Source organism: Streptomyces amritsarensis, from assembly GCF_001953875.1.
In the GTDB taxonomy this organism is placed as follows: Bacteria; Actinomycetota; Actinomycetes; order Streptomycetales; family Streptomycetaceae; genus Streptomyces; species Streptomyces amritsarensis.
The window spans coordinates 113,462-169,510 of the sequence record NZ_MQUR01000002.1 but is presented as its reverse complement, the minus strand read 5'-3'; the positions used below and the strand labels follow the sequence as shown (position 1 = coordinate 169,510).

The 56,049-nt window shown below is 72.4% G+C and carries 54 protein-coding genes and 1 pseudogene (2 of these 55 only partly in view); 30 read left to right on the top strand and 25 right to left on the bottom strand.

What is annotated here, in order from left to right:
* The 9 genes from AVW11_RS01930 to ssgD all read right to left on the bottom strand — a co-directional run.
* A protein-coding gene (locus AVW11_RS01930; RefSeq protein ID WP_030847182.1) for a hypothetical protein crosses the window boundary here: on the bottom strand, positions 1 to 51 show its 5' portion. Its footprint begins 531 nt before the window's first position; only the first 51 of its 582 coding nucleotides appear in the window; its start codon is at positions 49 to 51; its stop codon lies off the left edge, out of view.
* Positions 48 to 668: a hypothetical protein gene (locus AVW11_RS01925; RefSeq protein ID WP_143568788.1), complete on the bottom strand. Its 621-nt coding sequence runs from the start codon at positions 666 to 668 to the stop codon at positions 48 to 50. Before AVW11_RS01925 ends, AVW11_RS01930 begins: the two co-directional genes overlap by 4 nt.
* Positions 665 to 1,798, bottom strand: coding sequence for a hypothetical protein (locus AVW11_RS01920; RefSeq protein WP_030847187.1), 1,134 nt, complete (start codon positions 1,796 to 1,798; stop codon positions 665 to 667). The genes AVW11_RS01925 and AVW11_RS01920 overlap by 4 nt, the downstream gene beginning before the upstream one ends.
* Positions 1,791 to 2,093, bottom strand: a complete 303-nt coding sequence (locus AVW11_RS01915; protein ID WP_076043013.1) for a hypothetical protein — start codon at positions 2,091 to 2,093, stop codon at positions 1,791 to 1,793. Before AVW11_RS01915 ends, AVW11_RS01920 begins: the two co-directional genes overlap by 8 nt.
* A gap of 72 nt (positions 2,094 to 2,165) precedes the next feature.
* Positions 2,166 to 3,137, bottom strand: coding sequence for an acyl-ACP desaturase (locus AVW11_RS01910; protein WP_060177768.1), 972 nt, complete (start codon positions 3,135 to 3,137; stop codon positions 2,166 to 2,168).
* Positions 3,138 to 3,303: 166 nt separating this feature from the next.
* Positions 3,304 to 3,525 carry a hypothetical protein gene (locus AVW11_RS01905; RefSeq protein ID WP_060177769.1) on the bottom strand — a complete coding sequence of 74 codons (222 nt, stop codon included), beginning with the start codon at positions 3,523 to 3,525 and terminating at the stop codon, positions 3,304 to 3,306.
* 103 nt (positions 3,526 to 3,628) lie between these two features.
* A complete protein-coding gene (locus tag AVW11_RS01900) occupies positions 3,629 to 4,480 on the bottom strand; it encodes a helix-turn-helix domain-containing protein (protein ID WP_076043012.1) in 852 nt (283 codons plus the stop codon).
* 130 nt (positions 4,481 to 4,610) lie between these two features.
* The gene (locus tag AVW11_RS01895; RefSeq protein ID WP_076043024.1) at positions 4,611 to 6,251 is read right to left on the bottom strand and encodes an ABC-F family ATP-binding cassette domain-containing protein; all 1,641 of its coding nucleotides are present in this window, start codon (positions 6,249 to 6,251) and stop codon (positions 4,611 to 4,613) included.
* Between the two features lie 322 nt (positions 6,252 to 6,573).
* Entirely contained in the window at positions 6,574 to 6,990 is a 417-nt protein-coding gene (gene ssgD, locus AVW11_RS01890; protein ID WP_030847206.1) for a spore wall synthesis regulator SsgD, read from the bottom strand.
* A 381-nt stretch (positions 6,991 to 7,371) separates the two neighbouring features.
* On the opposite strand from ssgD, the gene AVW11_RS01885 reads away from it, so the two are divergent.
* Positions 7,372 to 8,433: a WD40/YVTN/BNR-like repeat-containing protein gene (locus AVW11_RS01885; RefSeq protein ID WP_030847209.1), complete on the top strand. Its 1,062-nt coding sequence runs from the start codon at positions 7,372 to 7,374 to the stop codon at positions 8,431 to 8,433.
* Between the two features lie 88 nt (positions 8,434 to 8,521).
* On the opposite strand, the gene AVW11_RS01880 is transcribed toward AVW11_RS01885, so the two are convergent.
* Positions 8,522 to 8,821, bottom strand: a complete 300-nt coding sequence (locus AVW11_RS01880) for a YciI family protein (protein ID WP_030847212.1) — start codon at positions 8,819 to 8,821, stop codon at positions 8,522 to 8,524.
* A 26-nt stretch (positions 8,822 to 8,847) separates the two neighbouring features.
* Between AVW11_RS01880 and AVW11_RS01875 the strand changes: the two genes are divergently transcribed.
* Positions 8,848 to 9,525: an endonuclease V gene (locus AVW11_RS01875; RefSeq protein WP_076043011.1), complete on the top strand. Its 678-nt coding sequence runs from the start codon at positions 8,848 to 8,850 to the stop codon at positions 9,523 to 9,525.
* A gap of 15 nt (positions 9,526 to 9,540) precedes the next feature.
* Here the strand turns inward: AVW11_RS01875 and AVW11_RS01870 are convergent, their stop codons facing one another.
* A complete protein-coding gene (locus AVW11_RS01870) occupies positions 9,541 to 10,740 on the bottom strand; it encodes a saccharopine dehydrogenase family protein (RefSeq protein WP_076043010.1) in 1,200 nt (399 codons plus the stop codon).
* A gap of 226 nt (positions 10,741 to 10,966) precedes the next feature.
* Entirely contained in the window at positions 10,967 to 12,574 is a 1,608-nt protein-coding gene (locus AVW11_RS01865) for a PKD domain-containing protein (protein ID WP_076043009.1), read from the bottom strand.
* A gap of 335 nt (positions 12,575 to 12,909) precedes the next feature.
* On the opposite strand from AVW11_RS01865, the gene AVW11_RS01860 reads away from it, so the two are divergent.
* From AVW11_RS01860 to AVW11_RS01840, 5 genes are all read left to right on the top strand, one after another.
* A complete protein-coding gene (locus AVW11_RS01860; RefSeq protein ID WP_051700281.1) occupies positions 12,910 to 14,064 on the top strand; it encodes a CaiB/BaiF CoA transferase family protein in 1,155 nt (384 codons plus the stop codon).
* Positions 14,064 to 15,089, top strand: coding sequence for an LLM class F420-dependent oxidoreductase (locus AVW11_RS01855; protein WP_076043008.1), 1,026 nt, complete (start codon positions 14,064 to 14,066; stop codon positions 15,087 to 15,089). The genes AVW11_RS01860 and AVW11_RS01855 overlap by 1 nt, the downstream gene beginning before the upstream one ends.
* Before the next feature lie 82 nt (positions 15,090 to 15,171).
* Entirely contained in the window at positions 15,172 to 16,314 is a 1,143-nt protein-coding gene (locus tag AVW11_RS01850; RefSeq protein WP_030847230.1) for an acyl-CoA dehydrogenase family protein, read from the top strand.
* A gap of 72 nt (positions 16,315 to 16,386) precedes the next feature.
* Entirely contained in the window at positions 16,387 to 17,601 is a 1,215-nt protein-coding gene (locus AVW11_RS01845; protein WP_030847233.1) for an acetyl-CoA C-acetyltransferase, read from the top strand.
* 44 nt (positions 17,602 to 17,645) lie between these two features.
* The gene (locus tag AVW11_RS01840; RefSeq protein WP_076043007.1) at positions 17,646 to 19,817 is read left to right on the top strand and encodes a 3-hydroxyacyl-CoA dehydrogenase NAD-binding domain-containing protein; all 2,172 of its coding nucleotides are present in this window, start codon (positions 17,646 to 17,648) and stop codon (positions 19,815 to 19,817) included.
* A gap of 54 nt (positions 19,818 to 19,871) precedes the next feature.
* Here the strand turns inward: AVW11_RS01840 and AVW11_RS01835 are convergent, their stop codons facing one another.
* The 3 genes from AVW11_RS01835 to AVW11_RS01825 all read right to left on the bottom strand — a co-directional run bounded on the left by AVW11_RS01835 (position 19,872) and on the right by AVW11_RS01825 (position 22,055).
* A complete protein-coding gene (locus AVW11_RS01835; RefSeq protein ID WP_076043006.1) occupies positions 19,872 to 20,561 on the bottom strand; it encodes a maltokinase N-terminal cap-like domain-containing protein in 690 nt (229 codons plus the stop codon).
* Between the two features lie 52 nt (positions 20,562 to 20,613).
* A complete protein-coding gene (locus AVW11_RS01830; protein WP_030847242.1) occupies positions 20,614 to 21,066 on the bottom strand; it encodes an SRPBCC family protein in 453 nt (150 codons plus the stop codon).
* A gap of 260 nt (positions 21,067 to 21,326) precedes the next feature.
* Positions 21,327 to 22,055 carry a MerR family transcriptional regulator gene (locus AVW11_RS01825; RefSeq protein ID WP_030847245.1) on the bottom strand — a complete coding sequence of 243 codons (729 nt, stop codon included), beginning with the start codon at positions 22,053 to 22,055 and terminating at the stop codon, positions 21,327 to 21,329.
* An 85-nt stretch (positions 22,056 to 22,140) separates the two neighbouring features.
* Here AVW11_RS01825 and AVW11_RS01820 point away from each other — a divergent pair, with 85 nt between their 5' ends.
* Complete coding sequence (locus AVW11_RS01820) at positions 22,141 to 23,982, top strand: AMP-dependent synthetase/ligase (protein WP_030847248.1); 1,842 nt, start codon at positions 22,141 to 22,143, stop codon at positions 23,980 to 23,982.
* A 280-nt stretch (positions 23,983 to 24,262) separates the two neighbouring features.
* On the opposite strand, the gene AVW11_RS01815 is transcribed toward AVW11_RS01820, so the two are convergent.
* From AVW11_RS01815 to AVW11_RS01800, 4 genes are all read right to left on the bottom strand, one after another.
* A complete protein-coding gene (locus AVW11_RS01815; RefSeq protein ID WP_076043005.1) occupies positions 24,263 to 24,469 on the bottom strand; it encodes a hypothetical protein in 207 nt (68 codons plus the stop codon).
* Positions 24,470 to 24,502: 33 nt separating this feature from the next.
* Positions 24,503 to 25,015 (bottom strand): glycine-rich domain-containing protein, encoded by a 513-nt coding sequence (locus AVW11_RS01810; protein ID WP_240528107.1) that lies wholly within the window; start codon positions 25,013 to 25,015, stop codon positions 24,503 to 24,505.
* 242 nt (positions 25,016 to 25,257) lie between these two features.
* The gene (locus AVW11_RS01805; protein WP_076043004.1) at positions 25,258 to 25,482 is read right to left on the bottom strand and encodes a hypothetical protein; all 225 of its coding nucleotides are present in this window, start codon (positions 25,480 to 25,482) and stop codon (positions 25,258 to 25,260) included.
* An 84-nt stretch (positions 25,483 to 25,566) separates the two neighbouring features.
* Positions 25,567 to 26,742 carry a helix-turn-helix domain-containing protein gene (locus AVW11_RS01800; RefSeq protein ID WP_076043003.1) on the bottom strand — a complete coding sequence of 392 codons (1,176 nt, stop codon included), beginning with the start codon at positions 26,740 to 26,742 and terminating at the stop codon, positions 25,567 to 25,569.
* 113 nt (positions 26,743 to 26,855) lie between these two features.
* Here AVW11_RS01800 and AVW11_RS01795 point away from each other — a divergent pair, with 113 nt between their 5' ends.
* Positions 26,856 to 27,389: a flavoprotein gene (locus AVW11_RS01795; RefSeq protein ID WP_076043002.1), complete on the top strand. Its 534-nt coding sequence runs from the start codon at positions 26,856 to 26,858 to the stop codon at positions 27,387 to 27,389.
* A gap of 166 nt (positions 27,390 to 27,555) precedes the next feature.
* Here the strand turns inward: AVW11_RS01795 and sph are convergent, their stop codons facing one another.
* Positions 27,556 to 28,545 carry a sphingomyelin phosphodiesterase gene (gene sph, locus AVW11_RS01790; RefSeq protein ID WP_076043001.1) on the bottom strand — a complete coding sequence of 330 codons (990 nt, stop codon included), beginning with the start codon at positions 28,543 to 28,545 and terminating at the stop codon, positions 27,556 to 27,558.
* A gap of 298 nt (positions 28,546 to 28,843) precedes the next feature.
* Between sph and AVW11_RS01785 the strand changes: the two genes are divergently transcribed.
* Entirely contained in the window at positions 28,844 to 29,746 is a 903-nt protein-coding gene (locus tag AVW11_RS01785; RefSeq protein ID WP_076043000.1) for an oxygenase MpaB family protein, read from the top strand.
* Positions 29,747 to 29,812: 66 nt separating this feature from the next.
* On the opposite strand, the gene AVW11_RS01780 is transcribed toward AVW11_RS01785, so the two are convergent.
* The gene (locus AVW11_RS01780) at positions 29,813 to 31,384 is read right to left on the bottom strand and encodes a M1 family metallopeptidase (protein WP_076042999.1); all 1,572 of its coding nucleotides are present in this window, start codon (positions 31,382 to 31,384) and stop codon (positions 29,813 to 29,815) included.
* A 551-nt stretch (positions 31,385 to 31,935) separates the two neighbouring features.
* Here AVW11_RS01780 and AVW11_RS01775 point away from each other — a divergent pair.
* From AVW11_RS01775 to AVW11_RS01760, 4 genes are all read left to right on the top strand, one after another.
* Positions 31,936 to 34,365 (top strand): Tex family protein, encoded by a 2,430-nt coding sequence (locus tag AVW11_RS01775; protein WP_076042998.1) that lies wholly within the window; start codon positions 31,936 to 31,938, stop codon positions 34,363 to 34,365.
* A gap of 304 nt (positions 34,366 to 34,669) precedes the next feature.
* On the top strand, positions 34,670 to 35,170 hold the full coding sequence (locus AVW11_RS01770) for an ImmA/IrrE family metallo-endopeptidase (RefSeq protein ID WP_076042997.1): 501 nt from the start codon (positions 34,670 to 34,672) through the stop codon (positions 35,168 to 35,170).
* The gene (locus tag AVW11_RS01765; protein WP_076042996.1) at positions 35,160 to 36,347 is read left to right on the top strand and encodes an MAB_1171c family putative transporter; all 1,188 of its coding nucleotides are present in this window, start codon (positions 35,160 to 35,162) and stop codon (positions 36,345 to 36,347) included. The genes AVW11_RS01770 and AVW11_RS01765 overlap by 11 nt, the downstream gene beginning before the upstream one ends.
* Positions 36,344 to 37,123, top strand: a complete 780-nt coding sequence (locus AVW11_RS01760; RefSeq protein ID WP_076042995.1) for an SDR family NAD(P)-dependent oxidoreductase — start codon at positions 36,344 to 36,346, stop codon at positions 37,121 to 37,123. Before AVW11_RS01765 ends, AVW11_RS01760 begins: the two co-directional genes overlap by 4 nt.
* A gap of 141 nt (positions 37,124 to 37,264) precedes the next feature.
* On the opposite strand, the gene AVW11_RS01755 is transcribed toward AVW11_RS01760, so the two are convergent.
* Positions 37,265 to 38,902, bottom strand: a complete 1,638-nt coding sequence (locus AVW11_RS01755; protein WP_076042994.1) for an ABC-F family ATP-binding cassette domain-containing protein — start codon at positions 38,900 to 38,902, stop codon at positions 37,265 to 37,267.
* 101 nt (positions 38,903 to 39,003) lie between these two features.
* Here AVW11_RS01755 and AVW11_RS01750 point away from each other — a divergent pair, with 101 nt between their 5' ends.
* Both AVW11_RS01750 and AVW11_RS01745 read left to right on the top strand, forming a co-directional pair.
* Positions 39,004 to 39,975: a GlxA family transcriptional regulator gene (locus AVW11_RS01750; protein ID WP_030847291.1), complete on the top strand. Its 972-nt coding sequence runs from the start codon at positions 39,004 to 39,006 to the stop codon at positions 39,973 to 39,975.
* A gap of 85 nt (positions 39,976 to 40,060) precedes the next feature.
* Entirely contained in the window at positions 40,061 to 40,690 is a 630-nt protein-coding gene (locus AVW11_RS01745; RefSeq protein ID WP_060179166.1) for a DJ-1/PfpI family protein, read from the top strand.
* Between the two features lie 10 nt (positions 40,691 to 40,700).
* On the opposite strand, the gene AVW11_RS01740 is transcribed toward AVW11_RS01745, so the two are convergent.
* Positions 40,701 to 41,441 (bottom strand): enoyl-CoA hydratase/isomerase family protein, encoded by a 741-nt coding sequence (locus AVW11_RS01740; protein ID WP_030847297.1) that lies wholly within the window; start codon positions 41,439 to 41,441, stop codon positions 40,701 to 40,703.
* 140 nt (positions 41,442 to 41,581) lie between these two features.
* Here AVW11_RS01740 and AVW11_RS01735 point away from each other — a divergent pair, with 140 nt between their 5' ends.
* Together AVW11_RS01735 and AVW11_RS01730 are read left to right on the top strand one after the other, a co-directional pair.
* Positions 41,582 to 42,181 carry an HdeD family acid-resistance protein gene (locus AVW11_RS01735; protein WP_051700298.1) on the top strand — a complete coding sequence of 200 codons (600 nt, stop codon included), beginning with the start codon at positions 41,582 to 41,584 and terminating at the stop codon, positions 42,179 to 42,181.
* Between the two features lie 130 nt (positions 42,182 to 42,311).
* Entirely contained in the window at positions 42,312 to 42,806 is a 495-nt protein-coding gene (locus AVW11_RS01730; protein ID WP_060179274.1) for an ATP-binding protein, read from the top strand.
* Positions 42,807 to 42,846: 40 nt separating this feature from the next.
* On the opposite strand, the gene idi is transcribed toward AVW11_RS01730, so the two are convergent.
* Positions 42,847 to 43,446: an isopentenyl-diphosphate Delta-isomerase gene (gene idi, locus AVW11_RS01725; RefSeq protein WP_060179168.1), complete on the bottom strand. Its 600-nt coding sequence runs from the start codon at positions 43,444 to 43,446 to the stop codon at positions 42,847 to 42,849.
* 184 nt (positions 43,447 to 43,630) lie between these two features.
* Positions 43,631 to 44,206, bottom strand: a pseudogene (locus AVW11_RS01720) (GNAT family N-acetyltransferase); the annotation flags it as partial.
* Positions 44,207 to 44,846: 640 nt separating this feature from the next.
* Between AVW11_RS01720 and AVW11_RS01715 the strand changes: the two are divergent.
* From AVW11_RS01715 to AVW11_RS01660, 12 genes are all read left to right on the top strand, one after another.
* Positions 44,847 to 46,481: a DUF5941 domain-containing protein gene (locus AVW11_RS01715; protein ID WP_240528105.1), complete on the top strand. Its 1,635-nt coding sequence runs from the start codon at positions 44,847 to 44,849 to the stop codon at positions 46,479 to 46,481.
* Positions 46,478 to 47,230 (top strand): phosphocholine cytidylyltransferase family protein, encoded by a 753-nt coding sequence (locus AVW11_RS01710; protein WP_046776470.1) that lies wholly within the window; start codon positions 46,478 to 46,480, stop codon positions 47,228 to 47,230. Before AVW11_RS01715 ends, AVW11_RS01710 begins: the two co-directional genes overlap by 4 nt.
* Positions 47,218 to 48,279, top strand: coding sequence for an iron-containing alcohol dehydrogenase family protein (locus tag AVW11_RS01705; protein WP_030847317.1), 1,062 nt, complete (start codon positions 47,218 to 47,220; stop codon positions 48,277 to 48,279). The genes AVW11_RS01710 and AVW11_RS01705 overlap by 13 nt, the downstream gene beginning before the upstream one ends.
* Positions 48,257 to 49,036: a CDP-alcohol phosphatidyltransferase family protein gene (locus AVW11_RS01700; RefSeq protein WP_076042992.1), complete on the top strand. Its 780-nt coding sequence runs from the start codon at positions 48,257 to 48,259 to the stop codon at positions 49,034 to 49,036. The genes AVW11_RS01705 and AVW11_RS01700 overlap by 23 nt, the downstream gene beginning before the upstream one ends.
* Before the next feature lie 8 nt (positions 49,037 to 49,044).
* Entirely contained in the window at positions 49,045 to 49,926 is an 882-nt protein-coding gene (locus AVW11_RS01695; protein WP_076042991.1) for a glycosyltransferase family 2 protein, read from the top strand.
* 94 nt (positions 49,927 to 50,020) lie between these two features.
* Positions 50,021 to 50,950 carry an ABC transporter permease gene (locus tag AVW11_RS01690; RefSeq protein WP_030847325.1) on the top strand — a complete coding sequence of 310 codons (930 nt, stop codon included), beginning with the start codon at positions 50,021 to 50,023 and terminating at the stop codon, positions 50,948 to 50,950.
* Positions 50,943 to 51,725: an ABC transporter ATP-binding protein gene (locus AVW11_RS01685; protein WP_030847328.1), complete on the top strand. Its 783-nt coding sequence runs from the start codon at positions 50,943 to 50,945 to the stop codon at positions 51,723 to 51,725. Before AVW11_RS01690 ends, AVW11_RS01685 begins: the two co-directional genes overlap by 8 nt.
* 386 nt (positions 51,726 to 52,111) lie before the next feature.
* A complete protein-coding gene (gene hpnC, locus AVW11_RS01680) occupies positions 52,112 to 53,041 on the top strand; it encodes a squalene synthase HpnC (RefSeq protein ID WP_206281866.1) in 930 nt (309 codons plus the stop codon).
* On the top strand, positions 53,038 to 54,012 hold the full coding sequence (gene hpnD / locus AVW11_RS01675) for a presqualene diphosphate synthase HpnD (protein ID WP_030847334.1): 975 nt from the start codon (positions 53,038 to 53,040) through the stop codon (positions 54,010 to 54,012). The genes hpnC and hpnD overlap by 4 nt, the downstream gene beginning before the upstream one ends.
* Positions 54,009 to 54,461: a hypothetical protein gene (locus AVW11_RS01670; protein ID WP_076042990.1), complete on the top strand. Its 453-nt coding sequence runs from the start codon at positions 54,009 to 54,011 to the stop codon at positions 54,459 to 54,461. Before hpnD ends, AVW11_RS01670 begins: the two co-directional genes overlap by 4 nt.
* Positions 54,458 to 55,837 (top strand): hydroxysqualene dehydroxylase HpnE, encoded by a 1,380-nt coding sequence (gene hpnE, locus AVW11_RS01665; protein ID WP_076042989.1) that lies wholly within the window; start codon positions 54,458 to 54,460, stop codon positions 55,835 to 55,837. Before AVW11_RS01670 ends, hpnE begins: the two co-directional genes overlap by 4 nt.
* Positions 55,834 to 56,049 carry the start of a polyprenyl synthetase family protein gene (locus AVW11_RS01660; RefSeq protein WP_199818541.1) on the top strand. The gene runs 945 nt beyond the window's last position, so the window shows 216 of its 1,161 coding nt (coding positions 1–216); it begins with the start codon at positions 55,834 to 55,836; its stop codon lies beyond the right edge, outside the window. The genes hpnE and AVW11_RS01660 overlap by 4 nt, the downstream gene beginning before the upstream one ends.

The following is a 56,049-nucleotide window of genomic DNA, read 5'->3' as shown; positions in this document are numbered from 1 at the left end:
GACGGGGGTGAGCGGATGGTCCCAGGCCACCTTGGCGAGCGACAGGCTCACAGCAGTACCTCCAAGAGGCGGGAGGACCCGCCCGCCTTCGACGTACCTGACTCCGGGTCGGCGAAGAGGGCGGTGCCAGCGACCGCCTCGAGAATGTCCGTGTATGCCTCAGCGTGCTGGGTTGAAGCGCTGGTGATGTCGAAGACGAGTAGGTGGAGTCCGTCCGGGTACACAGTCGCAACTCTGGCCTGAAACAGACGATGCTCCACATCGGGCACGGAGATGGTGCCCGCAACCAGGCAGCAGGGAAGCCCGGACGGCAGATCGATGAACCGGCGGATCGAGCGGGTCCAGTGTGGCGAGCGCGCGATGGCCAGCGCCGTACGTGCCACGGTCAGTCGAGGGTTGGGCTGTCCGGTCGGCCGCACGGCCAAAGAGAACAGCGACGTTGCTACGCCGACGGGCTCCTCGGGATGAAATCCGATCGCGGTGTGCACGACATCGTGGTCCGCGAGCTTTTCGAGACCGTCCATCAGTTTGGACAGTTCCTGGTGGGCACCGCTGCTTCCCAGAGCCTCGGCGAATGCGTGCAATGCCGGCCTGTCGCCAGGGCCGATGTCATGAAAGCCGGGAGGCAGACGGAACCAGACCGGCGGTGCGGAGCGCTGATGTGTCATGGCCTCAGCACCGACCAGACGTGCCCGGACCTCTTGATCGCTGTGGGCGCGTCGTCGAGGATTCCTCGGGTGCCGTCCACCGCTGTGGAGCTGTGTTCAACGTTCTCGTTGTCAGGCCCGTAGTCGAACCCGGCGGTCACCGCTCCCGTACCGGCGACAACCACACCCACCCGGTCACGTGTCTCCTGAGTTGATGTCCGCATCGCCCATCCTGTGAGCGGGCTTTCCACCTGGCGCACATCATCGGCCGTGGACCATGCCGCTTGCCGGAAGGCCGTGGCGCCCGGTGCGAGGCCCGTCAGGGCGCTGGCCTCCGGGGAGGCCGCCATGGCCGCGCGGGCTGCCGCCGTGCCCGCTTTGGCACCGGAGGCGATTGCCGCCACGCCGGGGACGGAGCCGGCGGTGTCTCCCAGGAGGGTCACGCTGCTCTTCCAGAAGTCCGCGTCGAACTGGCCCTTGGTGAAGCCGTCCGTCAGGGACTTGCGGAACTTCGGGTCCGAGGTGTGCATGGCCAGCGCGGCCAAGGACAGGCCGCTGCCCACCAGCATGATCGCGAGGCCCGCCGGGGGGAAGAAGAGGGCTACGCCGGCGCCGATCGCGCCCAGGATTGCCGAGGCGTTCGAGAGGGCGTCCGCCGGGTCTTCGGTGATCTTGCGCCAGATCGAGGCCAGGAGGCCCGGTTCCTTCGGGGCCAGTTTGTCCGTCGCGGCGTTCAGCGCCGCGGCCACCCGGCGGGCCGCCGCCGCGTGTTCGGCGGCCAGTTCACGGGCCAGGCGGCGGGCGTCGGTGAGGGCCTCGTCGGTCTTCGCCGCCGCGGCCAGGGCCTCGTACCGTGCGGCCAGCTCGCGGTGCGCGACCAGCGTGTCGTGCCAGCCCGTGAGCCGGCGGGCGGCCTCCGCCAGGGAGGTGTGGGCCGAGGCCAGGTAGCGGGGGAGGTCCCGGGAGAGGGCGGCGCGGAAGGCGGTCGCCGCCTCGCCCTGCCAGGACGAGCTGTGCGAGACGAGGTCCGTCACCACGCGGGAGGCCTCGTCCAGCGACTTCGCCGACGCGCCCAGCTTCTTGGTCAGGGCCAGGACGGCGGCCGGATTCCCGGGGGCCGGGTCGAAGCCCAGCGCCGCGTGCTCAGCCACGGGTGGCCGCCGCGCGGAGGAAGGCCGCGCGGACGGCCTGCTCCAGTTCCGCGTAGTCCGCCGCGCTGCGGTCGACGCCCTCCCGTACGGCCTTGACCCGCTTGGTCAGCTCCCGGGTGCCGTAGGCCCACCGTTCCTGGAAGCCGTCGCACGCCGCATCGAGATCCGCCGTGCCCAGCTGGTCGGGCCGTAGGTGGTCCAGGGCCCGCCGGGCCTCCCGCATGGAGCTCAGTGAGGAGTCCAGGGCGCGGGTCAAACGGGTCAGCTGGTCGATGTCCACCTGGAGTGACGTCATGACGCGAAACCCTGGCAGAGCGCGGCTCTGCCAGGGCAATCGGCGTCACTCGCCCGAGCGGGCGGAAATCGGTCAGCCCTTGCGGGCCGCGAGGCGCGCGGCGCGGGCGGCCAGCTTCTCGTCGAACTTCGTGGCCTCGGCGTTGAGGCCGTTCATGAACAGGCCGAGCTCGTCCTGGGCCTTCTGGCCCTCCGGGCCGAGGTCGGCGATGTCCATGACCTTGAGGAAGCGCAGGACCGGCGCCAGCACGTCGTCGTGGTGGATGCGCAGGTTGTAGACCCCGCCGATGGCCATCTGCGCGGCCATGCGCTCGAAGCCGGGCATGCCGTGTCCGGGCATCCGGAAGTTGACGACGACGTCCCGCACCGCCTGCATGGTCAGGTCCGGGGCGATCTCGAAGGCCGCGCCCAGCAGGTTGCGGTAGAAGATCATGTGCAGGTTCTCGTCCTGCGCGATGCGCGCCAGCATGCGGTCGCAGACCGGGTCGCCGGACTGGTGGCCGGTGTTGCGGTGCGAGATGCGCGTGGCGAGTTCCTGGAAGGCCACGTACGCCACGGAGTGCAGCATGGAGTGGCGGTTGTCGGACTCGAAGCCCTCCGACATGTGCTGCATCCGGAACGCTTCCAGCTTGTCCGGGTCCACGGCGCGCGAGGCGAGCAGGTAGTCGCGCATCACGATGCCGTGGCGGCCCTCCTCGGCCGTCCAGCGGTGCACCCAGGTGCCCCACGCCCCGTTGCGGCCGAAGAGCGTCGCGATCTCGTGGTGGTAGCTGGGGAGGTTGTCCTCGGTCAGCAGGTTCACCACCAGCGCGATCTTGCCGATGTCGGTGACCTTGGACTGCTGCGGGTCCCAGGCCTCGCCGTCCTCGAAGAAGCCGGGGAAGTTGCGGCCGTCGCTCCACGGAACGTACTCGTGGGGCATCCAGTCCTTGGTGACCTGAAGGTGGCGGTTGAGCTCCTTTTCGACCACCTCTTCCAGCGCGTACAGCAGCTTGGCGTCGGTCCACGCCTCCGAGCTGCCGAGGTGGGGAGAGGTGATCGTCACGGGTACTCCTGGGTGCAAAGCGAATTACCTACGGTTCCGTAGCCTACGGAGTCGTAGGTTAAGCCCGACATCAAGGCCAGCCAAGCCCCCCGGGTGCCTATGTCCGGTTACATCCGGTTATCTGTGCAGTTTGGGAGGGCTCAGGAGGGGAAGTGGACGGGCAAAATCACGCCAGGAGGTGGTCGGCGGCCCCCGCCTTGACGGCCGATACCAGCGCGCGGAGTGCCTCGACGGAATCGGACACGTGCGCACCGGACCCCGTCGTCCCGATGTACGCCCGCCCGGCGGCGTCGCGGCCGAAGCGGAAGCAGTTGGCGCCCTCGCTGCAGAACGGCTCCGACCACGCGATGTGCGTGCGGACGGTCGAAGCGGTCTCGGACGTTTTCATGTCGCTCTCCGGTTCTCTTCGGTCTCCCGGTTTCTCCGGATTCCCCGGTTTCCCCGCCGGACCCGGACCCGGACCGGGGCCGGGGCCCCGGACCCCGCGCCGGTCACAGGTCCCGCGCGACGGCGCGGATGAAGTCGCGGGAGGCGGCCGCCGGCAGGGCCAGGGAGCGCAGCCGCTCCAGCAGCCCCCGGTACCGTGCCAGCTTCGCGTCCGAGTCGACGAGCATCGAGCCGTGCGAGCTGTCCAGCTGCACGGTGTCGAGCCGGCCCAGCGCCGCCGCGGCGTACGTGAAGGACTGCCCGGATCCCGGGAGGCCGCCGACGCCGAACGGGATGACCAGGACCGTCGTACGCTCCCGCTCCGACTGTGCGAGTACGTGCTGCAACTGCTCCCGGACCACTCCGGTCCCGCCGAACCGCATCCGCAGCGCCGCCTCGTGCACCACCGCCTCGAACAGCGGCGGCCGCTCCCGCGCGAACACCTGCTGCCGGCTCATCCGCAGCGCGAGCCGGGCCTGCAGCTCGGCCTCCGGCAGCGGCGGGTCGGCGGCGCCGAAGACCGCCCGCGCGTGCGCCTCGGTCTGGAGCAGTCCGGGTATGTGCGTGGTCACCGCGGTGTGCAGCCGGACCGAGTGGTGCTCCAGCTCGCAGATGTCGAGCAGGCCGGGCGGCAGGGTTCCCCGGTGCCGCTCCCACCACCCCTTGTGCCGCTCCTGCGCCATCGCCGCGAGGAGGTCCACGAGCTCGGGGTCCCGGCAGCCGTAGTGGCGGGCGAGGGTGCGGACGCGTTCGGCGCTGATGCCGATCCGGCCCGACTCGATGTTCGGGATCCGGGTGCGGTCGACCCCCAGCAGCGCCGCCGCCCACTGGACCGACGTGCCCGACTCCTCGCGGAGCCTGCGCAGCTCGGAGCCGAGGCGCCGCTGTCTGGCGGTGGGTGTGCTCCTGGGTGGCACGGCTCCCCTTCCCGCTGCCCGAGTTTCGCTACGGTGTGTAGCGTAAGTTACACACAGAGCAACCATCGCGCCCTGTATGACGCACCTCGGGCGGGGAGGGGAACCCGCGAACGCCGCACGCGTCAGCCGGTCAGCCGTGCCACAGCGCCTCCCGGACCTCCTCGGCCGTGGTCGGCCGCAGCTCGCCGTCCAGCAGCAGCCAGCGCGTGACCCCGATCGACTCCAGGAACGGCACGTCGTGGCTCGCCACGACGAGCGCACCCCGGTACGACTCCAGCGCATCGGTCAGCTGCCGCACGCTCGACAGGTCGAGGTTGTTCGTCGGCTCGTCCAGCATGAGGAGCTGCGGGGCGGGCTCGGCCAGCAGCAGCGCCGCCAGTGCCGCCCGGAACCGCTCGCCGCCCGACAGGGTGCCGGCCGGCCGGTCCGCCCGCCCGCCCCGGAAGAGGAAGTGGGCGAGGCGGGCCCGGATCAGGTTGTTGGTGGCCTGCGGGGCGAACCGCGCCACGTTCTCCACGACCGATCGGTCATCGTCCAGCACGTCCAGCCGCTGCGGCAGGAACCGTGTGGTCACATGCGTCTCGGCCGTCCCGGACTTCGGTGCGAGCTGCCCCGCGATCGTGCCCAGCAAGGTGGTCTTGCCCGAGCCGTTGCGGCCCACCAGCGCGATCCGCTCCGGACCCCGCAGCTCCCACTCGCCCGGAACACGGGCCCCGTGCGGCAGGCGCAGATCGCCGAGGGTCAGCACACGCCGCCCCGGCGGGACCAGGGTGGCGGGCAGTTCGATGCGGATCTCGGCGTCGTCGCGGACCGCCTCCACCGCCTGGTCCAGGCGTTCCTTCGCCTGGGCCAGCTTCTCGGTGTGCATGATCCGGTGCTTGCCGGCCGATTCCTGTGCCGCGCGCTTGCGCGCGCCCATCACGATCTTCGGCTCGCGCTTGGTCTCGTACATCTTCTGGCCGTAGCGCTTGCGCCGGGCCAATTTGACCTGCGCGTCGGCGAGTTCGCGCTTCTGCCGCTGTACGTCGGCCTCCGCGACGCGGACCATCCGTTCGGCCGCGTCCTGCTCGGCGGCGAGCATCTCCTCGTAGTCGGTGAAGTTCCCCCCGTACCAGCGGACTTCGCCGTCGCGCAGATCGGCGATCTGGTCGACCCGCTCCAGCAGTTCGCGGTCGTGGCTGACCAGGAGCATCACCCCGGACCAGGACTCGACGGCCGCGTACAGGCGGCCCCGGGCGCGCAGGTCCAGGTTGTTGGTCGGCTCGTCCAGCAGCAGGACGTCGGGACGGTCCAGCAGCAGGGCGGCCAGGCGCAGCAGGACGGACTCGCCGCCCGAGAGCTCGCCGACGGTGCGGTCCAGGCCGATCCGGGCGAGGCCGAGCTGGTCGAGCGTGGCCAGGGCCCGCTCCTCCACGTCCCAGTCGTCGCCGACGGCGGCGAAGTTCGCCTCGGTGGCCTCGCCCGCCTCGATGGCGTGGAGTGCGGCGCGAGCGGTGCGGATGCCGAGCGCCTCGTCCACGCGCAGGGCGGTGTCGAGGGTGACGGTCTGGGGGAGGTAGCCGACGGAGCCGGCGACGGACGACTGGCCCTCGGACGGGGTCAGTTCACCCGCGATCAGCTTCAACAGGGTGGACTTGCCGCTCCCGTTGAGTCCGATCAGGCCGGTGCGGCCGGGGCCGACGGCCAGCTGGAACCCGTCGAACACCGGGGTTCCGTCGGGCCAGTCGAAGGACAGGGCGGAGCAGGTGATGAATGCAGGGGCGTGACTCATGGAGGCCTCCAGGTTGCGTGGATGGTGCGTGCAACGCGGGGAGACAGCCGACGCTCGGATCGCGAACGCGATCGCGGCAGTGACGGCGACCGTGGCCGTGAGGGCCGTGAGGGCCGTGAGGGCCGTGATGGCCGCGATGGCGGGGATCACGGGGTCTCGACGGCCGCGGTGACCGCGGTGGCCGCGGGTGACCGGGGTGGTCGCGCTGGTCGGTGTCTCGGACCTCAGAAGAGCAACGTCCTGCTCCGTTCGACGGCGATGGGGCGTCAACGAAGCTACGGGCGGCCCCCGGCCGCCCGCAATCGATTTACGGCGGGGTGGATCAGCAGGTGTCGCGCATCAGCTCGGCCAGGCTGTGGTCCATGTCGAGGTAGAGGTGCTCCAGACCGGGCGGGACCACGGCCGCGGCCCGCTCCAGGAACCTGTGCAGCTCGGCCGTCAGCATCAGGACGATCGCGACGCCCTCCACCGCGTGGAACTCGATCGTGGTCCGGTCCCCGTCGTACGGCCGTACGCGCACATCGCCGCACCCGGACGGGCGGTCCAGCCCGGATTCCAGCAGCTCGCGCGAGAAGGTCCACGAGACCGCGACGCCTTCCAGCGTGGCCGGCGCGGGGAAGGCCATGCGCACGGCGAACGGATCCGCCCGGTCGTAACAGAGGGTGACGGGAACGGTCTCGACCTTCGGCGCGGTTGCGACCAGACGGGCCTGCGCGGCCTGCTCGATGACAGTGATCAAGGCTCACTCCCTTACGGCGGATCTGCTGCCGGACGGCGGGGGTGGGGCCCGGCAACCCGATAGACGCCGGAATCGGCAAATCCGTGCATGGGCGTTCGCGTGAGCTGTGTCACCGACTGGCCGGAACCCGCCTGTGTGATCGCACAGAGTGACCGTGTGGGCGGAAGTGCGCGAAGGCGGGGTGCTGCCCCGCGCCGGGGCCGCGGGCTCTTCAGAAGGGCCGGTTGTCGCTCACTCCAGAGGCGCAACGCGCGGTCGCCGGAGCGCCGGTGCGGACCCGGGCGGCCGGCGGGCGGGGAGCGGCGGTGAGGCCCTCTGGACGGCGGATCCGCAGGTGCGTTAGCTTCCGGCGCCATGAGACGTCTGGATGTTGGAATTGGCATGTGCGCGGCAATACTGGCGGCCGGGGTGCTCGCGGGCCCCGCGCACGCCGAAGAGCGGGGCCCCGGACCGGACTTACGCGCGGCCGGCTGGTCCCTCAAGGACACCGGGCAGACCGCCCGCTTCCGGGGACTCGCCGCGGTCAGCCGGACCACGGCCTGGGTCGCGGGCTCCAAGGGGACCGTGCTGCGCACGCTCGACGGAGGCCGCAGCTGGCAGGACGTCTCCCCGCCCGGCGCGGTCGCGGACCAACTGGAGCTGCGCGACATCGAGGCCTTCGACGCACGCCGCGCGGTGGCCCTGTCCATCGGCGAGGGCGAGGCCTCCCGGGTGCTGCGCACCGACGACGGCGGCGCCACCTGGACGGAGACCTTCCGCAACCCCGACCCGCGCGCCTTCTACGACTGCCTCACGTTCTTCGACGCCCGGCACGGGCTGGCCATGAGCGACCCGGTGGACGGCAGGTTCCGCATCCTGGCCACGGACGACGGCGGCCGCCACTGGCGGGTGCTGCCCGGCGAGGGCATGCCCGAGGCGCTGCCCGGTGAGGCGGGCTTCGCGGCGAGCGGCCAGTGCCTGGTCAGCGCCGGGCCGCGCGACGTCTGGCTGGCCACCGGCGGCGGCGCGAGCGCACGGGTCCTGCACTCCGCGGACCGCGGCCGGACCTGGCGGGTGGCCGAATCCACCCTTCCGGCGGGAGATCCCGCACGCGGGGTCTTCGCCCTCGCCTTCCGGGACCGTGCGAGGGGCATCGCCGTGGGCGGCGACTACCGCACCGGGCAGGCCTCCCCGCAGGCCGCTGCGGTGTCCGCGGACGGCGGACGCACCTGGCGCCAGGCCGCGACGCCGCCGCCGGCCTACCGGTCCGGCGCGGCCTGGTACCCGTACAGCGCGGGGACGGCGCTCGCGGTCGGGCCCACGGGAACGGACGTGACCACGGACGGGGGCCGCAGCTGGCGGCCGCTGGACGCGGGATCCTTCGACACGGTCGACTGCGCCGCCGACACGGGCTGCTGGGCGGCGGGGGAGAAGGGCCGGGTGGCACGCCTGGAACGCCGCTGACCCGCGGCCGTGCCGTCCCCGCCCGGCGAGGGCCGCCAGGGCGGGCCGTCTCGTTCGGATCTTCCCCGGCAGATCCGAACGGGACGGTTCAGGTGACCGGGTTCTCCCGGACCGCCGACAGGTCCGCCGAGGTCCTCGTGGCCATGAACTCGGTGATGCGGTAGGCGCAGACGCCCGCGACCGAGAAGGGGTCCTCGGCCGCGATCTTCTCGACCTCGGCCCGGGACACCCCCGCGGCCAGGATGACGCCCCCGTCGCGCGGGACCTTGCGCCCCGACGCCAGGAACACGCCGGCGGCGTAGTAGCCGTCCAGCCAGGCGATGTGGGCGTCCATCTCGTCCTCGACGGCCTCGACGGGCGCGGTGTAGGTGAGCTCCATGACAAACATGATCGTCAGGTTACTCTCGGTCCATCATGACGAGTGTGAAGACCCCCGCCGACGAGGCCGAGGCCCGGGCGATACAGGACGAACTGCGCCATCACGTCGTGCTCGACGAGCCCGGCCCCCCGCCCGGCCGCGGGCTCGTGGCCGGCGTGGACGTCGCCTACGACGACTCGCGTGACCTGGTCGCCGCCGCGGCCGTGGTGCTCGACGCCGCCACCCTGGAGGTCGTCGAGGAGGCCACCGCAGTCGGGCACGTGAGCTTCCCCTACGTGCCGGGGCTGCTCGCCTTCCGCGAGCTGCCGACCGTGCTGGACGCGCTCGACGCCCTGACCGCCGAGCCGGGCCTCGTGGTCTGCGACGGCTACGGCCTCGCCCACCCCCGAGGCTTCGGCCTGGCGTGCCACCTCGGCGTGGTCACCGGGCTCCCCTCCATCGGCGTCGCGAAGAACCCGTTCACCTTCACCTACGAGGAGCCGGGCACCCGGCGGGGCGACGCCTGCGCACTGCTCGCCGCCGACGGGGCCGAGGTCGGGCGGGCGCTGCGCACCCAGGACGCGATCAAGCCGGTGTACGTCTCCGTCGGGCACAAGGTGTCGCTCGACAACGCCTGCGCCCACGCCCTGGCCCTGAGCCCTCGCTTCCGGATCCCGGAGACCACCCGCCACGCCGACTCGCTGTGCCGCCGGGCGCTGCGGGAGGCCTCCTGAGCCCGAGCCGGTCCGTCAGCGGGCGTCGGCCACCCGGAAGGTGATCCCCGCCTTCTGCAGGCGGTGGATGAGGGCGTCGCCCATCGCCACCGCTGTCGTCACCTGCCCCGAGGACTCCGGCAGGGCGTCATGGGCCAGGCACAGCGCCGACTCCGCCAGCATCTTCGCGGTCTCGCCGTAGCCCGGGTCGCCGCCCGCCACCTCGGTGAGCACGCGCCGGCCGCCGCCCTCGCCCACGAACCGCACGGTGAACCAGCTGCGCGCCCGCCGCTCCGCGTCCGGCCCCCGGCCGGGCTCCCAGCGGTTCATGAGCCACCGCCGGGCCGGGGGCACCTGGGCCAGGGCCGCCGTCGCGCCCACCGCCGCCGTACCGCCCAGCGCGACGGGCAGGTGCTTGACGGAGGCGTAGTGCCGGTAGCGGAAGTCCGGGCCGTAGCGCTCCAGCGCGGCCGCCGACCGGGTCACGATCCGCGGGTCCAGCGAGGGCAGCGGAAGCGCCCAGGTGCCGGTCTCACGGCTGAACCGCGGCACGCCCAGCGGCCCGCGCGCCCGCCGCCCCAGCAGTCGGGGCTCGTGCAGGCGGCGGGCGTGCGCGGCCGCCAGGGTCTGGGGGCCGCGGCCCAGCGCGGTCAGCGCGGAGGCCAGGGTCCCGCCGGAGAAGAAGGCGTTGGACCGCATGAACCCGTCGACCGTCAGCGGCACCCCCTCCGGCAGCTGCCGGACCGTGAAGTACGCGCCGAGGTCGGCCGGGATCGAGTCGAAGCCGCAGGCGTGCACGAGCCGGGCGCCGCTCTCGCGGGCCCGCGCGTCGTGCTCCACGTACATGCGGTCCACGAACTCCGGCTCGCCGGTGAGGTCCACGTAGTCCGTGCCCGCCTCGGCGCAGGCGGCCACGAGCCCGGCCCCGTACCAGACGTACGGTCCCACGGTCGTGGCCAGCACCCGGGTGGACGCGGCCAGTTCGCGTACGGCGGCGGGGTCCTGGGCGTCGGCGCGCAGCAGCGGCAGCGCGGCCAACGCGGGGTCGATCGCGGCCAGCCGCTCGCGCAGTCGCTCCAGCTTCGCGGGGTCCCGGCCTGCGAGGGCCCACCGGCACCCGGCGGGGGCGTGCGCGGCGAGGTACTCGGCGGTCAGTGCGCCCACGAACCCGGTGGCGCCGAAGAGCACGACGTCGTAGGCCCGTTCGGGTCGGGCCTGCGGGACCCCTGCGTTCATGAGAGCTCCTCCGAGTGGGGTGTGGTGGGTGGCCGAGGCTAGCGCGGGGCTCAGGCGTCCGCGCCGGCAGGTGCCGGTCGGGCTGCCGTCGGACGGGTGCCGGTCGGGTGCAGGACGGCTGCCGGGCGGATGCGGCGGAGAGCCGGACGGTCCGTCACGACGACGGCGCCCCGGGTACGGCCGTGCGGCCGCGCCCGGGGCGCCGTGGGGTCCACCTGCCGGTGGATCAGTCCTGCTGGTACAGGCCGAAGAGGTCGACGATCAGGTCGACGTCGTCCCAGCCCCGGTTCCAGAGGTCGATGATGCCGTTGTCGCCGGTGCTCGCCTGGACCAGGTTCGGGACGGTGGCGCCCTTCGTCCAGTTCAGGTTCGAGGAGTTCGGCGGCGTCGGCCAGCTCTGCGTGTCGTTGATGTAGTCGTCGAGCGAGTTCGGGTCCGGGGTGACCGTGAGGTACCCGTCGCCCTCCGGGTTGGTGACCGTGGTGTTCAGCACGAAGCCCGTGATGCTCGGGTCGTCGAAGGACATCGGCATGTAGATGTAGCTCTGGCCCCACAGCTTCCCGTAGACCGGGTCCTGCGGGTCGCGGGTGTCCACCAGGCGCTCGGGCGAGAGCGGCCGGAAGGCGCCCTTGCTGTCGGCGCTGTAGTAGCCGACGACGTCGACGACGACATCGGTGCCCGCCCAGGCGCCGTTGAAGACGCTGATCCTGCCGTCCCCGCTGACGGGGACGATCACCGAGTTCGCGATGGTCTGGCCCGGGGTGAAGTTCAGGTTGGACGCGGTCGGGGTGGCGCCGCCGGCCGGGAAGACCGACAGGTGGCCGGCTTCCCTCGGGTTGGTGACCGTCACGTTCAGCGCCACGGCGCTGATGCCCTGGGGCACCCCGCGCAGGCCGCTGATCTGGGTGGAGAAGGTCTTGCGGCCGCCGAGCTGGCCCTTCACCGTGCCGAGGCCCTCGCGGGTGTCGACGAAGCGGGACGGGGTGACCGGCGTGTAACCGCTGGACGCGGTCTTGGAGAAGTAGCCGGTGACGTCGGCGATCAGGTCGACCGGAGCACCGCCGCGGTTGGCGATCTCGACGTAGCCGTTCTTGCCGACCTTGACGATGACCAGGTTCGGGACGCTCTGGCGGGCCTTGTAGTTGACGTTCGACGTGGTCGGACGCTCGGTGCCCTCGGGGAAGGCGGTGACGTGGCCCTCGGCGGAGGTGTTGGTGACCGTGATGTTGAGGACCACGGCGGTGACGCCGGCGGGGATCCCGCCGTTGCCGCCGACCTTCACGCGGGTCGAGCTGTACGGCTGGACCATGCCCACCGGCGCGCCGGTCCCGTTGCGGGTGTCCAGCAGACGGGTGGGGGCGTACGGGGTGAAGTCCGCGCCGACGGTGACGAAGACGACCTCGTTGACGGCCGAGACGGCGTTCGCGTCGTCCACCACGGTGACCTTGACCGTGTAGGAGCCGACCTCGGCGTAGGTGTGGGCCGTGGTCCGGCTGTCGGAGCCGTAGGCGTCGAAGACGTCCGACTTCCCGTCGCCCCAGTCGATGGTGACCTTGAGCGGGGTGTCCACGCTGGTGATGGTGGTGTCCACCTCGGCGCCGTGCGCCGTGACGCCGTAGGCGGTCAGTCCGATCGCGAGGTCCGGGTTGGCGGAGGCGACGGACTGCGCCGCGGCCGCTCCGGTCTTGGCGGACGGGGCGGCCTTGCGGACCGTGCGGTCCGCCGGGCTGGTGAAGGTGTTGCTCTTGGACTTCGCATCCTTGGCGAGGTCCAGTTCCAGGTCCGGTGCGGTGGTGCCCCGTGCGTCGGGCTTGGCCGGGTCGGCCTGGGCCACGCCCGGGATGAGGCCAACGCCCGCCGCGATGGCGGCAGCGGAAATTACAAGACGGCGACGGCGCACCGATCCCCCACTTATCTGATTGAACGCTTGATCGACTCGAAAGCTCGTTCAGAGTACATAGCCGCGGGAGGATCTATCAGGGGGGTGGGCCTGGGAACTCCCGTACTTCCCGCAGGGGCGGACCGGCGTGGGTCGGCCGATCCGGGCGGAGCCCGGCACGGGGGCTTGTGCTCGGTGGAACACGTTCCTAGCATCACCGGTGTTACATCAGTTGTGTCACACAGTCGCACACCAGGCACACCACCCACACCGCAGACGCTGGGGGCTCGATGGCAGTGACAGGGAACGGGACCGGGACGGCCGGCGGCAGCCGCGGCCCGCTCGCCGGCGTGCGCGTCGTCGAACTGGCCGGCATCGGCCCCGGACCGTTCGCCGCCATGCTCCTCGCCGACCTGGGGGCGGACGTCGTACGCGTGGACCGGCCCGGCGGCGGGGGGCTCGCGGTCGACCCCGCCTACGACATCACCAACCGCGGCAAGCGCTCCGTGCTGGTCGACCTCAAGTCCGCCGACGGGCCCGCCCGCGTCCTGGACCTCGTCGAGCGGGCCGACGTCCTCGTCGAGGGCTTCCGCCCCGGGGTCGCCGAGCGGCTCGGCGTGGGCCCGGCCGCGTGCCACGCCCGCAACCCCAAGCTCGTCTACGGACGGATGACCGGCTGGGGCCAGGAGGGCCCGCTCGCGCACACCGCCGGCCACGACATCGCCTACATCGCCGTCACCGGTGCCCTCGGCATGATCGGCAACCCGGGAGAGCCCCCGGCGGTCCCGGCCAACCTGGTCGGGGACTACGCGGGAGGCTCGCTCTACCTCGTGATCGGCGTGCTCGCCGCACTCCAGCACGCCCGGGCCACCGGCACCGGCCAGGTCGTCGACGCGGCCATCGTCGACGGCACCGCCCACCTCACCGCCATGATCCACGGGATGATGGCGGCGGGCGGCTGGCAGGACCGGCGCGGTGCCAACCTCCTCGACGGCGGCTGCCCCTTCTACGGCACCTACGAGACCTCCGACGGCGGGTACATGGCGGTCGGCGCGCTGGAGCAGCAGTTCTACGACACCTTCACCGAGCTCCTCGGCATCGCGGACCGGGCGCCGGCCCGCAAGGACGCCGCGCGCTGGGGCGAGCTGCGCGAGGCCGTCGCCGCACGCTTCCGGACCCGTACGCGCGAGGAGTGGACGGCGGTCTTCGAGGGCACCGACGCGTGCGTGGCCCCGGTGCTGTCGCTGCGCGAGGCCCCGCACCACCCCCATCTCGCCGACCGGGGCACCTTCACGGACTTCGGCGGGATCGTGCAGCCCGCCCCCGCGCCGAGGTTCTCCGCGACCCCGGTCGCCGTCACCGCGGGCCCCGCCCGGCCGGGCGCCCACACCGAGTCGGTGGCCGCCGACTGGGACGTACCGGCCCTGCTCCCGAAGGAGGACTGATGGAACTGTCGATGATGCTCGACTACGCCGGGGACCCGCGCCGCGCCGCCGACGAGGCGGCCGCGCTGGAGTCCGCCGGCCTCGACGCCGTGTGGGTGGCGGAGGCATGGGGCTTCGACTCCCCGACGATCATGGGCTACCTCGCCGCCCGCACCGAGCGGCTGAAGATCGGCTCGGCGATCATGAACGTCTACTCGCGCACCCCCGGCCTGATCGCGCAGACGGCCGCCGGCCTGGACGCCCTCTCCGGCGGCCGGGCGCTCCTCGGCCTCGGCGCCTCCGGCCCGCAGGTCGTCGAGGGCTGGCACGGGAAGCCGTACGACAAGCCGCTCGGCCGCACCAGGGAGACGGTCGGGCTGTGCCGGCGCATCTGGCGCCGCGAGACGATCGACCACCACGGCATCACGGACATGCCGCTGCCGCCGGAGGAGGGCAGCGGGCTCGGCAAGCCGCTGAAGATCCTCACCCGGCCCGTGCGCGAGGCGATCCCCGTCTACATCGCCTCACTCGGTCCGGCCAACGTGCGGATGACCGCCGAGATCGCGGACGGCTGGCTGCCCACGCTCTTCATTCCCGAGAAGGCCGCCGCCGTGTGGGGCGGCCCGCTCGCCGAGGGGAGGGCCGAGCGGTCGCCGCAGCTCGGCCCCCTGCAGACCGTCGCGGGCGGCCTGCTCGCGATCGGTGAGGACGCGGCCGCCGTACGGGAACGCGCGCGTCCGCAGATCGCGCTGTACGTCGGCGGCATGGGCGCGGTCGGCAGGAACTTCTACAACGACCTCGCCGTCGCCTACGGCTACGAGGAGGAGGCCCGGAAGATCCAGGAGCTCTACCTCGCCGGACGCACGCGCGACGCCGCTGCCGCCGTGCCGGACGAGTTCTGCGAGCTGATGACGCTGTGCGGGCCCGAGGGCTACGTGCGTGAGCGTGTTGAGGCCTTCCGCGAGGCCGGCGTCACCATGCTCAACGTCACACCCGTCGGCCCCGACCCGGCCCGCCTGATCGAAACCGTCAAGAACTGGCTCTGAGGAGCCCTTCCGATGCTGCGAGCCGCCCCGATGCTGCGAGCCGCCCCGATGAAGCGAGTCCTGCGATGAAGCGAGCCGTCCGATGAAGCGCCTGATCTTCGACGCCGACCACGAGGCGTTCCGTGAGACCGTCCGCACCTTCCTCGCCAAGGAGGTGCTGCCGCACTACGAGCAGTGGGAGAAGGACGGCATCGTCAGCCGCGAGGCGTGGCGGGCCGCCGGCCGCCAGGGGCTGCTGGGGCTGGCCGTCCCCGAGGAGTACGGGGGCGGCGGGAACACCGACTTCCGCTACGCCGCCGTGATCGCCGAGGAGTTCACCAGAGCGGGCACGCCCGGACTCGCCATCGGCCTGCACAACGACATCATCGGGCCGTATCTGGCCTCGCTCGCCACCGAGGAGCAGAAGCGCCGCTGGCTGCCCGGCTTCTGCTCCGGCGAGACCATCACCGCCATAGCGATGACCGAACCGGGTGCGGGCTCCGACCTCCAGGGGATCCGGACCACCGCCGAGGACCGCGGCGACCACTGGGTGCTGAACGGCTCCAAGACCTTCATCTCCAACGGCATCCTCGCCGACCTGGTGATCGTGGTCGCCAAGACCACCCCCGAGGGCGGGGCGCACGGCCTGTCGCTGCTGGTCGTCGAGCGCGGCGCCGAGGGCTTCGAGCGCGGCCGCAACCTCGACAAGATCGGCCAGAAGGCGCAGGACACCGCCGAGCTGTTCTTCCACGACGTGCGCGTCCCGAAGGAGAACCTGCTCGGCGAACTGAACGGCGCCTTCGTCCACCTGATGACCAACCTGGCGCAGGAGCGCATGGGCATCGCGATGGCCGGCATCGCCGCCGCCGAACACCTGCTGGAGATCACCACGCAGTACGTGAAGGAGCGCGAGGCCTTCGGGCGCCCGCTGTCCAAGCTCCAGCACATCCGGTTCGAGATCGCGGAGATGGCCACCGAGGTCGCCGTCACCCGGACCTTCCTCGACCGGTGCATCACCGACCACTCCAACGGCGAACTGGACCACGTACACGCCTCGATGGCCAAGTGGTGGGCCACCGAACTGCAAAAGCGCGTGGCGGACCGCTGCCTCCAACTCCACGGCGGCTACGGCTACATGACCGAGTACCGGGTCGCGCGGGCCTTCACCGACGGCCGGATCCAGACGATCTACGGCGGCACGACCGAGATCATGAAGGAGATCATCGGCCGGTCCCTCCTCAGCTGACCCCCTCATCCCACCCCGCGGCCCCGCCGAGGACCTTCCCGGGACCTTCCAGCACACCGAAAGGCTTGACCAGTGAGCACCGAAGCTTACGTATACGACGCGATCCGCACCCCGCGCGGCCGCGGCAAGGCCAATGGCTCCCTGCACGGCACCAAGCCGATCGACCTGGTCGTCGGACTCATCGACGCGCTGCGCGAGCGCAACCCCGGCCTGGACCCGGCGGCCATCGACGACATCGTCCTCGGCGTCGTCGGCCCGGTCGGTGACCAGGGCTCCGACATCGCCCGTATCGCGGCCATCGCCGCCGGACTCCCGGACACGGTCGCCGGGGTACAGGAGAACCGGTTCTGCGCCTCGGGTCTGGAAGCCGTCAACCTGGCCGCCGCGAAGGTCCGTTCCGGCTGGGAGGACCTGGTCCTGGCCGGCGGCGTGGAATCGATGTCCCGCGTCCCGATGGCCTCGGACGGCGGCGCCTGGTTCGCCGACCCGATGACCAACTGGGACACCGGCTTCGTACCGCAGGGCATCGGCGCCGACCTGATCGCCACCATCGAGGGCTTCTCCCGGCGCGACGTCGACGAGTACGCGGCCCTCTCGCAGGAGCGCGCCGCCGCCGCGATCAAGGACGGCCGCTTCGCGAAGTCCGTCGTCCCGGTCACCGACCGCAACGGCCTGACCGTCCTGGACCACGACGAGTTCGTCCGCCCGGGGACCACCGCCGACACCCTCGCCAAGCTCAAGCCGTCCTTCGCGGACATCGGCGAGCTCGGCGGCTTCGACGCCGTCGCGCTGCAGAAGTACCACTGGATCGAGAAGATCGACCACGTCCACCACGCGGGCAACTCCTCCGGCATCGTCGACGGCGCCTCCCTCGTCGCGATCGGCTCCCGCGAGGCGGGGGAGCGCAGCGGACTGGCCCCGCGCGCCCGGATCGTCTCGGCGGCCGTCTCCGGCTCCGAGCCCACCATCATGCTCACCGGCCCCGCCCCGGCCACCCGCAAGGCCCTCGCCAAGGCCGGGCTGACCATCGACGACATCGACCTGGTCGAGATCAACGAGGCCTTCGCCGGCGTCGTCCTGCGCTTCGTCAAGGACATGGGACTGTCCCTCGACAAGGTCAACGTCAACGGCGGCGCCATCGCGCTGGGCCACCCGCTCGGCGCCACCGGCGCGATGATCCTCGGCACGATCGTCGACGAGCTGGAGCGCCAGGACAAGCGCTACGGGCTGGTCACCCTCTGCGTCGGCGGCGGCATGGGCGTCGCCACCATCGTCGAACGCCTCTGAACCGTCCCTGTCCCCCCGACCCCTCCGACACGGAAGTAGCGAACATGAGCGAGTCCACCACGATCCGCTGGGAACAGGACGAGACCGGCGTCGTCACCCTGGTCCTCGACGACCCGGGCCAGTCCGCCAACACGATGAACCAGGCCTTCAAGGACTCCATCGCGGCCGTCGCCGACCGCGCCGAGGCCGAGAAGGACTCCATCCGCGGCATCATCTACACCTCCGCCAAGAAGACCTTCTTCGCGGGCGGCGACCTCAAGGACATGATCCGGCTGCGCCCCGAGCACGCGCAGCTCGCCTTCGACACCGGCACCGAGATCAAGCGGTCCCTGCGCCGCATCGAGACCCTCGGCAAGCCCGTCGTCGCGGCCGTCAACGGCGCCGCCCTGGGAGGCGGTTACGAGATCGCCCTCGCCTCCCACCACCGCGTCGCCCTCGACGCGCCCGGCTCCAAGATCGGCCTGCCCGAGGTCACCCTCGGCCTCCTCCCGGCCGGCGGCGGCGTCACCCGCACCGTACGCCTCATGGGCATCGCCGACGCACTGCTGAAGGTGCTGCTCCAGGGCACCCAGTACAGCCCGCAGCGCGCCCTGGACAACGGCCTCGTGCACGAACTGGCCGCCACGCCCGAGGAGATGCTGGCCAAGGCCCGCGCCTTCATCGACGCCAACCCCCAGTCGCAGCAGCCCTGGGACGTGCCCGGCTACAAGATCCCCGGCGGTACTCCGTCGAACCCGCGCTTCGCCGCGAACCTCCCGGCCTTCCCGGCCAACCTGAAGAAGCAGCTGAACGGCGCCCCGTACCCGGCGCCCCGCAACATCCTGGCCTGCGCCGTCGAGGGCTCCCAGGTCGACTTCGAGACCGCGCTGACCATCGAGGCCCGCTACTTCACCGAGCTGGTCACCGGACAGACCGCCAAGAACATGATCCAGGCGTTCTTCTTCGACCTCCAGGCCGTCAACGCCGGGCGCAGCCGCCCGCAGGGCGTCGAACCGCGGAAGGTCCGCAAGGTCGCCGTCCTCGGCGCCGGCATGATGGGCGCCGGCATCGCCTACTCCTGCGCCCGCGCGGGCATCGAGGTGGTCCTCAAGGACGTCACCGCCGAGGCCGCCGCCAAGGGCAAGGCGTACTCCGAGAAGCTCCTCGACAAGGCGCTGTCCCGCGGCCGGACCACCGAGGCGGGCCGCGCCGAGCTGCTCGCCCGGATCACCCCGACCGCCGACCCGGCCGACCTCGCGGGCTGCGACGCCGTCATCGAGGCCGTCTTCGAGGACACCGCCCTCAAGCACAAGGTGTTCCAGGAGATCCAGACCGTCGTCGCCCCCGACGCCCTGCTCTGCTCCAACACCTCGACGCTGCCCATCACCGGGCTCGCCGATGGCGTCGAGCGGCCCGCCGACTTCATCGGACTTCACTTCTTCTCGCCCGTCGACAAGATGCCGCTCGTCGAGATCATCAAGGGGGCGCAGACCGGCGACGAGGCCATCGCCCGCGCCTTCGACCTGGTCCGCCAGATCAACAAGACCCCGATCGTGGTCAACGACTCGCGCGGCTTCTTCACCTCGCGCGTCATCGGCCAGTTCATCAACGAGGGCGTGGCGATGGTCGGCGAGGGCGTCGAGCCCGCGTCGATCGAGCAGGCCGCGGCGCAGGCCGGCTACCCGGCCAAGGTCCTCTCCCTGATGGACGAGCTCACCCTCACGCTGCCGCGCAAGATCCGCAACGAGAGCCGCAAGGCCTTCGAGGCGGAGGGCCGGACGTGGACCGAGCACCCCGCCGACACCGTCATCGACCGGATGGTCGACGAGTTCGGCCGCCCCGGCCGCAGCGGCGGCGCCGGCTTCTACGACTACGACGAGTCGGGCAGGCGCGCCCGTATCTGGCCGGGTCTGCGCGAGCACTTCGCCAAGCCGGGCCACGAGATCCCCTTCGAGGACATGAAGGAGCGGATGCTCTTCTCCGAGGCCCTGGACACCGTCCGCTGCCTCGACGAGGGCGTCCTCACCTCGGTCGCCGACGCCAACATCGGCTCCATCATGGGCATCGGCTTCCCGGCCTGGACCGGCGGCGTGCTCCAGTACATCAACGGCTACGAGGGCGGGCTCACCGGCTTCGTGGCCCGCGCCCGCGAACTCGCCGGGAAGTACGGCGAGCGGTTCACCCCGCCGGCCTCCCTCGTGGAGAAGGCCGAGCGGGGCGAGACGTACGCCGACTGACCCTGCGACGACGCCCCGGCCCCCCGCCGCGGGGGCCCGGGGCGAACCCGTCCGTCAGCGCTCGGAGGCGGCCAGGTGGGCGAACGGCCCGTGCTGCCGGGAGCCGTCCGGGGCGGACCAGCCGGCCAGCACCCGTCCCGCGGCGCCGTCCCCCTCGGGAGCGGGTCCCGGACGCAGCACCCGGCACAGGGTCAGCGTCGACACCGGGCCCTCCTGCGCCACCGGGCCCTCCTGCGCCACCGGGCCCACGGTGACGAGCGTCGCGTCCTCGGTGTCCGTCACGGTCCCGGGGCCGGTGAGGCCCTGCGGCACCCCGGGCCCCTCGCTGCGGACCTCGACCGTCGGGTCGGGGGCGCCGCTCGTGTTCTGGTCCTGGGCGGTCGTACGGCCCGCCAGGAGGGCGAGCAACTGCTCGACCAGCACCCCGTCGTGGGTCCCGTCGTAGATCCAGCGGCGACCCAGCACACCGTGCTCGGACGTGCCGATCAGGCCGTCCTCGGCGGATGCCAGGGGAGCCCCGCGGTAGGTCATCGGGACCAGGTAGGCGACGGGGGCGTCCCCCGAGGTGTCGGTGACGACCATGAACTCGATGCCCACCTCGCCCTCGGGGTCGTCGAGCCGGAAACCGCCGGCCTTGGCGAGCAGCGGCGCGTCCGTGCCCCGGTACCAGGGCTTCGACGGCAACCAGGCGGCGATCAGTTCGAGCTTGCCGGGTGACATGGTGGTGCGGTGGATGACTGCCATGATCCGTAAACTACCCGGGCTGCGCGGGTGTTGGCGGGCGGCCCGGCCCGCGTCACGCGGGCGCGGCCACCGGGTGTTCCCGCACGGCGATCCTGGCCAGCTTGGTCAGCATCATGCCGTTGCGCACGGCGACGAGGTAGTCCACCGGCAGCCCGTGCATGCGGGTGCCGGGACCGCGCAGCGGATGCCAGTCGAGGGTGAAGAGCGTGTTCCCGCCCCAGGGGGCGAGGTCCATGGCGATGCGGGCCGCGCCGAAGGGTTCGGCACGCGCCTCCAGCTCCAGGCGCCGCTGCGGTTCGCAGACGCGGACGACACAGGTGTCGTCGAGGGTCAGCGGGCCGGCGCCGACACGGACCCGCAGCCGGGCGCCCACGTCGGGCCAGTGCGGGTCCGCGGCGAGGACCTCCCGGGTTCCCGTCACCCACTCCCCGTAGCGGTGCCCGTCGGCCAGGAGGCGCCAGACCTCGGCGGGCGGGCTCAGGATCAAACGGCGGTTGCGGGCCACGGCGCTCACGCTCCATTCCGGACGGTGGCCGGGCCGTCGCTGTGCCCTGCCCACCCCCACCCTCACGCCGTAGCCGCGCCCCCGCAGTCCGGCAGACCCGAACGGCTGTCACGGCCGCCGTCCAACCGCCACGGCACCGCCCCGGCACCGCCCTGGCACCGCCCCCGCGCCGACCGGGCATCGGCCCATCGCCGACCCCTTGCCGGCCCCTTGCCGGCCCGGAATCGGCCCATCGCCGGCCCGGTGCCCGCCCGGGACCGTCACCCGGGCTCCGAGACGAACGCCGCCCGCAGCTCCTCCCGCAGTGACCGCTGGAAGGCCGTCACCAGCGCCTGCACCACCATCGGCTGCATGTGCGCGGACAGCGCCTTCATCGACTCCACCCGTTCCGGATCGCTCTCGCCCTCGGTGAACGGCCCCCACACTTCGTCCCGGAACAGCGCCGTCAGCTCGTGCGCCGCCGACCGGGCGTGCTCCACCAGCACCTTGCGCGCCGCCAGGATCGTCCCGTGCGCGATCGGCACGTCGAGCAGCGCGACCCCGAGCCGCAGCAGCCCCACGTCCACGCGGAACCCGTCACCCGAGGCGGCGAGCACGTTCATGGCCGTGAGCCGCCGCACATCGGTGTCCGACAGGCTCCGCCCCGCCCGCTTCTCCAACTCCTCACGCGAGACCTCCCGGGCCGCGTCCGGGGCCCAACTGGCCACCATCGCCCGGTGGATCGCCAGGTCGTGCGCGCTCAGGTCGTCGGGCAGCGCGTCGAGGTAGCGCTCGATGGCGGACAGGGTCATGCCCTGGTGCTGGAGCTCCTCGATCAGGGCCAGCCGCGACAGGTGCTCCGGCCCGTAGTGCCCCACCCGACGCGGACCGATCACGGGAGGGGGCAAAAGTCCGCGGGTGCTGTAGAACCGTACCGTGCGCACGGTGACGCCCGCCCTGGCCGCCAGCTCGTCGACGGTGAGCATCGGCTCGGGTGCCTGGTCGGCCATCGTCTGCGCCTCGCTCTCTGCTCCACAGCTTGGGTTCAACAGTATTGCTGTCGCACCAACGATGTGAAACGGCCAGGAGCTGCCCATGACCACGAACCTGCGACTGCCCGGACGACCCGAAGAGATCACCTTCTCCGCCCTGCTGGCCCGCAACGCCGCCGAGTACGGGGACCTCCCCGCCCTCTCCTGGCGCGCCGGGCCCGACGCGGCCGGCTGGACGACGCTCACCTGGAGCGAGGTCCGCCACAAGGTCGCCGTCCTCGCCTCCGGCTACGCCGCCCTCGGCGTCGAGCGCGGCGAGCACGTCCTGCTGATGATGGGCAACCGCCCCGAGCACTGGCTCAGCGACCTCGCCCTCTTCCACCTCGGCGCCGTACCCGTCACCGTGTACGGGACCTCCGCGCCCGAGCAGATCGCGCACATCGCCCGCCACAGCCGAGCCCGGGTCGCCGTCGTGGAGGGCGCCCGCGAACTCGTCCGGTGGGAGCCGCTGCTGGCCGCCGCCGACGTCCCCCTGCAACGCCTGGTCGTCGCCGAGGCCGCCGAGGCGGGCCGGCACGGCACGTACGCGTCCCTCTACGCGGGCGGCGCCCGGACCCACCGCGCCGACGCCTTCGAGAAGGCCTGGCAGGAGACCCGTCCCGAGGACCCGCTCACCGTCGTCTACACCTCCGGGACCACCGGCGACCCCAAGGGCGTGCGCCTGACCCACCGCAACCTGATCCTCCAGGCGGTCCGCCTCGACCGCCGCGTGGACCTCCCCGAACACGCCGAGCACATCTGCTACCTGCCCTTCGCGCACATCGCCGAGCGGGTCCTCGGCATCTACCTGCCCCTGCTGCGGGCCTCGCACGTCATGCTGTGCGCCGATCCCACCGCCGTCTCGGCGGCCGTCCGCGAACTGCGCCCGGTGCAGTTCTTCGGGGTGCCGCGGGTGTGGGAGAAGCTCGCCGCCTCCGTCCGCGCGGTCCTCGCGCAGCTCCCCGAGGACCAGAGGAAGGCCATAGAGGCCGCCAACGACCTCGCCCGCGCCCGGGCCGGCCACCACGAGCGGGGCGAGGAGGTGCCCGCCGAGCTCGAAGCCGCGTACGCCTCGGCCAAGGAGCGGACACTGGACCCGCTGCTGCATCTGGCGGGCATGGACCGGCTCGCCTGGACGGCCAGCGCCACCGCACCCATGCCCATCGACGTCGTCCGCTTCTGGGCCGGCTGGGGCATCACGATCATGGACGCCTGGGGGCTCACCGAGACGGCGGGCGTGTGCACGCTCAACAGCGCCGACGGCTTCCGGCTGGGCTCGGTGGGCCGCCCCATCGAAGGGCTGGAGCTGCGGATCGCCGAGGACGGCGAGGTCTTCACGCGCGGTGCGACCGTCTTCGGCGGCTACCTGCGGCCGGACGGCTCGGTGGAGAGCGCCTCCGACGCGGAGGGCTGGTTCCCCACGGGGGACGTCGGCCGGATCGACGAGGACGGCTTCCTCTGGATCACCGACCGCAAGAAGGAACTGATCATCACGTCCAACGGGAAGAACGTCTCGCCCGCGCTGGTGGAGAACACGGTCAAGGAGCACCCCCTCATCGGCCAGGCGCTGGTCCACGGCGACGGCCGCTCCTACCTCGTCGCCCTGCTCGTCCTGGACGCCGAGCTGGCCCCGGTCTGGGCGGCCGCCCGGGGCATCGAGGCGGACTCCGTCGCCGCGCTCGCCGAACACCCCGCCGTCAGGGAGGAGGTCGCCCGAGCGGTCGAGGCGGCCAACGCGCGGCTCAACCGGACCGAGCAGATCAAGCGCTACCGGCTGCTGGCGCAGGAGTGGGGACCCGACACGGGCGAGCTCACGCCCTCCCTCAAGCTGCGCCGCCGGGTGGTCCGCGACAAGTACGGCGCGCTGATCGACGGCCTGTACGAGGAGTCCTACGACCCGGCGTGACCCGTACGCTTCCGGCCGGTCGGCGGATGGTGGTGGCTCGACTCCCGACGTGAAGCATGCACAGGGTCCGGCGAATCTGGCGACGTCCCGACCAGGTTCTTTGCGGAGACGAAGGTCGGGGCGTCGCTGCGCCCGGGCGTGGGCGGGGCGGGCACGCAGCGTGTCTCGACGCGCTCACCGGCGTCGCCGACGTACCGGCCATGACCGCTCGGAACCCGTGCGGCCCGGCCCCAGTGGTAGCCCCGGCCGGCGGGGGATCGCCGGCCGGGGCGGGCTCAGATCAGCGCGCGACGACGAACCCACGCTCGGAACGCCAACCGCGTGCTGCAGCAACCCTGGCGAGAACAGACCCAGTCACGTCCCGGCCGTCCGCGTCCAGCACGATCCACGTACTCCCCGGATTGTCCGGCGTCACCGGCGTGACCGTTCCCGCGATGCCGTGCTGACGCATCGCGGCGTGCACCTCGAAGGCCTGGTCGGTGTTCATGTCCTCGCCTCTCTGCCTTGTGGGCCGCCGAGCCTATTCCCCGCCGCCGTGCGTGGCGCAGTTCCCCGGGTTGATCGGGCCGCAGCCGCCCGGGACCGGAGTGTGCGAGCAGTTCGCGGCGACCGAGGCGAGCGACCGGTCCGGACCCACCCACAGCTCGGTGTCCGGCGTGTACCCGGCCTGCTCGATCAGGGCCATGGTCCGCGTCAGAACCTCCGGGTCATGACGGGACGCCTCCGGCCGCTCCGGGTAGTGGTGCACGGTCCGGCCGAGCCTGCTGCACAGTGATGCGTACAGGTGCGTGTGCAGGATCAGCGCGTGCCAGCCCGCGTCGACCTCACGGGTGGGGGCGATCCGTACCGACGGGAAGCGGGACGCCGCGATGACGAACTTGAGGGCCTCGATGAGGATCCGTGAGGCCATCTCTGGCTCGATGTTGGGGTTGTCGTCCAGGATGGTGGCTCGGACGTCGTTGAACTGGGCGTCGGTGAGGAGGGTGCGGGGCGGGGGCGGCTTCTGCGGGCCGGTGGCGCATGCAGCGGTCATGATGTGCTCCTCGGTGTGAGTGCCGATGGTGCGATGGGCCCGCCCTGGGCGCCCGACGGAAGGGTTGGGGCGGGAGTTGAGGGCCGGGGATCAGGTGATCCCGTGGGGGCCGCCGTGCGGGCAGTCCTTTGCGTGGACTACGGCGCCGCCCTCGGGTCCCCCGATGGGCAGCGGCTTGGCGCCGCACGAGCACGGCTGAGGCGGCGGCTTGGCCGCGCGCTGGTAGGTGACCTCGTCGGTTGTCACCGGGTCGCCTGGATGTTCGCGACGGCCGTGGACAGTTCGCGGCCGCCGCCGACCGGCCGGATGTAGGCGATCTCCGCCCAGTGCTCCGGCTGGCCCACGTTGGCCGTGTTCTCCATCAGCACCGCCATGAGCGTGCCCTCGGTGCCGGACGCGATGTCGCGCACCGGCTTGCGGAGGAGCGGGTGCGGGATGTCTGTGTGCGCGTCCTGCGGGGCGGCCATGGCAGGTGCTCCCTACGTCGTCAGTGGGTGGTGAGACCAGCCTGACTCTTCGTAAGGGGGCAAATGCTCACAGATTTGTGAGTGCTACAGCCCGATCCAGCGAGCCATCCCCCCAAGGCCGTCGGGCGTCCGCCGAGACATGCGCACCAGTCCCCGGACCGTGCTCCGCGTTCCCGGCAGATGCCGTGTCTGCTCCGGTGCCACCTTCCGGGCCTGGGCCAGATATCGCAGCGACATCTTCGCAGAGCCCGCCTCCATTTCCACCAGCGCCCGGTCCACGAGGTACCGGGCCCGCCGCGACGTCAGCGTCGAGGCGGGCAGCTTCAGCCTGCGGGCACGACTGAGAGCCTCGTCGAAGTCGGCCAGCACGATCGACGTGCCGATCTCGTGCAGTCGGACGTTCACCTGCCCGAAGGACAGCCAGTGGACCTCGCCGGCCTCGCCGCCGACGCGGTCGGCGAGCTCTCGGGCCGCGGCCAGGTGCGTTTCGACGGCAGTCCGGTCCCCGTTCTTCGCAGCCACGGTGGCCGCGCCCAGGTGGAGCTGGCCGATTACCACCACGGCCTCGCGGCTCGTCGCCCCGGCGAGGAGCGCCTGCCCCGACGAGATAAGAGGGAGGGATGTTGCGCACCGCCACAGGGTCGCCCGCTTGTACCGTTGCACGGCCTCCAGGCACGGGTCCGACGCCCGGCCGGCGGCCCATCCCATGCGGTCCAGGGCGACGCGCGCGAGGTCGGGGTGGTCGAGCTTCAGCGCCACGTCGTGTGCGGTCCGGTATGCCGAGGCGAGGGCTCGCCATGCTTGGGTCGACGGCGCCGTCCACGCCGTGTGGGTCAGTTCCAGGATCAGGCTGGGGAGGGTCTTGGCTGCGGCCCGCAGATGGGTGGCTCGGACCTGCTGGCACAGGGCGTCGGCCGCGGCTGCCAGCTCCGGCACCGAGCGGACGGTGGGAAGCACCGGGAGCGGGCCGAGGTCGTACCGGTCGAGGGCTTCTCGGATCGGTGCGACCAGAGCAACGAGCCGGTCCGGGGGCAGTGACGTCATGGCAGGGGGTCCTGCCAGCAGGGACGTGTCCACCTTGAGAGCTTGCGCCACCGCCGCCACGAAACCGGGGGTCGCTGCACGTGCGCCGCATTCAACCTGGTTCAAGAGGCTGAGGCTGTAGGGGATACGGTCGGCGAGTTCGCGCTGTGTCAGGCGCGCGAGGCGCCGCTGCTCCTGGATACGGGATCCGGCGTGGTCATCGTTAGGTGCGGGCATGCTGATCTCCGTCCACGACTCGTGAGCATGGACGGTACCGGTGCTCCGTCTCCCGAGTACGCCCTCTCCCCGACTCCTGCCGGATCGAGGGTGATTGCATAGGCTCAGGCGCCATGACGACGAGGACTCTCTACCTGCTCTGCTCGGCCGCGCCGCCCGTGTTCGACATCGCCAGCGTGGTTGAGGATGCGCAAGGCCGTGGCTGGGATGTATGCCTCGGCCTGACGCCAACCGCCGCCGACTGGTTGGAGGACAGCCTGCCCGGCCTCGCCGCGCTCACGGGGCACCCGGTCCGCAGCCGATACAAGAGGCCCGGAGACCCAGACGTTTGGCCGAAGGCGGACGCGATCCTCGTTGCGCCGGCGACCTTCAACACCGTGAACGCGTGGGCGCTCGGGCTCACGGACCGGTTCGTCGTCGGGGTGGTTGCCGAGGCCATCGGCAAGGGGATTCCGATGGCGGTCATGCCGTGCGTGAACGCAGCCTACGCTCAGCATCGGGCGCTTGACCGGTCGTTGGGGGAGCTGAGGGAGATGGGCGTGGTGGTGCTGTACGGCGAGGGTGGGTTCGTGCCCAACCAGCCCGGCGAGAAGGTTCCCTATCCGTGGGGGATCGCCCTGGACGCCGTAGACGGCCTCGGCCGGTAGGTCCGGGCGCGTACGCACGCGAGCCCCCTCCGGTCTGAGGGTGAGATGCGGGGCCGTGGTGTCCAGGCGGAGAGCTCCCGGACTGCGGAGACCGCCCGGGACGCCGGGCGGGCGTGAGCCCCGGCCGGTGCGGCGCGCATGCCGCGCACCGGCCGGGGCGGGGGCGTCAGCGGCCGATCACCGGGTAGTGGTCGGAGAGGTTGGTGTAGGTGTAGGAGGTGCCCCAGCTGGAGACCGTCCAGGGCGCCGACTCCTCCTTGACCACGTTGTTCTCCCAGCCCGCCGGGCGGGCGTTGCCCTTGCGGTAGAGCACGTAGTCCAGGTCCTCGCGCGGGTCGGTCGGGTAGCGGTACTTCGCTATCGAGTTCAGCGCGGTGTCGAAGGAGTACAGGTGGCCCGTGCGCGAGTCGGAGTCGGCCAGGTCGGCGTTGGCGAGCATGCTCGCGTACTCCGGGGTGCGCGAGTCGACGTTGAAGTCGCCCGCCAGGATGACCTGCTCGCCCGCCGGGATGTTCTTGCCGTCGAGGAACGTGTCGAGCGCCCGGAACTGGCGGGCGCGCATCTGCGCGGCCTCGCCGGCGCCGCAGCCCGGGTCGGTGGACTGCGCGTGCGTGCCGACCACGTGCACTTTCGTGCCGTTCACGTTCAGCACGACGTAGGCGAAGCCCTTGTTGGACCACCAGTCCGCGCCGCAGGCGTCCTTGTAGACGAACTGCTCCTTGCGGACGATCGGCCACTTGCTGAGGATCGTGACGCCGCCGTCCTCGGGGGTGGTGGAGGAGTAGGCGCCGCCCGTGGCGTCCCAGCCGGTCCTGCTGCGGCCGACGACCGGGGTCTGGTACGGGTACTGCGCGGCGGAGTTCGCCTTCAGCGCGTCGGAGGAGCTGTTGTCGAAGGCTTCCTGGAGCACGACCACGTCGTGGCCCTGGTAGAAGGAGGCCCTGGGGATCTCCGCGGCCCGGTGGTCCTGGCCCCAGTTCGGATAGAGGTTCTTGCTCATCAGGAACACGTTGTACGACAGGACGCTGAGCCGCGGCGCGGCGGCGTTCTCCGCGGCCGTGGCGGCGGGCGCGGTGGTGGCTGCCATGGCGCCGGCGGCGATCGCCGCGACGGCCGCGGCTGCGGCCCGGTTGCGGCGGTGGGAGGTGTGCGGCATGAGGTCTCCATCATTCCTGCGGGGGAAGATCGGCCCCGTCATCCAAGCAGCCGCGGTTACCTCTGGGTAACACCCATGCAGCCACTTTCTGTCCGGGCCGCGACGATCACGCGGCGGGCCCGCCGTCAGTCCTGCGACGCGCTCCGGCCGAACCCGGAGCAGGGAGGGCAGGAGCGCTTCCAGCCCTGCGGAAGGAGACAGGCCCATCGCCGCAGGGTGACGTGCGCACCGCCCCGCCGGAAGGGCGTCGGCCCAGGCCATACTGGAAACCGGAAGAGATCGACGGCTGGGGGCGCGCATGACCGGGACCGACCGTACGGCCGCGCGGGCGGCACGGCAGCCGGCCACCGCCCGCACCGACCCCGAGCCGCCCCCGCCCGGCGGGGTGCTGTGGACCATCGCCGGCGACGTCCGCGCGCTGCTGATGCTGCCCGCAGCCTTCACGATGCAGGTCGCGCACCCCGCCATCGCGGCCGGCGTCGACGAGTACTCCGTCTTCCGCTCCGACCCCTGGGGCCGCGGCGAACGCTCCCTGCGCTCGGTCCAGCTGTGGGTGTACGGCGGGAAGGACGCCGCGGAGGAGGGCCGCCGGGTCCGCCGCCTGCACAAGGACATCCAGGGCACCGACACCCGCGGCCGGCGCTACCACTCCCTCGACCCCGCCTGCTACGCGTGGGTCCACGCCACCGGCTTCCCGGTCTACCTCTACGCCGGGCGCTACCTGCTGCGCCGCTTCACCCCCGCCCAGGAGCAGCAGCTCTACCGCGAATGGCTGCAGGTCGGCAGGATCCTCGGCCTGCGCGACCGGGACATGCCGCAGACCATCGAGGAGTACTGGACGTACTGGGCCCGGATGCTGGCCGAGGAGGTCGAGCCGACCGCGGTCGCCCGCGAGCTGGTCGCCACCAACGTGCCGCTGCCCCGGCCCGAGGGCGGCCCGCTCCCCGTACGGCTGCTGCTGCGTCTGACCTGGCCCGCGCTGCGGGCGGCCTTCCTGCGCCTGCGGGCCTTCGTCACCGCCGGGTACATGCCGCCCGAGGCGCGCGCCGCGATCGGGCTGGAGTGGAGCCCGGCCCAGGAGCGCAGGCTCCGCCGGTTCAGCACCGCCGTCCGGCTCCTCGTACCGCTGCTGCCCGAACGGCTGCGCTACCTGCCCATCGCCTACCGGGCGCGCGCCGCCTGGCACGCGGGCCGCCGCTGACCGACCCGGGACGCGCGGCCCCCGCGGGGAGCGGGAGCCGCTTACGGGGCGCCGGCCGGCGCGGGCTCAGTGCCGGTGGCCGGGCTCGGAGCCGTGCCCGGTGTCGTGGCCGGTGTCGTGGATCGTGTTCGTCTCCGCGATCTTCTTCCAGGACTTCGGCTCCGCGGCGGGCTTCGCCGGGGCCGACCGGGCCGGGGCCGACTGGGCCGAGCGGGCCGCCGGCTGCGCGGCCGCCGGGTTCAGCGCCGAGGCGTCGGGCTTGCCCGGGGTGTAGAGCCAGGTCTCGAACAGCTGGGCCAGGGGCTTGCCGGAGACCTTCTCGGCGTACCGGACGAAGTCCCCGACGTTGGCGTTGCCGTAGGCCCGCTCGGTCGGCCAGCCCTTGAGGATCCGGAAGAACTTCTCGTCGCCGATCTCGTTGCGCAGCGCCTGGAGGGCGATCGCGCCGCGGTCGTAGACGGCACCGTGGAACTGGTTCTCCGGACCGGGGTCGCCCGGCTTGACCTGCCAGAAGGCGTCCTCCGCCGGGCGCAGGGAGTAGGCCCAGTCGGCGAGCTCCTGCGCGGTGCCCTCGCCCTGCTTCTCCGACCACAGCCACTGGCTGTAGCGGGCGAAGCCCTCGTTGATCCAGATGTCCTTCCAGCCCTCCACGGACACGCTGTCGCCGTACCACTGGTGCGCCAGCTCGTGCACGACCACCGAGACGTTCGCGCCGTTCTGGAACTGGCGCGGACCGTAGAACGGCCGCGTCTGGGTCTCCAGGGCGAAGCCGGCGTTCACGTTCGGCACATAGCCGCCCAGCGCGTTGAAGGGGTACGGACCGAAGACCTCCTCCAGCCACTCGGTGACCTCACCGGTCCGCTCCACGCTCGCGCGCGCCGCCCCCGCGTTGTCGCCGAGGTCCTTGCTGTACGCGTTGACGATCGGCAGCCCGCTCGCCGTCCGGTCGGTGGTGATGTCGAACCTGCCGACGGCGAGGGTGGCCAGATAGGTGGCCTGCGGCTTGTTGGAGCGCCAGTTGTACCGGGTCCAGCCGAGCCGCGAACTCTGTGACTGGAGCACGCCGTTGCTGATGGCCTGGGTGCCGTCGGGGACGTTGACGGAGACGTCGAAGGTGGCCTTGTCCAGCGGGTGGTCGTTGCTGGGGAACCACCAGACCGCCGAGTCGGGCTCCTGCGCCGCCACGCCGCCGTCCGGGGTGCGGTGCCAGGCCGTCCAGCCGTCGACCTTCAGCTCGGACGGCTTGCCGGCGTAACGGACGACGACGGTCAGCGGGGTGTTGCGCGCCAGCGGCTTCGCCGGGGTCACCTCCACCTCGTGGGCGCCGGACGTGGCGAACTTCGCCTTGGCGCCGTTGACCCGGATCTCGCTGACCTGCAGGCCGAAGTCCAGGTTGAAACGGGACAGGTCCTGCTTGGCGGTGGCGATCAGCGTCGCGGTGCCCTCCAGCAGGTCCGTCGTCGGCTGGTACTTCAGGCGCAGGTCGTAGTGCGACACGTCGTATCCGCCGTTGCCGCTGGCCGGGTAGTAGGGATCGCCGATACCCGGGGCGCCCGGACCGGAACTCGCCGCCGACGCCGGGATCACCAGCAGGAGGGAAGCGGCGAGCACGCTCGGGACGATGACTTTGCGGTGCACGAATGACTCCAAGTGGGTAGGGGAGACAGCTCGGTTCAAGGTCGTCGCTCGACCGTATTCACCCCTGGCCGCTCAGGTCATGTCCATGGCCCCTGCTGTCACACGATCGCCATTCGGCCGTCACGTGTCCGCACGTGGAACGGTCCTGACCCGCCCGCGCGGGCCCGTCCGCCCCGGCCGTACCCGCCCCGGCCTGCGGCCCGACCGCCCACCGCCCCGCCCCGAACCCCCGCCGTACTCCCCGGCCCCGCCCGCGGGAACGTCCGGATCGACGCCGGTCCACACCCGCCGCGCCGCCCGGCGCCCTGCGCGAGCGGCTGGAGAGCTACGCCGACCGCCTCGACGCCGCACCCTGCGAGCACCTCGGCGCGGACGGCCCGGCCCGCCTCACCGGGCTCGGCGGCGCCCTCGCCGCCAAGGCCGTGACCGCCGGGGCCTTCCCAGGGGACCTCATGCGCAGGGCCTGACGGGCAGGGCTCCCGCGGTCCGCCGCCACCACCTGCCACAATTGGCAGCCTTCCAGTGCAAACGAAGGCAGGCGGGACCCGATCGTGACGATGTCCATCGAAGGCAGGATCGCCGAAGAGCTCGGCGTACGGGAGCGGCAGGTCAAGGCCGCCGTCGAGCTGCTCGACGGCGGCTCCACCGTGCCGTTCATCGCGCGCTACCGCAAGGAAGCGACCGAGATGCTCGACGACGCCCAGCTGCGCACCCTCGAGGAGCGGCTGAGGTATCTGCGCGAGCTGGAGGACCGGCGCGCGGCGATCCTGGACTCCGTGCGGGAGCAGGGCAAGCTCGACGCGGAGCTGGAGGCCCGGATCAACGCGGCCGACACCAAGGCGCGCCTGGAGGACATCTACCTGCCCTTCAAGCCCAAGCGCCGCACCAAGGCGCAGATCGCCCGCGAGGCCGGTCTGGAACCGCTCGCGGACGGCCTGCTGGCCGATCCGTCGGTGGACCCGGCCGCCGCGGCGGCCGCGTTCGTCGACGCCGACCGGGGCGTCGCCGACCCGGCGGCCGCCCTGGAGGGCGCCCGCGCCATCCTCACCGAGCGGTTCGCCGAGGACGCCGACCTGATCGGCGAGCTCCGCGAGCGCATGTGGGGCCGCGGCCGGCTCGCCGCGAAGGTCCGCGAGGGCAAGGAGGAGGCCGGCGCCAAGTTCGCCGACTATTTCGACTTCGCCGAGCCGTTCACGGCGCTGCCCTCGCACCGCGTCCTCGCCATGCTCCGCGGCGAGAAGGAGGACGTCCTCGACCTCAACCTGGAACCCGAGGCCCCCGAGGACGCCGACACCCCCGGCCCCTCCACCTACGAGGGCATGATCGCGCGCCGCTTCGGCGTCGCGGATCGCGGCCGCCCCGGGGACAAGTGGCTCGCGGACACCGTCCGCTGGTGCTGGCGCACCAAGATCCAGGTGCACCTCGGCATCGACCTGCGGACGCGGCTGCGCCAGGCCGCCGAGGACGAGGCCGTACGGGTCTTCGCGTCGAACCTGCGCGACCTGCTGCTCGCGGCGCCCGCCGGCACCCGCGCCACCCTCGGCCTCGACCCGGGCTTCCGCACCGGCGTGAAGGTCGCCGTCGTGGACGCCACCGGCAAGGTCGTGGCCACCGACGTCATCCACCCGCACGTGCCCGCCAACAAGTGGGACGAGTCCCTCGCGAAGCTGGCCCGCCTCGCCAAGGAGCACGCGGTCGAGCTGGTCGCCATCGGCAACGGCACCGCCTCCCGCGAGACCGACAAGCTGGCCGGGGACCTCATCTCCCGCCATCCGGAGCTGGGGCTCACCAAGGTGATGGTCTCGGAGGCGGGCGCCTCCGTGTACTCGGCCTCCGCCTTCGCCTCGCAGGAACTGCCCGGCATGGACGTGTCGCTGCGCGGCGCGGTCTCCATCGCCCGCCGCCTGCAGGACCCCCTCGCCGAGCTGGTCAAGATCGACCCGAAGTCGATCGGCGTCGGCCAGTACCAGCACGACCTGTCCGAGGTGAAGCTGTCCCGCTCCCTCGACGCGGTGGTCGAGGACTGCGTGAACGGCGTCGGCGTGGACGTCAACACCGCCTCCGCGCCACTGCTCTCGCGGGTCTCCGGCATCAGCGGGACCCTCGCCGAGAACATCGTCGCCCACCGCGATGCCAACGGCCCCTTCCGCAGCCGCAAGGGCCTCAAGGACGTGGCCCGGCTCGGCCCCAAGGCGTACGAGCAGTGCGCGGGCTTCCTGCGGATCCGCGGCGGGGACGACCCGCTGGACGCCTCGGCCGTGCACCCCGAGGCCTACCCGGTGGTCCGGGCGATGGGCAAGACGGCGGGCGGCGAGGTGGCCGCGCTGATCGGCAACACCGGGGTCCTGCGCTCCCTGCGCCCCGAGCAGTTCGTCACCGAGGCCTTCGGCCTGCCCACCGTCACCGACATCCTGCGCGAGCTGGAGAAGCCCGGCCGCGACCCGCGTCCGGCCTTCAAGACGGCGACCTTCAAGGAGGGCGTCGAGAAGATCGGCGACCTGGCCCCCGGGATGATCCTGGAGGGCGTGGTCACCAACGTGGCCGCCTTCGGCGCCTTCATCGACATCGGCGTCCACCAGGACGGCCTGGCGCACGTCTCGGCGCTGTCGAAGAACTTCGTCAAGGACCCCCGGGACGTCGTCAAGCCGGGCGACATCGTCCGCGTCAAGGTCATGGACGTGGACATCCCGCGCAAGCGGATCTCGCTGACCCTGCGCCTGGAGGACGAGCCCGGCGCGGAGCGCGGCGCCGGCGCCCCGCGCCAGCGCGAGGAGCGGCGCGGCGGCGGCCGTCCCCCGCAGCAGCGCGGCGGAGCGGCCGGCCAGGGCGGCGGCAGGAACCAGGGCGAGCGCGGCCAGGGCCAGAGCGGCGGCCGGGGCGGGCGGCAGGGCGGCGCGGCACCCGCGCCCGCGAACAGCGCGATGGCCGACGCGCTGCGCCGAGCCGGCCTCACCGGAGGCGAGGAGCGCCGCAACCGCTGACACCCGGCGTCGGGCCGTGCGGAAGGGATTGCGCACGGCCAGGGGCGGCCCCAGGCCACCCGGCGCGTGAAGGACCTCGTACGCGATGGCCGAATAGGTTCCCCACCTGGGGACTTTCCTTGCCAACTCCCGTACAAGATCTGTAGGCATGGTGGAACGCCCGTTCGTCACCCGGCGAACGGGCTTCCGTGTTTCCCCCCTCAGGACTGCATTGCCCGAGGCCGCCTTGAAGGCACAGGACGTCATGCCCATGCCCACACACGCCTACCGACGCTGCCCCGGAAAGGGTCCGAAGAGGGATCACATGTCCCACCGGCAACTCAGCATTCGCAAAAGGTGCGAGAACATTCTCGGCCATCTGGATCTGACCCACCCGTTCTCCCTGGACGTCCTGTGCCGGCGGATTGCGGAGCAGCGCGGCCGCCCCATCCGGCTCCACCCCCTGCCCAAGGAGGCGGCGGAATCCGGGGTCTGCGGCCTGTGGGTGGGCACCGCCAGCATCGACTACGTCTTCTACGAGGCGCAGACCACCCCGCTGCACCGGGAGCACATCGTCCTCCACGAGCTCGGCCACATCCTCTTCGGGCACCACTCGCTGGAGGGCGAGGAGAGCGACGGCCACGCCCCCGTCGTGCTCGGCCGCACCAACTACACCACCCGCCAGGAGCAGGAGGCCGAGATGCTCGCGAGCATGATCCGCATCCGCACCGCGAACGCCGGCCCGCGCACCCCCGCGCAAGGCCGCGGCACCCTGGCCCGGCTGGAGTCCGCCATGGGGTACGCGCGGGGCACCGATGGCGGCTGACCTCACCGACTTCGGCAACTGGCTCGCCGTCCCGAGCATGGTCTGCCTGTGGCTCGCCGTCCTTCTGCGCGCCCCGGGCGCCCTGCGCTCGCCCCAGCAGCGCGGCCTGTGGCTGGCCGTCGCGACCGCCGCCGCGGCGATGACCCTGAACCTTCCGGACGTCGTCTCCTACGCGATGACCCGCGGCGCCGGCTACGCCCACACCATCGGCCTCGTCCGCAACCTCATCGGGGTGCTGTCCGCGGGCGCGGTCCTCTACTTCGTCGCCGCCGCCACCCGCGGCCGCCGCCTGCGACTCGCCTCCTGCGCCGCCACCGCGGCCTGGCTGACCGCGCTCGTCGCCCTGGACGCCGCCGCGCCCGGCCACGGCACCCACGCCATGCCCCCGGTCGGCGACCCCGTGCCGTCCCTCGCGTACTGGCTCGTGCTGATCTCCGCCCACGTGATCGCCAACGCCGTGTGCGTGGCCCTGTGCTGGCGCTACAGCCGGCGCACCGAGAGCCGGGGACTGGCCGCGGGCCTGCGCCTCTTCGGCCTCGGCACCGCGCTCGCCGGACTGTTCTGGCTGGCCTACCTGGCCAAGGCGCTGTTCGCCAACACCTGGGCGATGCCCGCCCTTCCGCTGCTGATGAACCTGCACGGCCTGCTGCGCGCCGCCGCGATCCTCGTGCCCACCCTGTTCACCCTCCGCAGCACCTTCGCCGACACCGCCACCGCGTGGCGGCTGTGGCCGCTGTGGCGCGACCTGGTCGAGGCGGTCCCGCACGTGGCCCTCAACAAGCCGCGCTCGGGCCGGGTGGTGGAGCTGCTGTGGCCGCCGGTCCCGCGCAACCTGCTGGTCTACCGCAAGGTCATCGAGACGCGCGACGCCATCTTGATCCTGGGGGAATACGTCCGGCCGGGCGCCCTGGAGCAGGCCCGCGGCCGGGCCGCCGACCGCGGGATCCCCGAGCAGCGGCGCACCGCGGCCGCGCTGGCCCGCGTACTGAAGGACGCACGGCGGGCCAAACTCGCCGGACTGCCCGGGCGGCCGGGCGAGGCGGCCGGGCTGGAACTGCCCGCGGCCATCCAGAGTTCGAACGAAGGCGGGGACCTGGCCGACGAGGCGCGGTTCCTCGTCGACGTCGCCGAGGCCTACGCCTCGCCGGCCACCACCGAGGAAGTGAAAGCGCCGTGACCACCGTACTGATCACCGGAGCCAGCGGCGGACTGGGCGCCGCCTTCGCCCGGGGATTCGCCGCCAAGGGCTGCGACCTGGTCCTCGTCGCCCGCGACAAGGACCGGCTGGGCGCCGTCGCCGGCGCCCTGGCCCACGAGTACGGCACCGCCTGCGAGGTGCTGCCCGCCGACCTGCTGGACCCGGCGGGCCTCGCGGCCGTCGCCGAGCGGCTCGCCGACCGGGCCCGGCCCGTGGACATCCTGGTCAACAACGCGGGCTTCGGGCTCCCCGCGCCCTTCCCGTACAACCCCGTCGAGGACGAGGAGCGGATGCTCGACCTCCTCGTCAAGGTCCCGCTGCGGCTCACCCACGCCGCGCTGCCCGGGCTGCGCGAGCGCCGCCGCGGAGCCGTCGTCAACGTCTCCTCGGTGGCCGGACTGCTGCCCACGGGCACCTACGGGGCCGCCAAGGCCTGGGTCACCGCGTTCAGCGAGTCCCTCCGGGTGGACATGGAGCCCTACAACGTCCGGGTGCTGGCCGTCGTCCCCGGCTTCACCCGCACCGAGTTCCAGGAACGCGCCGGGATGGACGTCAGCGCGCTGCGCGACGAGGTCTGGCTGGAACCGCAGGCCGTCGTCGAGCAGGCGCTGAGGGACCTCGCCCTGCGCCGCCCGGTCAGCATCACCGGCCGCCGCTACCAGGCCTACGCCTTCGCCGCCCGCCACCTCCCGCGCACGTTCGTCGCCCGGAAGATGGCCCGCAAGCGCCGGGCCCCCGCAGGGCCGCCCGCCTGAACCGGCCCGTGGAGCGGTCCCGCCGGGCCCCGGCGTCCGGACTGCCGCCCGCCGAGGCGTACGCCGTCCCCGTCGGCCTGCCGGTGCCCGAGGCGCGTGAACGCCGTGCCCGGCGGGACCCCTCGGCAGCCGCCCGGCTCCCTAGACCTCGGTGACCTTGCCGCCGGAGACTTCCAGGCGGCGGGTCACCTGGACCGCGTCGAGCATCCGGCGGTCGTGCGTGACCAGCAGGAGGGTTCCCTCGTAGGACTCCAGCGCGGACTCCAGCTGCTCGATCGCCGACAGGTCGAGGTGGTTGGTCGGCTCGTCCAGGACCAGCAGGTTCACCCCGCGGCCCTGGAGCAGCGCGAGAGCGGCACGGGTGCGCTCACCGGGGGAGAGGGTCGCCGCCGGACGCAGGACGTGCGCCGCCTTGAGGCCGAACTTCGCCAGCAGGGTGCGTACTTCGGCGGGCTCGGTGTCGGGGACGGCCGCGCAGAACGCCTCCAGCAGCGGTTCGCCCCCGAGGAACAGGCCGCGGGCCTGGTCGACCTCGCCGACCAGGACGCCGGAGCCGAGGGTGGCCGAGCCGGAGTCCGGGGCCAGCCGGCCCAGGAGCATCGCGAGGAGGGTGGACTTGCCGGCGCCGTTGGCCCCGGTGATCGCCACCCGGTCCGCCCAGTCGATCTGCAGGCTGGCCGGGCCGAAGGAGAAGTCCCCGCGCTTGACGGCCGCCTCGCGCAGGGTCGCCACCACGGAGCCCGAGCGCGGGGCCGCCGCGATCTCCATGCGCAGCTCCCACTCCTTGCGCGGCTCCTCGACGACCTCCAGCCGCTCGATCGCCCGCTGCGTCTGGCGGGCCTTGGCGGCCTGCTTCTCGCTGGACTCGCCCCGCAGCGCCTTGCCGATCTTGTCGTTGTCGGTGGACTTGCGGCGGGCGTTGCGCACGCCCTTGTCCATCCAGTTGCGCTGCATCTGGGCCCGGCCCTCGAGGGCGGCCTTCTTGTCCGCGTACTCGTCGAACTCCTCGCGCGCGTGGCTGCGGGCCCGTGCGCGCTCCTCCAGGTAGGAGTCGTAGCCGCCGCCGTAGAGGTTGATCTGCTGCTGCGCCAGATCGAGTTCGAGCACCTTGGTCACGGTCCGCGTCAGGAACTCACGGTCGTGGCTGATCACGACGGTCCCGGCGCGCAGCCCCGTGACGAACCGCTCCAGCCGCTCCAGACCGTCCAGGTCCAGGTCGTTGGTGGGCTCGTCGAGCAGGAAGACGTCGTAGCGGGAGAGGAGGAGCGAGGCCAGGCCCGCACGGGCCGCCTGTCCGCCGGACAGCGCCGTCATCGGCAGATCGAGGCCGACCGCCAGGCCGAGGTCGTCCGCGACCTCCTCGGCGCGCTCGTCGAGGTCGGCGCCGCCGAGGTCCAGCCACCGGTCGAGCGCGCTCGCGTAGGCGTCGTCCGCGCCCGGCGTCCCGTCCACCAGGCCCTGCGTCGCCGCGTCGAGCTCCGCCTGGGCGGCGGCCACGCCCGTACGCCGGGCCAGGAAGTCCCGGACCGACTCCTCGGGCCGGCGCTCCGGCTCCTGCGGGAGGTGGCCCACGGCGGCGGTGGGCGGCGAGAGCCGCAGCTCCCCGGTCTCGGGGGTGTCCAGTCCGGCGAGCAGGCGCAGCAGGGTCGACTTGCCGGCGCCGTTCACGCCGACGAGGCCGATGACGTCGCCGGGCGCGACGACGAGGTCGAGATCGGCGAAGAGCGTGCGCTCACCGTGCGCGGCGGTGAGCTTCTTGGCGACGAGGGTTGCAGTCATGATGTGCCGATCCTATCGGCGCGCGGAGCGGGCCCCGGCGTGGCCGGATAGGTGGGAGGCACGTCATTGCGGCCATCTCGGCGGCGGCACACCATGAAGCCATGGGGTCATCGCCGCGCACCGTCCTCGTCCTCCTCTACGACGGGGTCCAGAGCCTGGACGTGACCGGCCCGGTGGAGGTGTTCGCCGCGCTCGCCCACTTCCCCGGGCGGGCCGGCTACGTGATCCGGACCGTGTCTCCGGGCGGGGAGCACGTCCGCACCGGGAGCGGGCTGACCCTCGTGCCGGACGGGGAGCTGGAGGGCGCCCGGCCGGGCCCCGACACCACGGTGCTCGTGCCCGGGGGACGCCTCACGGCGGACTTCGAGCCCAGGCTCACCGACTGGCTCCGCACGTACGGGGGCGGAGCGCAGCGGCTGGTCTCCGTGTGCACGGGAGGACTGCTGCTGGCCGAGGCGGGGCTGCTGGACGGGCGGCGCGCCACGACGCACTGGAACGCCTGCGAGCGGATGGCGCGGGACTACCCGGCGGTCGCCGTCGAGCCGGACCCGATCTACGTACGGGACGGGCCGGTGGCCACCTCGGCCGGGGTGACGGCCGGCATCGACCTCGCGCTGGCGCTGGTGGAGGAGGACCACGGGCAGGACGTCGCCCTGACGATCGCCCGCCACCTGGTGGTCTTCCTGCGCAGGCCCGGCAACCAGGCGCAGTTCAGCGCCCAGCTCGCGGCCCAGACGGCCCGGCGGGACCCGCTGCGGGACGTGCAGCAGTGGATCACCGAGCATCCGGGGGAGGACCTGGGCGTCGAGCACCTCGCCGCCCGTGCCCGGCTGTCGCCGCGGCACTTCGCCCGCTCCTTCCGGGCGGAGACCGGCGTCACGCCCGGCCGGTACGTCGAACGGGTGCGGGTGGAACACGCCCGGCGGCTGCTGGAGGAGAGCGGGGAAGGGATCGCACAGATCGCCCGGGCCTGCGGGTACGGGAACCCGGAGGCACTGCGCCGGGCCTTCGTGCGCACCCTGGGCCAGCCGCCCGCCGAGTACCGGCGCCGTTTCGGCACGTCCCGCTCCTGAGGGCAGGACCTGGCGCACCCGACCCGGAAGAAGGAGCCGCCCCGCCGGGGCGGACTCGTGTCGCGACCACCGCTCCGGAGGAGCCATGCAGATCGCCGTACTGCTCTACGACCACTTCACCGCCCTCGACGCCGTCGGCCCCTTCGACACCCTCGGACGGCTGACGGGTGCCGAGGTGGTCTTCGTCTCCGAGCGGCCCGGGCCCGTGCGCACCGACAACGGGAGCCTCGCGCTCGTCGCCGACAAGGGGCTCGACGAGGTCACCCGGCCCGACATCGTCATCGTGCCGGGCGGGCCGCATCCCGAGCGGGAGATGGCCAACCCCGTGGTCATGGACTGGCTGCGCTCGGTCGACGCGGCCACCACCTGGACCACCTCCGTGTGCACCGGATCCCTGCTGCTGGCCGCCGCCGGGCTGCTCGACGGCCGGCGGGCCACCAGCCACTGGCTGTACCTGGACCAGCTGCGGGGGCACGGCGTGGAGCCGACCGGCGAGCGCGTGGTCTTCGACGGCAAGTACGTCACCGCCGCGGGGGTGTCCTCCGGGATCGACATGGGGCTCACCCTGCTCGGCCGGATCGCCGGCGACGACTTCGCCAGGGCGGTGCAGCTGATGACCGAGTACGACCCCCAGCCGCCCTACGACGCCGGCTCGCCCGAGAAGGCGCCGGCCGCCCTCGTCGAGATGCTGCGGGGCAACACCCCGCCCGCCTGACCGGCGCGGGTCACGGCGTCCAGGTGAACCGGGGCGCCCGGCGCTCCAGGAACGCGGCGACACCCTCGGCGGTGTCGCCGCTTCCGGCGGCCTGCTCCTCCCAGTACCCGTCCCGGTCCGTGCGGCCGTCCGCGAACTCCTTCGCGGCCGCCTGCGTCAGCTGCGAGCGGGCGGCCAGGACCGCCGCGAACTCGGCCACGCGCCCGTCGAGTCGGCCGGCCGGCACCAGCTCGTTCAGGAACCCGGCGCGCAGCGCCTGCTGCGCCCCTATCAGCTCCGCGGAGTAGAGGAGGTACTTGGCCCAGGCCGGGCCGACCAGGGAGGCGAGCCTGCGGGTGGATGACGCCGGGTAGACGACGCCGAGCTTCGCCGGGGTCACCCCGAAGGACGCCCCCTCCTCGGCGAAGCGCAGGTCGCAGGCGGCCGCCAGCTGGCTGCCGCCGCCCACGCAGAATCCGCGGATCGCCGCCAGCGTCGGCTTCGGGAAGGCCGCCAGGGCCTCCTCCGCCGCCACGGCGAGGGCGCGCGGGTCATCGTCCCCGGTGAGGGAGGAGATGTCGGCGCCCGCGCAGAACGTCGGCCCGGCTCCGGTGAGGACGAGCACCCGTACGGCCGGATCGCACGCCAGGCCGTCCAGCAGCCCGGGGAGCGCCCGCCACATCGCGGCGGTCATGGCGTTGCGCTTGGCGGGGTGGGAGACGACGACGGTGGCGACCCCGTCGGAGACCGTGTGCAGGAGGGTTGCGTCCAGGGCTGCGTCCATGCGCCGGATGCTATCCCGGGCGGTGAAACCTATGATCAAGGGAGTGTCGTAGGGGGTGCGAGGAGGTGGCACGTCCAGTGGGCGCAGACCGTCAGGAGAAGAAGAAGGTCAACCGCCGCTTCGGGCTGATGGCCGTGTTCGGGGTGCTCCTCGTGCTGGCGGGCCTGGTCGGTCTGCTCTACACGGGCCTCGCCACCCTCACCTCGATGTTCCTCTTCGGCTGGCTGCTGCTCATCGGCGGCGTGATCGGTCTGGTGCAGGCGGTGCAGTCGCGGGGCAGCAGCTACTTCTGGCTCGCCGTGATCGTCGCCGCGATCAACATCGCGGCGGGCTTCGTGATCCTGCGCCGCCCCGAGGCGAGCGCCGAGGCGCTGACGATGTTCGCGGCACTGCTCTTCCTCACCGGCGGGCTGTTCCGGCTGGTCGGCGCGCTGGTGGTGCGCGGAGCCCACTTCGGGCTCGCGCTCGTGCAGGGTGCCTTCGGCGTGCTGCTGGGCTTCCTGATCCTCTCCAACTGGCCCGGCAACAGTCTGTACGTGATCGGAACCTTCTTCTCGCTCGCCCTGCTGTTCGACGGCCTGAGCCTCATCGCCACGGGCATGGGGGCGCGCCGCATCCTGGGGTTGGTCAGGGAAGACGAGCCGGGGACGGAAGCCGCCGCCGCGCGGGGGACGCGTGAGGCGGCCGAGAAGCGGCCGGCAGAAGATCAGGAACAGACCAACAACTGACGCTGTCATACGCCAGCGGTCAGAAAGTGTCCGATTGACGCTGACTTCTGGTCAGCAGTCGGGTCCGGACCCACCCCTTCACCACTCTTGTCGCGTGGAGACGATCGAGCGTGAAGACGGGGGCCGCAAGATGGACGGCAGCGGGAGCGGCCCATGGGCCGGGGAAGGGGTGCCGGAGGCTCCGGCCGACCCGCTCGCCTACGAGGGCGTGTGGAGGTTCACCGCTCCCGCAGTAGAAGAATCCGTTCCGCAGGCCCGCAGGGCCGTCCGGGACCTGCTCGGGCGCCAGGGGGTGCCGGCCCATCAGGACCTGGTGTACTCCCTGCTCCTGATCGTCTCCGAACTGGTGACGAACTCGGTCCGGCACGCCGCCCTGCTATCGCCCGAGGTAGCGGTGGAGGTCGCGATCGGCCGCGAGTGGGTACGGGTGGCCGTCGAGGACAACCACCCCTACCGCCCCAAGGCGCTGGAGGCCGACTACGGCCAGACCGGCGGCCGCGGTCTGCTGCTCGTCCGGGAGGTCACCCTGGAGGCGGGCGGGGTCTGCGACGTCGAGCACACCTCGACCGGCGGCAAGGTCATCTGGGCGGCCCTGCCCCTCGGCACCCCGCCGACCACCCGCTGAGCGGCGGGCGGCGGGGGAGCGGCGAGGACTGCGTACCGGGCTACCAGCCGGCCGCGTCGCCGGTCAGCTCCCGGATCGCGGGCCGAGCAGCGTCCAGTACGGTCATGAACCAGGCCGAGAACGGCACTTCGGCGTGCCGCTTGGCCAGCTCCTCGGCGGTGACGAAGGCGGTGTCCTCGACCTCCTCCGGGTCGGGCCGCACGGCGGCCTGCGCAAGTCCCACGAACAGGTGGTTGAACTCCTGCTCCACGAGCCCCGACGCGGGGTCCGGGTGGTTGTAGCGAACCGTTCCCGCCTGGGCGAGCAGCGAGGGCGACAACCCCAGCTCCTCGTGCGTCCGCCGGGCCGCGGCCGCGAACGGAGACTCCCCGGGATACGGGTGGCCGCAACAGGTGTTCGACCAGACGCCCGGCGAGTGGTACTTCCCGAGAGCCCGCTGCTGGAGCAGCAGACGGCCCTGCTCGTCGAACAGGAACACGGAGAACGCCCGGTGCAGCCGGCCCGGCGCCTGATGGGCGGAGAGCTTCTCCGCCGTGCCGATGGTGTTGCCGGACTCGTCGACCAGTTCGAGCATGATCGGTTCTTGAGTACCGGTGCCGGGGGACGCGCTGTTCGCGGCGGTGGCTGGTGTGGTCGGCATACCCATCCTTCGCTTCGGACTTCGGCCTTCAGTCTGCCGTACAAAAGAGGCTTGTCCCCACTTCGGACATCCGCGCATGTCCGCTCCCCGCCCCGTGCTAGTGCTGTGACCGGCAAGGCTTTCCGGCCACAGCACCAGGCAGGGGCGGACATACGCGGATCACCTCATGCGGCACTCCCGCGCGTCAGACTCCGAACGGGGCCGGATACGTGATCGTTCCCGCCGGGACCGGCACGCGACCGTCCAGCACCAGCGCCATCATCGCCTCGTCCGGGACCTCGAAGGGCGCCCGGATCCCGAACCGCGACGCCGCCGTGAACCCGAAGCGCGGGTAGTAGGAGGGGTGGCCCAGGACCAGCACCAGCGACTCCCCCCGCTCCCGCGCCGCCGCGAGCAGCGCCCGTACGACGGAGCTGCCCGCCCCCGAGCGCTGGTACGCAGGATCGACGGCCACCGGGGCGAGCGCCAGCGCCGGGGCGCCGCCGACCTCGCACCGGGTGAGCAGGGCGTGCGCGGCGACCGACCCGTCGGGGGCCTCGGCCACGTACGACAGCCCGGGCAGCCAGGAGCCGTCCGTGCGCAGCGCGTCCACGAGATCCGCCTCCAGCGGGGTCTCGAAGGCCGCCAGGTTGACGGCCCGTACGGCGGCGTGGTCGGCCGCGGTCTCCGGGCGGGCCGGCCAGGCCGCGCCGCCGACGGCCTCCGCCGGGCGCAGGCCGTCGCCGGGGCAGCCGTACTCCTGCCCGTGGCGGGCCCGCACGTCGGGTTCCCGCAGTCCGCGGGGGGAAGTGAGAAAAGCCTCGGAGGAGGCGTTGCCGTCGTTGTCGGCGTCGCTGATGTCGTCGGTCACGGTGAACCCTTGGGGAAAGGGGCTCCGGCCGATCTGCGGATCCCCTCGGCCCATGCCGGGGAAGGGGAAACGGTGGATCAGGCCCGGCCGGTCGCCCGGGGGAAATGGGAGATGCACCGGAGTTCGCGGCGCTCGGCCGCGACCACTGCGACGGTCATCGACCCACCTCGTTCCACTCGACGCCTTCAGGGGCGTGTCCACCGTAACATCCAGGCCGTTTGTGGTACCGCGTCGTGATCACCGATGATGATCGCGACCCGGCCCGGAGCCCGGATATTCGGCTTATCAGGGCGTGAACGGGTGATGAACCCCTGCTTCCATTCATCCGATAGCCTCTGCCGACGTGCCGCCCCCCGGGCGCGCCCGTCCGGAAATCCGTTACAAGGAGTGAGTTCGTCTGCCGACCGTCATCCTCACCGGCCTGCCGGTCCCCGGATCGCCGCTCGCCGACGAGCTCCGCTCACTCGGCTTCGAGGTCCGCCCGGCCGCCGGGCCCCAGGACGCCGCCGCCGCACTGGCCGGCGTACCCGCCGACCAGCGGGTGGCCGTCGTGGACACCGCGTTCGTCGGACACGTGCACGCGCTGCGGCTCGCGCTGACCGACCCGCGCTTCGACGCCTGCGCCGTCACCGGCGCCCTCTCCGTGCAGGCGGGGGCCCGCGAGGCCCTCGACAAGGCCGTCGCCACCGAGGGCGCCCGCGGATCCGGCCCCTACGCCGACCGGCTCGCCGCCGCCGTCGAGGCCACCGGGACCGCCGTCCAGCGGCCCGAGCTCGGCAGCCTGGTCGCCGCCGTCCCCGCCGACGCCGACGAGCGCGCGGCGGCGTCCGCCGCCGTCGCCGCCGTGGACGAGGAAGCGGTACGGCTGCGCTCCGCCGTGAAGTCCCGCGACGGGTTCTTCACCACCTTCTGCATCAGCCCGTACTCGCGCTACATCGCCCGCTGGTGCGCGCGCCGCGGCCTGACCCCCAACCAGGTCACCACCGCCTCGCTGATCACCGCGCTGATCGCGGCCGGCTGCGCCGCCACGGGCGAGCGCTGGGGGTACGTCGCGGCCGGCGTGCTGCTCATCGTCTCCTTCGTCCTGGACTGCACCGACGGGCAGCTCGCCCGCTACTCCCTGCAGTACTCGACGATGGGCGCCTGGCTCGACGCGACCTTCGACCGGGCCAAGGAGTACTCCTTCTACGCCGGCCTGGCGCTCGGAGCCGCCCGCAACGGGGACGACGTCTGGGGCCTCGCCCTCGGCGCCATGATCCTGATGACGTGCCGGCACGTCGTGGACTTCTCCTTCAACGAGGCCAACCACGACGCCACCGCCAACACCAGCCCGACCGCCGCCCTCTCGGACCGGCTCGACAGCGTCGGCTGGACGGTCTGGGTCCGGCGGATGATCATCCTGCCGATCGGCGAGCGCTGGGCGATGATCGCGGTCCTGACCGCCTTCACCACCCCGCGGATCGTCTTCTACGCCCTGATCGCCGGCTGCGCCTTCGGCGCGCTGTACACCACCGCGGGCCGCGTCCTGCGGTCCCTGACCCGCAAGGCCCGGCGCACCGACCGCGCCGCCCAGGCGCTCGCCGACCTCGCCGACTCCGGTCCGCTCGCCGAGCTCCAGGCCCGCCTGCTGCGCGGCCGCGCCGGATCCTTCGGGTCCGTGTACGTCGCCGCCCTCGGCACCGTGCTGATGATCGGCGCCGCCCTGTACCTCCCCTTCGGCGACCCGCGGCTCGTCGCCGTCGCCGTGCTCTACGCCGTGACCGCCGGCCTCGCCGTCGCCGCCCCGCTGAAGGGCGCGCTCGACTGGCTGATCCCGCCGCTGTTCCGCGCGGCCGAATACGTGACGGTCCTCGCACTCGCCACCAAGGCGGACGTCCCCGGGGCCCTTCCGGCGGCATTCGGCCTGATCGCGGCGGTCGCCTACCATCACTACGACACGGTGTACCGCATTCGCGGCGGCACCGGCGCGCCCCCGCACTGGCTGGGGCGGACGATCGGCGGCCACGAGGGCCGGGTCCTGCTGACCACGGTCCTCGCCGCCGTCCTCGTGGACCGCGCATCGGACTTCCCCGTCGCGCTCACGGCCCTGGCCGTGTTCGTGGCACTCGTGGTGCTCGTGGAGAGCATCCGCTTCTGGGTCTCCTCCGGGGCACCCGCCGTACATGACGAAGGAGAACCAGCATGATCGGCCTTGTCCTCGCTGCCGGTGCGGGACGCCGCCTGCGTCCCTACACCGACACCCTGCCCAAGGCCCTCGTGCCCGTCGGCCCCGAGGGGGACGAGGAGAGCCTGACGGTCCTCGACCTGACCCTGGGCAACTTCGCCGCGGTCGGTCTCACCGAGGTCGCGATCGTCGTCGGCTACCGCAAGGAGGCCGTCTACGCCCGCCAGGCCGCGCTGGAGGCCAAGTACGGCCTGAAGATCACGCTGATCGACAACGACAAGGCCGAGGAGTGGAACAACGCCTACTCCCTGTGGTGCGCGCGTGAGGTCCTGGGGCGCGGTGTGATCCTCGCCAACGGCGACACCGTCCACCCGGTCTCCGTCGAGGAGACCCTCCTCGCCGCCCGCGGCAACGGCCAGAAGATCATCCTCGCCCTCGACACGGTCAAGAGCCTGGCCGACGAGGAGATGAAGGTCGTCGTCGACGGGGACCGGGGCGTCCGGAAGATCACCAAGCTGATGGACCCCGCCGACGCCACCGGTGAGTACATCGGCGTCACGCTCATCGAGGCCGAGGCCGCCGAGGCCCTCGCCGAGGCCCTGAAGACCACCTTCGAGCGCGACCCGGACCTCTACTACGAGGACGGCTACCAGCAGCTCGTCAACGACGGCTTCGTGGTCGACGTGGCCCCCATCGGCGACGTCAGGTGGGTCGAGATCGACAACCACGACGACCTCGCCAAGGGCCGGACGATCGCATGCCAGTACTGACGAGGCTCATCCCCTCGCCCGTCGTCGTCGACATCGCCCGCGGGGCGATGGACGACCTGGCCGGCCTCCTGGCCGACCAGCGGATCTCCGCCTCCGGCAAGCTCGCCATCGCGATCAGCGGGGGCTCCGGCGTGGCGCTGCGCGCCAAGCTGGAGCCCGTGCTCCCGCACGCCGACTGGTACGCCGTCGTCGACGGCACCATCGACTCCGCGGTCAAGCTCGCCGACGACATAAAGGGCCGCCGCTACGACGCCGTCGTGGGCCTGGGCGGCGGCAAGATCATCGACGTGGCCAAGTACGCCGCGGCGCGCGTCGGGCTGCCCATGGTGGCCGTCGCCACCAACCTCTCGCACGACGGCATCTGCTCACCGGTGTCCATCCTGGACAACGACAACGGCCGCGGCTCCTACGGCGTCCCCACCCCGATCGCCATGGTGATCGACCTCGACGTCATCAAGGAGGCCCCGGTGCGGTTCATCCGCGCCGGGATCGGCGACGCGATCTCCAACATCTCGGCGATCGCCGACTGGGAGCTCTCGCACGAGACCACCGGCGAGCCCGTCGACGGCCTGGCCGCCGCCATGGCCCGCACCGCGGGCGAGTCCGTGCTGCGCCACCCGGGCGGCTGCGGCGACGACGCGTTCCTCACCGTGCTCTCCGAGGCGCTCGTCCTGTCCGGCATCGCCATGTCGATCAGCGGGGACTCCCGCCCGTCCTCCGGCGCCTGCCACGAGATCAGCCACGCCTTCGACCTGCTCTACCCCGGGCGCTCCGCGCTCCACGGCGAGCAGGTCGGCATCGGCGCGGCCTTCGCGATGCACCTGCGCGGGGCCGCGGAAGCCTCCGGCCACTTCGTCGAGGTGCTGCGCCGGCACGGCCTGCCGGTCGCGCCCGAGGAGATCGGCTTCAGCGTCGACGAGTTCGTCGCGGCCGTCGAGTACGCCCCACAGACCCGCCCGGGACGCTTCACGATCCTGGAGCACCTCAACCTGTCCGCCGCCGAGATCAGGGACGCATACGCCGACTATGCCAAGACCATCCGTAGCTGAACTGAGGCCCGTCGTCCACCCCGCGGGTGTGAAGGACCGGGTCAGCGGCGAGCACTGGGGCGGGCGCCTCTACATGCGCGAGATCTCCCTGCGCATCACCCGCGTCCTGGTCACCACCAAGGTCACGCCCAACCAGCTGACCTACCTGATGACCCTCGCCGGTGTCCTCGCCCTGCCGGCCCTGCTGGTGCCGGGGATCTGGGGCGCCGTCCTCGGCGTGGTCGCGGTACAGATGTACCTGCTGCTCGACTGCGTCGACGGCGAGGTCGCCCGCTGGAAGAAGCAGTACTCCCTCTCCGGGGTCTACCTGGACCGGGTCGGCGCCTACCTGTGCGACGCGGCGGTCCTGGTCGGCTTCGGCCTGCGCGCCGCCGACCTGTGGGGCACCGGGCGCGTCGACTGGCTGTGGGCCTTCCTCGGCACGCTCGCCGCGCTCGGCGCCATCCTGATCAAGGCCGAGACCGACCTGGTCGGCGTCGCACGCCACCAGGCCGGCAAGCCCGTGGTCAAGGACGCTGCCGCAGAGCCGCGCGCCAAGGGCATGGCCCTCGCGCGCCGGGCCGCCGCCGCGCTGAAGTTCCACCGGCTCATCCTCGGCATCGAGGCCTCGCTGCTCATCCTGTTCCTGGCCGTCCTCGACCAGCTGCGCGGCGACCTGTACTGGTCCCGGGTCGGTGTCGCCGTGCTCGCGGGCATCGCGATGCTGCAGACCGTCCTGCACCTGGTGTCGATCCTCGCCTCCAGCAGGCTCAAGTGACGGCCCCGATGCGGCTGGGCGCCGTGATCATCACCATGGGCAACCGGCCCGACGAGCTCAAGGCGCTCCTCGACTCGGTGGCCCGCCAGGACGGCGACCCGGTCGAGGTCGTCGTCGTGGGCCAGGGCGTACGCGTGGCCGAGGTCGCGGACCTGCCCCCGGGGGTGCGCTCCGTCGACCTGCCCGAGAACCTGGGCATCCCGGGCGGCCGCAACGTCGGCATCGAGGCCTTCGGCCCCGGCGGCCGTGACGTCGACGCGCTGCTCTTCCTCGACGACGACGGGCTCCTGGAGCGCACCGACACCGCCGAGCTGTGCCGGCAGGCTTTCGCCGAGGACCCCGCACTCGGGATCATCAGCTTCCGCATCGCCGATCCGGACACCGGGCGGACGCAGCGCCGGCACGTGCCGCGGCTGCGGGCCTCGGACCCGATGCGGTCCTCGCGCGTGACGACCTTCCTCGGCGGTGCCAACGCCGTCCGCACGAAGGTGTTCGAGCAGGCCGGAGTCCTGCCGGGGGAGTTCTTCTACGCCCACGAGGAGACCGATCTGGCCTGGCGCGCACTCGACGCGGGGTGGCTGATCGACTACCGGGCGGACATGGTGCTGCTCCACCCGACAACTGCCCCCTCCCGGCACGCCGTCTACCACCGTATGGTGGCCCGTAACCGCGTGTGGCTCGCCCGCCGCAACCTGCCCGCACCGCTGGTCCCGGTCTACCTGGGCGTCTGGCTCCTGCTGACGCTCCTACGGAAGCCCTCGGGACCCGCGCTCAAGGCCTGGTTCGGCGGATTCCGCGAGGGATGGACCACTCCCTGCGGACCCCGCCGCCCGATGAGATGGCGTACGGTCTGGCGGTTGACCCGACTGGGCCGCCCTCCCGTCATCTGACCAGCCCGCGTCTGGGAACATGACGCGATCACGGGTCTCGAGCCACCAGCCTGATGCCCACCTGGCCGCATCTTGAAGACGAAAGTTTCAACTTGTGAGTGACACAACCCACGACGGCGCCCTCGCCACGAGCAGGCCGCCGTCCGCAGACGCGGGGCTCAGCGCCGCGGAGCTCGCCAGCAAGTACGGCCTCTCGGTCAGCGGCGCCCGGCCCGGTCTGGGCGAGTACGTGCGGCAGCTCTGGGGCAGGCGCCACTTCATCATGGCCTTCTCCCGGGCCAAGCTGGTCGCGCAGTACAGCCAGGCGAAGCTCGGCCAGGTCTGGCAGGTGGCGACCCCGCTGCTGAACGCGGCGGTCTACTGGCTGATCTTCGGGCTGATCCTCGGCGCGGGCCGGGAGATGCCCAAGGGCGTCTACGTCCCCTTCCTCATGATGGGCATCTTCGTCTTCACCTTCACGCAGAGCTCGGTGATGGCGGGCGTCCGGGCGATCTCGGGGAACCTCGGGCTGGTGCGCGCGCTGCACTTCCCGCGCGCCTCCCTGCCGGTGTCGTTCTCGCTCCAGCAGCTCCAGCAGCTGATGTACTCGATGATCGTCGTCTTCGTGATCGCGGTCTCGTTCGGCAACTACCCGCGGCTGTCCTGGCTCCTGGTCATCCCGACGCTGGCCCTGCAGTTCGTCTTCAACACCGGCCTCGCCATGATCTTCGCTCGGATGGGTTCCAAGACGCCCGACCTGGCGCAGCTGATGCCGTTCGTGATGCGCACCTGGATGTACGCCTCGGGCGTGATGTTCCCGATCGGGATCTACCTCAAGGACCAGCCGCAGTGGATCAGCGACGTGCTGCTGTGGAACCCGGTCGCGATCTACATGGACCTCATCCGGTTCGCCCTGATCGACGACTACGGCGCGAGCAACCTGCCCCCGCACGTGTGGCTCTTCGCCGTGGGCTGGGCCGTGGTGATCGGCGTCGGCGGCTTCGTGTACTTCTGGAAGTCTGAGGAGCGTTACGGCCGTGGCTGACAACACCCAGGGGCGCGTCCCCACCGTGATCGCGGACGGCGTCCACATCGTCTACCGCGTCAACACCGGCAGCAGCGGCAAGGGCGCGGCCACCGCCGCGCTCAGCAAGATAGTCCGCCGGAGGAAGGGCGACGCCCCGGGCGTGCGCCGCGTCCACGCCGTGCGCGGTGTCTCCTTCACCGCCTACCGCGGCGAGGCCATCGGCCTCATCGGCTCCAACGGCTCCGGCAAGTCCACCCTGCTGCGCGCCATCGCCGGCCTGCTGCCCTGCGAGGAGGGCAAGGTCTACACCGACGGCCAGCCCTCGCTGCTGGGCGTGAACGCCGCGCTGATGAACGACCTCACCGGCGAGCGCAACATCGTCCTCGGCGGTCTCGCCATGGGGATGACCCGTGAGCAGATCAAGGAGCGCTACCAGAGCATCGTCGACTTCTCGGGCATCAACGAGAAGGGCGATTTCGTCTCCCTGCCGATGCGCACCTACTCCTCCGGCATGGCGGCGCGACTGCGGTTCTCCATCGCGGCGGCCAAGGACCACGACGTCCTGATGATCGACGAGGCCCTGGCCACCGGTGACCGCTCCTTCCAGGTGCGTTCGGAGAACCGAATCAAGGAACTCCGCCAGAAGGCCGGCACGGTCTTCCTCGTCAGCCACAACAACAAGTCCATCCGGGACACCTGCGACCGGGTGCTGTGGCTGGAGAAGGGCGAGCTCCTGATGGACGGGCCCACGGAGGAAGTCGTCTCGGCATACGAGAAGGCCACCAACGGCTGACCTCCGGGCCGCGCGGCGCCTTCCGGGGCGCTTCCCCGCTTCACCGAAGGCCCCCGCCGCTCAGCGCGGCGGGGGCCTTAAGCATGCAGGTGCATTACGCCGCAGGCCCGTTGTCGTATTGCGCGGCGACATTCGGTGGCGCGGTGAATACCCGAGCGGCCTCCGCGACGTTCTACAGCGTAAGCTGAGGCGGTCCTGAATCACGGCAAGAGGGGACGATTCCCCGCAGGTGAACGGCCCTGGGACAGCCCCGGGAAAACCCCGGCGGCGTGTCCGAAATAGGATGTAATGGGTCGGCAGTGTAGAACGGGAGATGTGACGGCAATGGCTACGGGAATTCTCCGGCCCCCAGGGACGGCGGCCGTCCCCGCCCCGGGCGGCGGGCGGTGAACCCGGGGCACGGCATCCGACCCCTGTCCGACACGGCCCACGTGAGCGCCACCCTCGACAAGGCGGCGGCGGAGAACTTCCCCGTCGCCCCGGTCTTCCTGCCCCGCGCCTGGCGCGACGGGCTGACGGCCGTCTACGGATACGCCCGCCTCGTCGACGACATCGGCGACGGCGACCTCGCCCCCGGCGGACACGACGCCGTCCTCCTCGGGCTCGACCCGGAAGCGGTCGACGACCGGCTCGCCATGCTCGACGCCTTCGAGACCGACCTGCTGCGCGTGTTCGGCTCCGCCGACGGCCCCCCGCGCCACCCCCTGCTGCTCGCCCTGCGGCCCGTGGTGCGCACCCACGGCCTGACCCCCGAGCCCTTCCTCGGGCTCATCGAGGCCAACCGCCAGGACCAGCGGGTCACGCGCTACGCGACCTACGCGGACCTCGCGGCGTACTGCGAGCTGTCCGCCAACCCGGTCGGCCGCCTCGTGCTGTCCCTCACCGGCACCAGCACCCCCGAGCGGATCCGCCTGTCCGACTCCGTCTGCACCGCCCTCCAGATCGTCGAGCACGTCCAGGACGTCGCCGAGGACCTGGGCCGCGACCGGATCTACCTGCCCGCCGAGGACATGCGGCGCTTCCACGTGTCCGAGGCCGACCTGGCCGCCCCGTCCGCCGGCGCCTCCGTGCGCGCCCTCGTCGCGTTCGAATCCGAGCGCGCACGCGCGTTGCTGGATGACGGCGTCCCGCTCGTGGGTAGCGTGCACGGCAGGCTCCGCCTGCTCCTCGCGGGCTTCGTGGGAGGGGGGCGGGCCGCCCTGCGAGCCGTCACCGCCGCCGGCTTCGACGTACTCCCCGGCCCGCCCACATCCACCAAGAGCGGCCTGCTCCGCGAGGTTGCCGCCGTCCTGCGCACAGCGCCGAGAAAGAGGTGAGCCCGACCGTGGAGGGCCCCACACACGCTTCCGCACAGACCGCGGTCTCCGCACCTGTCTCGGCGGCCTACAGCTACTGCGAGGCCGTCACCGGTTCACAGGCGCGCAACTTCGCGTACGGAATCCGGCTGCTGCCCACCGACAAGCGCCATGCCATGTCCGCGCTCTACGCCTTCTCCCGGCGGGTCGACGACATCGGCGACGGCACGCTGCCCACCGAGGCGAAGTTCGCGCGCCTGGAGGAGACCCGCGCCGTCCTCGGACGGATCCGGGCCGGCGAGGTCGACGAGGACGACACCGACCCGGTCGCCGTCGCCCTGGCGCACGCCGCCCGGCGCTTCCCCATCCCGCTCGGCGGCCTCGACGAGCTCATCGACGGCGTGCTGATGGACGTCCGCGGCGAGACCTACGAGACCTGGGACGACCTCAAGGCCTACTGCCGCTGCGTGGCCGGCGCCATCGGACGGCTCTCGCTCGGCGTCTTCGGCACGGTCCAAGCACCCGGCACGCCCGACGCCGCGCGCGCCGGCGAGTACGCCGACACCCTCGGCCTCGCCCTGCAACTCACCAACATCCTCCGCGACGTCCGCGAGGACGCCGGCAACGGACGCACCTACCTGCCCGCCGAGGACCTCGCCAAGTTCGGCTGCTCGCAAGGCTTCCGCGCCGGCCGGCTCCCCGCCGGCGCCGACTTCGCCGGACTGGTCCACCACGAAGTCCGCCGCGCCCGCTCCCTGTTCGCCGAGGGCTACCGGCTGCTGCCGATGCTCGACCGGCGCAGCGGCGCCTGCGTGGCCGCCATGGCCGGCATCTACCGGCGCCTCCTCGACCGCATCGAGCGGGAGCCGGAGGCCGTCCTGCGCGGCCGTGTCTCGCTGCCGCCGCACGAGAAGGCGTACGTGGCCGTGCGGGGCCTGTCCGGATTCGACGCGCGCACCGTCTCCCGCCAGGCCGCCCGGAGGCGGATGTGACGACCCGGACGAAGGCGGCCCCGCCGCCCACCGCCGCCGCCGCTGCCCGGCGGCGGCCCGGCACCGGCCGCAGGCACCTCCCGGCCCTGCCGACCCCGCTCCCGTCCGGCCCGTCCGGCGTGCTGCGTCCCGCAGGCTCCGCCCGCAAGCTCCCGTCCGGCCGGGAGGGCGCACTCACGGCTGCGGCCACCGGCGCGCCCGCCGCCGCGCCCGGCACCCCCGGGACACCACCGGGCGCCCACCCGGCGTGCGCCGGCGACCTGCGGCGTACAAGCCCGGCGCTCCGCCCCGAGCGCGCGCCTGCCCGGGCAACCACGCCGGCGGCCGGCGCGTCTCTCCTCGCGGACGGCGGCCGGGCCGGGCGGGAGACCTCGACGGGATCGGGCCTGCCCGCCCGGGACCTGCCGGCCGGCCCGGCGGGCCACTGCACCACGGGGGAGGGCGCATGACCGGTACCGACCAGCACGCCGTCGTCGTCGGCGGCGGACTCGCCGGCGTCACCACCGCCCTCGAACTCGCCGACGCCGGGCTGCGCGTCACCCTGCTCGAAGGCCGCCCCCGACTCGGCGGGCTCGCCTTCTCCTTCAAGCGCGGCGACCTCGACGTCGACAACGGTCAGCACGTCTACCTCCGCTGCTGCACGGCCTACCGGTGGTTCCTCGACCGCGTCGGGGGCACCGCCCTCGCCCCGCTCCAGGACCGGCTCGACGTACCCGTCCTCGACGTCGCCCACCCCGGCGGACCGCGCCTGGGACGGCTGCGCCGCGGCGGCCTGCCCGTGCCCCTGCACCTCGCCGGAGCACTCGCCCGCTACCCGCACATGTCCCTCGCCGAGCGCGCGAGCGTCGGACGCGCCGCCCTCGCCCTGCGCCGCCTCGACCCGGGGGACCCGGCCCTGGACGGCCTGGACTTCGCCACCTGGCTCGGCCGCTACGGCCAGTCCGCCCGCACCATCGAGGCCCTGTGGGACCTCGTCGGCATCGCCACCCTCAACGCCAACGCCGCACACTCCTCGCTGGGCCTGGCCGCGATGGTCTTCAAGACCGGCCTGCTCTCCGAGAAGGGCGCGGCCGACATCGGCTGGGCCCGCGTACCGCTCGGCGAGCTCCACGACACCCTCGCCCGCAAGCAGCTCGACGCGGCCGGGGTACGCACCCGGCTGCGCACCCGCGTCACGGCCGTGACCCGTACGCCCGAAGGGGCCTGGCGGGTCGACACCGAGGAGGAGTCCCTCGACGCGGGCACCGTCGTCCTCGCCGTACCGCAGCGCGAGACGCACGGACTGCTGCCCGCCGGCGCCCTCGCCGACCCCGACAAGCTCCTCGACATCGGCACCGCACCGATCCTGAACGTCCACGTCGTCTACGACCGCAAGGTGCTCAAGCAGCCCTTCTTCGCCGCACTCGGCTCGCCGGTGCAGTGGGTCTTCGACCGCACCGACTCCTCCGGACTCCCCGACGGCGGCCAGTATCTGGCGCTGTCGCAGTCCGCCGCCCAGGACGACATCGACGAGCCCGTCTCGGTGCTGCGCGGCAAGTACCTGCCCGAGCTGGAGCGGCTGCTGCCCGCCGCGCGCGGGGCCAAGGTACGGGACTTCTTCGTCACCCGGGAGCGGACGGCGACCTTCGCACCCGCGCCCGGCGTCGGCCGGCTGCGCCCCGGGGCGCGGACCGACACGCCGGGGCTCTACCTGGCCGGTGCGTGGACTGCCACGGGTTGGCCCGCGACCATGGAGGGCGCCGTCCGGAGCGGACTGAGCGCGGCCCAGGCCGCACTCGCCGCGCTCGGCCGCCACCGCGAACACCCTCTGCAGGAGGCGGCATGACGACCACCACCACGAGCACCACGAGCACCACACGTACAGGAACAAGAGGAGAGCCAGTGAACCCGGGGAACCCGGCTGTCGAGAACACGGATGCCAGTGTGGGCGCAGCCGGAAGGGGCGTGGAGAAGGCGGACACCGTCGCCCTCCTGGAACGCGGCCGGACGATGTCGACCCCCGCCCTCCGCGCGGCCGTGGACCGCCTCGCCGCGCCC

Coding starts and splice junctions, on each gene's coding strand:
- AVW11_RS01805 (WP_076043004.1), bottom strand. CDS start 25,482: ATGGCCGCCCCGCAGGACGCGCACACAGACATCCCGCACCCGCTCCTC.
- AVW11_RS01885 (WP_030847209.1), top strand. CDS start 7,372: ATGTGCGCGGCAATACTGGCGGCCGGGGTGCTCGCGGGCCCCGCGCAC.
- AVW11_RS01710 (WP_046776470.1), top strand. CDS start 46,478: ATGATCGGCCTTGTCCTCGCTGCCGGTGCGGGACGCCGCCTGCGTCCC.
- AVW11_RS01815 (WP_076043005.1), bottom strand. CDS start 24,469: ATGAACACCGACCAGGCCTTCGAGGTGCACGCCGCGATGCGTCAGCAC.
- AVW11_RS01750 (WP_030847291.1), top strand. CDS start 39,004: ATGGGGTCATCGCCGCGCACCGTCCTCGTCCTCCTCTACGACGGGGTC.
- AVW11_RS01835 (WP_076043006.1), bottom strand. CDS start 20,561: ATGGCAGTCATCCACCGCACCACCATGTCACCCGGCAAGCTCGAACTG.
- AVW11_RS01860 (WP_051700281.1), top strand. CDS start 12,910: ATGGCAGTGACAGGGAACGGGACCGGGACGGCCGGCGGCAGCCGCGGC.
- AVW11_RS01755 (WP_076042994.1), bottom strand. CDS start 38,902: ATGACTGCAACCCTCGTCGCCAAGAAGCTCACCGCCGCGCACGGTGAG.
- hpnE (WP_076042989.1), top strand. CDS start 54,458: ATGACCGGTACCGACCAGCACGCCGTCGTCGTCGGCGGCGGACTCGCC.
- AVW11_RS01730 (WP_060179274.1), top strand. CDS start 42,312: ATGGACGGCAGCGGGAGCGGCCCATGGGCCGGGGAAGGGGTGCCGGAG.
- AVW11_RS01795 (WP_076043002.1), top strand. CDS start 26,856: ATGACGACGAGGACTCTCTACCTGCTCTGCTCGGCCGCGCCGCCCGTG.
- sph (WP_076043001.1), bottom strand. CDS start 28,545: ATGCCGCACACCTCCCACCGCCGCAACCGGGCCGCAGCCGCGGCCGTC.
- AVW11_RS01770 (WP_076042997.1), top strand. CDS start 34,670: ATGTCCCACCGGCAACTCAGCATTCGCAAAAGGTGCGAGAACATTCTC.
- AVW11_RS01810 (WP_240528107.1), bottom strand. CDS start 25,015: ATGACCGCTGCATGCGCCACCGGCCCGCAGAAGCCGCCCCCGCCCCGC.
- AVW11_RS01870 (WP_076043010.1), bottom strand. CDS start 10,740: ATGAACGCAGGGGTCCCGCAGGCCCGACCCGAACGGGCCTACGACGTC.
- AVW11_RS01735 (WP_051700298.1), top strand. CDS start 41,582: ATGGCCGTGTTCGGGGTGCTCCTCGTGCTGGCGGGCCTGGTCGGTCTG.
- AVW11_RS01695 (WP_076042991.1), top strand. CDS start 49,045: ATGCGGCTGGGCGCCGTGATCATCACCATGGGCAACCGGCCCGACGAG.
- AVW11_RS01840 (WP_076043007.1), top strand. CDS start 17,646: ATGAGCGAGTCCACCACGATCCGCTGGGAACAGGACGAGACCGGCGTC.
- AVW11_RS01915 (WP_076043013.1), bottom strand. CDS start 2,093: ATGACGTCACTCCAGGTGGACATCGACCAGCTGACCCGTTTGACCCGC.
- AVW11_RS01700 (WP_076042992.1), top strand. CDS start 48,257: ATGCCAAGACCATCCGTAGCTGAACTGAGGCCCGTCGTCCACCCCGCG.
- AVW11_RS01925 (WP_143568788.1), bottom strand. CDS start 668: ATGACACATCAGCGCTCCGCACCGCCGGTCTGGTTCCGTCTGCCTCCC.
- AVW11_RS01850 (WP_030847230.1), top strand. CDS start 15,172: ATGAAGCGCCTGATCTTCGACGCCGACCACGAGGCGTTCCGTGAGACC.
- AVW11_RS01705 (WP_030847317.1), top strand. CDS start 47,218: ATGCCAGTACTGACGAGGCTCATCCCCTCGCCCGTCGTCGTCGACATC.
- AVW11_RS01880 (WP_030847212.1), bottom strand. CDS start 8,821: ATGTTTGTCATGGAGCTCACCTACACCGCGCCCGTCGAGGCCGTCGAG.
- AVW11_RS01905 (WP_060177769.1), bottom strand. CDS start 3,525: ATGAAAACGTCCGAGACCGCTTCGACCGTCCGCACGCACATCGCGTGG.
- AVW11_RS01745 (WP_060179166.1), top strand. CDS start 40,061: ATGCAGATCGCCGTACTGCTCTACGACCACTTCACCGCCCTCGACGCC.
- AVW11_RS01800 (WP_076043003.1), bottom strand. CDS start 26,742: ATGCCCGCACCTAACGATGACCACGCCGGATCCCGTATCCAGGAGCAG.
- idi (WP_060179168.1), bottom strand. CDS start 43,446: ATGCCGACCACACCAGCCACCGCCGCGAACAGCGCGTCCCCCGGCACC.
- AVW11_RS01765 (WP_076042996.1), top strand. CDS start 35,160: ATGGCGGCTGACCTCACCGACTTCGGCAACTGGCTCGCCGTCCCGAGC.
- AVW11_RS01785 (WP_076043000.1), top strand. CDS start 28,844: ATGACCGGGACCGACCGTACGGCCGCGCGGGCGGCACGGCAGCCGGCC.
- AVW11_RS01820 (WP_030847248.1), top strand. CDS start 22,141: ATGACCACGAACCTGCGACTGCCCGGACGACCCGAAGAGATCACCTTC.
- AVW11_RS01825 (WP_030847245.1), bottom strand. CDS start 22,055: ATGGCCGACCAGGCACCCGAGCCGATGCTCACCGTCGACGAGCTGGCG.
- AVW11_RS01855 (WP_076043008.1), top strand. CDS start 14,064: ATGGAACTGTCGATGATGCTCGACTACGCCGGGGACCCGCGCCGCGCC.
- AVW11_RS01895 (WP_076043024.1), bottom strand. CDS start 6,251: ATGAGTCACGCCCCTGCATTCATCACCTGCTCCGCCCTGTCCTTCGAC.
- AVW11_RS01875 (WP_076043011.1), top strand. CDS start 8,848: ATGACGAGTGTGAAGACCCCCGCCGACGAGGCCGAGGCCCGGGCGATA.